Below are 56,696 nucleotides of genomic sequence, written 5' to 3'. Positions count from 1 at the left end.
GGCCGCGAGCATCGCCGTCTTCAGCCTGCTCCCCGGAGGCGGGCGGTCCTACCGGGATCCCGGCTCCAGCGCACGGGCGAGGTAGGGGGCGGTGCGGCTCGCCGCCGCCCGGGCCACCCGCGCGGGCGGACCCGCCGCGACGATCCGGCCGCCCTCGGCGCCGCCGCCCGGGCCCAGGTCGATCACCCAGTCCGCGCCCGCCACCACCTCCATGTCGTGCTCCACGACCACCACCGAGTGCCCGGCGTCCACCAGCCCGTGCAACTGCCGCAGCAGCACCCGCACATCGGCCGGATGCAGCCCCGTCGTCGGCTCGTCGAGCACGTACAGGGTGTGGTCGCGGCGCTGCCGCTGGAGCTCCGTGGCCAGCTTGATCCGCTGAGCCTCGCCGCCCGACAGCTCCGTGGCCGGCTGCCCCAGCCGCAGGTAGCCCAGCCCGATGTCCTCCAGCGCCCGCAGGCTGCGCGCCGCCGCCGGGACCTGCGCGAAGAACGCGGCCGCGGACTCCACCGTCAGCGCCAGCACCTCCGCGATGTTCAGCCCCTCGTACCGCACCTCCAGGGTCTCGGTGTTGTACCGGGCCCCGGCGCACTCCGGGCACGGCGCGTACGTACTCGGCAGGAACAGCAGCTCCACCGAGACGAAGCCCTCGCCCTGGCAGGTCTCACACCGGCCGCCCGGCACGTTGAAGGAGAACCGGCCCGCCTTCCAGCCGCGGGCCCGTGCCTCCGGGGCGGCCGCGAAGAGCCTGCGCACCACGTCGAACAGCCCCGTGTACGTGGCCAGGTTGGACCGCGGTGTGCGGCCGATCGGCTTCTGGTCCACCTCCACCAGGCGCCGCACGGGGAACCCCGGATCCGCGAGCCGCTCGCGGGCCTCCCGGGCGAGCACCTGGCCCACCAGGGTGGACTTGCCCGAGCCCGACACCCCCGTCACGGCGGTGAACACCCCGAGCGGGAACTCCGCGTCCACGCCCCGCAGGTTGTGCCGTTCGACACCGGTGAGCCGGACCGAACCGCTCGCCTCCCGAACTTCCCGCCCCGGCCCTGCCTCGCGCGCATCGAACAGGTGGCGCGCCGTCGCCGATCCGGCCACACCGGCCAGCTCCTGCGGCGGCCCGCTGTACAGCACCCGCCCGCCGTGCTCCCCGGCCAGCGGACCCACGTCCACCAGCCAGTCCGCATGCCGCACCACATCCAGGTGGTGCTCCACCACGAACACCGTGTTCCCCGCCGCCTTGAGCCGGTCCAGTACGCCGAGCAGCGCCTCCGTGTCGGCCGGGTGCAGCCCCGCCGACGGCTCGTCCAGTACGTACACGACCCCGAACAGCCCGGACCGCAGCTGCGTGGCCAGCCTCAGCCGCTGCAGCTCGCCCGCCGACAGGGTCGGCGCGGTGCGGTCCAGGCTCAGGTAGCCGAGCCCCAGCTCCACGACGGGCCCGATGCGGGACCTCAGGTCCTCGGCGAGCACCCGGGCCGCCTCCCCGTCCGGGGCCGCGGCGGCCAGTACGTCGTCCAGGGCGGTCAGCGCCAGCGCCGCCAGCTCGGCGATCGTACGGCCCGCGAACGTCACGGCCAGGGCCTCGGGACGCAGCCGCCGCCCCTCGCACACCGGGCACGGGGAATCGGCGAGGAACCGCTCGGCGCGGGCGCGCAGCGTGGCGCTCTTGCTGTCCGAAAAGGTCCGCATCACATAGCGGTGGGCGCTCATGTACGTGCCCTGATACGGCCGCTGGATCCGGTCCGCGTCCCGCACCGGGTGCACGGTGACGACCGGCTGCTCCTCGGTGAACAGGATCCACTCGCGGTCCTTCGCCGCCAACTCCCGCCAGGGCGCGTCCACGTCGTACCCGAGCACCTCCAGGACGTCCCGGAGGTTCTTGCCCTGCCAGGCGCCGGGCCAGGCGGCGATGGCACCCTGACGGATCGACAGCTCCGGATCGGGTACGAGGAGTTCCTCGCTGGTGCGGTGGATGCTGCCGAGGCCGTGGCAGGACGGGCAGGCCCCGGCGGCGGTGTTGGGGGAGAAGGCGTCGGAGTCGAGCCGTTCGGCACCCGGCGGATAGGTTCCGGCGCGGGAGTACAGCATGCGCAGGGAGTTGGACAGCAGGGTCACCGTCCCGACCGAGGACCGCGAGCCGGGGGAGGAGCGCCGCTGCTCCAGCGAGACGGCGGGCGGCAGCCCGGTGACGGAGTCCACCTTCGGGGCGCCGATCTGGTGGATCAGGCGGCGGGCGTACGGGGCCACCGACTCGAAGTACCGGCGCTGGGCCTCGGCGTAGAGCGTGCCGAAGGCCAGCGAGCTCTTCCCGGAGCCGGAGACCCCGGTGAACACGGTCAAGGCGTCGCGCGGGATGTCCACGTCGACGCCGCGCAGGTTGTGCTCCCGGGCACCCCGCACCCGTACGAAGGAGTCGCGGTGGGCCTGGGGTGTGGTGGCGGTGGAGTGGTGCATTCACCCCAGTTTACGGGCCACACTACGGGCTACACGTACGGGCCACCTGTCCCGGCGGCGTCTACGGCCCGCCCCGGATCAGAGCCCGGCCACCCGGGCCAGCCGCTCGAAGGAGTCCAGCAGCGCCACGCGGTCGTACGTGGACGTGGTGACCAGCAGCTCGTCCGCGCCCGTCAGCTCGGCCACCTCGGCAAGCTCCGCCGCGACCTGCTCCTCGGTGCCGTGGATGTGCCCGGCGAGCCCGCCCTCGTACAGTTCCCGCTCCTTCGAGGTCATGGCCAGGGCCTCGACCTCCTCCGCCGGACGCAGGGGCGGGAAGCTGCCCCGGGTGCGGGAGTACGCGAGGGACCACGCCTCCGGGACCAGGATGCGCCGGGCCGCCTCCGGAGTCGGCGCCACCGCCACCGTCCCGGAGATCACCACGTACGGCTCCGAGCCGCCGGCCGAGGGGCGGAACTCCTCGCGGTAGCGCCCGATGATCTCCGTGACCCGGTCCCGGGCCCGCAGGTCGCCCACCACCAGCGGCAGCCCGGCCCGGGCCGCGATCCCGGCTCCCTCGCCGGTGGCCAGCACGTACGCCGGTATCCGCAGCCCCTCCGCCGGGTGGGCGTGCACCTCGGGATGCGCCTGCTGGGTGCCGTCGAGCCAGCCCAGCAGCTCCGCCAGCTGCTCCTCGAACCGGTCGGCGTCCCCGGTGTCCCGGCCCAGCGCCCGGCGGATCCCGCCGGTGAAGCCGACGGAGCGGCCGAGCCCCATGTCGATCCGGCCCGGGAACAGCGACTCCAGTACGCCGAACTGCTCGGCGACCACCAGCGGTTGGTGATTGGGCAGCATCACCCCGCCGGTGCCGACCCGGATCCGCCGGGTGGCCCCGGCGACGGCCGCGGCCAGTACGAGGGGCGCGGAGCCTGCGACTCCGGGGACGCTGTGGTGCTCGGACACCCAGAAGCGGTGGTAGCCGAGCCGCTCCGCCGCACGGGCGAGCTCCACGGTGTCGCGCAGGGCCTGCGGGGGCGGGTGCCCCTCGCGGGTGCGGGACCGGTCGAGGATGGAGAGTTTCCGGATCACACAAGGCTGTAACGCACGCGCGCCGAAAGGATTCCCTGCCTACTCTGACCCGCATGAGTGACAGTAACCACCGTCGGCCGCTGGCCGTCTTCGACATCGACAACACCCTGGCCGACACCGACCACCGCCAGCACTTCCTGGAGCGCCGCCCCCGGGACTGGGACGGCTTCTTCGGCGCGGCCCCGGCGGACCCGCCGCTCGCGCGCGGGGTGGCGCTGGCGGTGGAACAGACGGCCGAGTGCGAGGTCGTGTACCTGACCGGACGCCCGGAGCGGTGCCGCGCGGACACGGAGGAGTGGCTGACCCGGCACGGGCTGCCGGAGGGGCGGGTGTGGATGCGCGGGAACCAGGACCGCAGGCCGGCCCGGACCACCAAGCTGGAGGTGCTGCGGCGGATCGCCCGGGGCCGGGAGGTGCGGATGCTCGTGGACGACGACGAGCTCGTCTGCCAGGCCGCGCGCGCCGAAGGCTTCAAGGTGGTCCTGGCGGACTGGGCGGCGGACGCGCCGGAGCTCAAGACCGCCCAGGAGGGCGAAGGCCGCACCTGAGGGCGTCGGCGCTCGCCGCCTATCGGACCAGCGCGAAGGTACCGGCTGCGACGGCCCCGCCCACAGCAGCGCCGACAAGAACCTGGGCCAGGGTGTGGTCCTTGAGCTCTACCCGGGACCAGCCGACGACGGCGACCAGGGGGTACGCAAGGAGCGCCCAGGGCCCGTAGGTCATCGCGAGCATGGCGACGCTTCCGGAGGAGACGGCTGCATGCACGCTGATCTTCCAGGCAGGGGTCACGGCGAGGAGGGCCGCGAGGGTGACCAGCATGGCCGCGATCAGCGCAATCATGGTCCGGGGGGCGCCGAAGGCCCACAGCAACGCGATACCGGTGGCGACCGAACCGATGATGAAGGTCATCACGATGATGCGCTGACGCCGCGGGCCGACGTGCCGGTCGGCCCAGCGGCCGCGGCGGATGCCGTACTTGATGAAGGCCAGGGGGATGACCGCGGCGAACAGGCAGCCGAGGAGGCCCCATCCGATCCCGGCCAGGCGGCCGGTGTGCCAGCCTACGAGGACGGTGTCGGCGATGATCCAGGTCTTGGGGTCGAGCCCGTCGGTGATCAGGCGTGCGGCTCGCGACTCGTCGGGCCGGGTGACCGGGGTGATCGTGGTCGTCACGCCGTTGCCTCCTTGCTGGTCGTGGTGAGGAAGTCTTCGGCCACGGGGGAGTGGTAGACCCGGGCGAGCTGGACGAGCCTCGACACCTCGGTGGCGAAGTCGAGGTCGTCGATTCCGGCGGTGCCCGGCTCCTGGGTGCTTCCGGCGGGCAGGGCGCCGCGGGCCTTGCCTTCGCGTGCTGCCCGCATCCAGAGGGCTTCGGCCGCCGGGCTCGTCGCCGGGTCGAACCCGGCCTGCCGGGCAGCGCTCTGCGCGCGCTCGCGTACGTCGTCGTCGGCGTAGGCGTCGAGGGCCAGGGCGGCGTCGCGTATCTCGATCACCCGCCGGTACAGCCGCAGCCGCGGGCTGCGAAGGAGTCCGGTCTTGAGGACGATGTCGGGAGTGACTGCGGTCAGGTCCTGCCAGAGCGGCTGGAGCCGGCGGTGGTGCCGGCCGTCCTGGACGGTGCGCCAGGCCACGCCGAACGCCGGGATGCTGCTTCCGACGAGGATGAAGCCGATGGCGACGTACTTCAGGGCATCGGTGGCGTTGTCGACCGCGATGTCGCTGGTGCTGTCCGTGAGGCCGACGAGGCGGCTCGTCATGTACCCGGACCGCACCAGGGTGTAGAGGACGCCGACGGCGGTTCCGATGCCCATGAGGCGTACGCCGGTCCGGAGCCATCGGGCACTGGCGTGCCGCGCGCTGCCCCAGAAGAGCCAGGTGGCGGTGGCCATCGCGATGCCGAGGTAGGTGACGAAGACGAGATAGTAGACCGTGGCCCAGCCGTTGCCCGCGCTCTCCTCGAAGAAGTCGGTCATCTCGTGGGGCCGCGGCACGAAGAAGGCGAAGAGCACGGCCATGGCCGCCATCGCGGTCAACGCGACGTAGTGGCGGGCTCGCAGCCGACGGCCGGCGCCGGTTTCCGGCCGGGCGATGGCGACGACGAAGTCGACGACTGCGCCGGCCGCGATCACGCCCAGCCAGTGCTTGACGAGGGTGGACAGGTTGTTGACTCCTGCCCGGTCGTCCAAGGCGTGCATCAGCCCGGGGAGGCGGAGCGTCATGGAGAGGGTCAGGGCGGCGAACGCCATCCACAGCGCGCGTTGCTTGACGGTTCGAACGGCTGAGGGGACCCGCCATATCGTCACCGCCCAGAGCATGACCAAGACGGCGATTTCGAGGTGTTTCACTTCACGACCACGTGTTTCGAACGGGGTGCCCGAGGGCGTCATGGAGGCGTACAAGACGGTCCTCGGCCTCGCTGGAGGTCGACTGCATCGTGTAGCGGCCGGCCCGCTCGTGGATGAGCGTGGCCAGGGTCTCGGCCTGCCGCTCCTGCGGGCTCGCGAACTTGCTCCGCCCCATGAGGTGCGCCAGGCGGTCGATGTCGAGGCCGAGTTCCTCGTCGATCGATTCGGTCATGCGGGCCACGCTCCTGATCCGGGCCGCCTCGGCGCGGATGACCGAGGCCACGGGAAGGTCAGGGGAGTCGAGACCGGAGACGGTTGTCTGCGTACGCGTCAGCAGGCGGTGGAAGTGCTCGGAAGCACGGGCGATCTCGTCCTCGGACGGCTGCTGCGGCAGGTCGAGCTCGGGGGCGACATGACCGAGCAGCATGTGGGAGATCTCGTGGAGGACGATCTGCACCTTGAGGATCTCAGCCGCGACGGCGTCGTAGAAGACGAGGTCGGCGACCTCCAGGCCGAGCCAGATCCCGCACGGCAGGGCCGGGTCGGGAGGCCCGTCGAGAGGCAGCAGGATCAGCGGCCGGCCACGCTGCTCGGCTATGCCTGCGCAGAACACCTCGAGGTCGAACGGCTGGGGGATGACGAGTCGGTCTGCAACGGCGGTGCACTCCGCATCGGCGCGCTTCCACCAGCGCATAGTTGCTCTCCCCGCCCGTCAGCTCTCCCCGGCGCGGAGCTCAACTGCTCCGTGCCGCTCGCCTGCTTCGCACTCCTGATCGGCTCGAGGGTAGCCGGAAGCGCGCGGTGGCGGAAAAAGGGCGTATCGGCAGACCGAAACTCGCCTGTTTACGCGGGTCGCGTGGCTGAATCGCGTCTCACGATTCCTTGGGGCGGCGACGGCGGGGCTTCACATCCGGAAGCCCTTCAGCTTTTCGGAGCTGCTTGATCAGGCCGGTGACGGACCTCATGGACCCGGCGGACAGACCGCTGAGGCGGAAGGCCGCAGCCTTGACCTGCTCATCCTCCAGGACCTGGGCGAACTCGTCGGCCGCGGCGGCCTTGCCCATCTCCTCGCGAAGCCGCGAGATCCGCTCCTCGATGCGCTGCTCGATCGCGTCGGCGTTCTCGCCGTCGGCGAGGTATCCGACGGTGACGCCGAAGAAGTTGGCGATCGCGCGGATCGAGTCGATACCGGGGTTCGGGTTGTTGTTCAAGCGGATGGTCTGGACCGTGCCGTGCGAGACGGAGGGGCCGGGCAGCTGCTTCGTGCCGTCGGCGATCTCCTGGTACGTGTACGGACCGCGGCCCGCCGGGTGGATCGTCTCGATCAAGAAACCGAGGCGGTCGCCCAGGGTGTCCCGCCGGCCGGTGGCGGTCTCCTCACCCATCACCGTCACTGCTCCCGTCTACTGCTGGACTTCGTAGTTCACTGCTGAATCACCTCCTCATTATCTACCGGCCTAGATGGATCTCGCCACACAGTGCAGCGAAGTCCGTCTACCCGGCTGGCGGAGTCCTGTGAAAGTGAGCCACGCCACGCCGCGGCATGCGCCCCCCGCCAGTCGCTTGACAGGGCATATGTGGGACGACGTATGTTCATCCAGCCATCTAGTCCGCTAGATGTATCGGTGCTCAATGGCTCGACGTTTCACGTCTAGCTCACTGAGCGCCGGAGCTGCGCCCCCCTTGCCGGGGGCGCGATTCGCCGGGAGCTGGACCGCCTCGGCCGTGGGCTGGGGGACGGGGGTCCGCAGCCCACGGGGGGCGGTCAGCTCGCCGGTGAACCCGGTCGGCGTAAGAACCCTTACGCCGACCGCGGCTGTTGCGCCGTCGGAGATCCGGGGTTCATCGCAGCGTGAGCGCGGTCTCGGATTCGACGCGGGACAGTTTCTCCGGGTTGCGGACGTAGTAGAGGCCGGTGATGCGGGCGTCCTCGACACGGATCGCCAGGACACCGTCGATCTCCCCGTCCAGGCGCAGGACGAGCGCCGGGTTGCCGTTGACCAGGGTGGGGTCGCTGGTGAGCGTGGCCCCCTTCTTGCCGGCGCCGCCGATGATGAAGCGGGCCACCTTGTCCGCGCTGATGATCGGCCGCGGCGCGGCCTGCTTGATGCCGCCGCCGTCGCTCACCAGGACGGCCTCAGGGGCCAGTACGGCAAGGAGGCCCTGCAGGTCCCCTGTTGAGAGCGCGCGCCGGAACGACTCCAGGACCGCCCGGGTCTGGCTCGGGGAGACCACCTCGCGAGGACGCCGGGCATCGACATGCCGGCGCGCGCGGTGCGCGATCTGGCGGACGGCTGCCGGGCTCTTGCCGACGGCCGCCGCGATCTCCTCGTAACTGACATCGAAGGCCTCGCGCAGCACGAAGACGGCGCGCTCCGTGGGCGAAAGCGTCTCGAGGACGAGCATCATCGCCATCGACACGCTCTCGGCGAGCTCGGCGTCCTCGGCCACGTCCGGCGCGGTGAGCAGCGGTTCGGGCAGCCACGGGCCGACGTACGCCTCCTTGCGGCGGCTCATCGTACGCAGCCGGTTGAGCGCCTGCCGGGTCGTGACCCGGACGAGGTAGGCGCGCTGGTCACGTACCTGCTCCAAGTCGACCTCGACCCACCGCAGCCAGGTCTCCTGGAGGACGTCTTCCGCGTCGGCCGCCGATCCGAGCATCTCGTACGCGACGGTGAAGAGCAGGTTGCGGTGGGCGACGAACGTCTCGGTCGCCAGGTCGGTGGCGTGGTCGCTCATGTCTCGCCCTCTCGTTCATTGACAGGTGTTCGATCTGATCATGTGTGCGGTGCGATCGGCAGCGGGGGACAGCGGCGTCCGCAGCAATCAGGGCGCCGCCGCCCCGGCTGCTCGTTCAGCGGGTGGCCGGGACCTCGCCGCGCTCGGCCTCCAGCAGAGGCCGGCGCTTGGGGTCCTTGGCCCAGGCCCACTTGAACGAACCGGGCTTGCTCGCCTCGTCGGCCAGCTGCTTGACAGTGCCCCGGCATATCAACTCCTTGAGCTTCGCGGCAGGGCGACCGTCGAGGTGGAGCCTCATCGCGGTGTCATTCCTGCGTGCGACCTGGAAGATGCCGGTCCGGCGCCCCAGACTGATGCACTGGCCGACGAACCCCAGGGCGATCGGGGCAGGTTGCTCACCCGCGATCCGGTTGAGCACCGTGTCGGCGGCGTGCCCGCCCAGCGGCCCGGCGGCCTGGCAGCTCATCCTGAACGGCAGGTCCGACGGCGCCGCCGAATCCCCGGCCGCGACGATGCGTACGTCGTCCACGCTCGTCAGCGTCTCGTCCGTGCGCAGGCGGCCCAGGGCGTCGGTGCTCAGCCCGCTGCGCGCCGCCAGGTCCGGGACGCCGAATCCGGCGGTCCAGATGGTCACCGTGCTCGGGAGCTGTCGGCCATCGGCGAGCTGCACGGCATCGCGCGTCACCGCCGTCACCTTCGCGCCGGGGCCCTCGAGCACGGTCACACCGAGTTCGGCCAGCCGCTCGGCGACCGAGCGCCGACCCCGCGGGTGCAGGTACGGGCCGAGCACGTCGCCGCAGACCAGGGTCACGGTCCGGCCCGCCTCCGCCAGCTCGGCGGCGGTCTCGATGCCGGTCGGACCGGCCCCGACCACGGTCACCGGAGCCGCGGCGGGAGCGGCGCCGACGATCTGCCGCAGCCGCTGCGCCTCCTCGAGGTCGGCAATGGGGTGGGCGAACTCGGCCGCTCCGGGCACGCGCGGGTCGGCGCTGCCGCTGCCCACCGCGTAGATCAGGTAGTCGTAGCCGACCGTGCCGCCGCTCGCGAGCGTGAGGCTGCGCCCGGCCGCGTCGATCCGCGTCACGGTGTCGACCACCAGACCGACGCCCTGGGCCAGCACGTCCCGGTAGTCGACGACCGCGTCGTGGGACCCGCCCACCACCTGGTGCAGGCGGATCCGCTCGACGAAGGCCGGGCGCGGGTTGATCAGAGTGACGGTCACGTCGTTGCGCTGCGTCAGTCGATTGGCCGCCATGACCCCGGCGTATCCGCCGCCGATCACGACCACCTCGGTGTTCCCAGTCCCGGTCACGGTGTCTCCTTCGTTTCTTGGCTTCGGCCTCAAGACACCGCGCAACCGGTCGTTGTGACACCGTGTGAGGCGGATCACTCCCTGGGGTGGGCCGGGCTGCTGGGCTGAGACACGGCCCCCAGGGTTCCGGTCGCGGATCCGGGCGGCGACGACCGATGAGTTTCTCCGTGACCCGCAGTCATAGATCATGGTTGGTGCGCTACAGACGCCGCGAGTGCGGTCGCAGCGTGCACCGACGCGACCTGCTGAGAACCAGACACGAGACTCCGAGGAACCTGAGATGCGTACCCTGATCAGCACCGCCTTCATCTCGCTCGACGGCGTCGTGGAGGCGCCGGGCGGCGAGCCCGGATACCGGAACTCCGGCTGGACCTTCAAGGACATCGAGTTCCTCCCCGAGGCCTTCGAGATCAAGGGCCGCGAGCAGACGGAAGCCACCGCGATGCTGCTCGGCCGGACCAGCTACGAGGCCTTCAGCCCGGTGTGGCCCGACATGGCGGACTTCGCCGACTACAAGGTGATGCCGAAGTACGTCGTCTCCACCACGCTCACCGAGGACGACCTCGTGACGAACTGGGGCGAGACCACCATCCTGCGCTCGCTCGACGAGGTCGCCGCGCTGAAGGAGACCGAGGGCGGCCCGATCATCGTCCACGGCAGCGCCACCCTGAACCAGAACCTTTCGGACGCCGGCCTGATCGACCGCTACCACTTGCTCGTCTTCCCGCTCCTGCTCGGCGCGGGCAAGCGCCTGTTCAGCGCGACGGACAAGGACGCCCAGAAGCTGAAGCTGGTCGAGCACGAGGCCTACGCCAACGGCCTGCAGAAGAACGTGTTCGACGTCGTCCGCTGACGGGGCGCCCGAGGGTGGTGCCGGTCGAGAACCCCGGACCCGTTACTGGCCCACCCTTCCGTCGATGCACTCGCGCAACAGGTCGGCGTGCCCGGAGTGACGGGCGTACTCGTCGATCCGGTGCACCATCAGCTCCCGAATTGCGATCCCGTCCTTGCCCACACGTGCGCTCAGGTCCGGGTGCTCGGCCAGCGCGGCGTCGGTCGCGGCCTGCTCGCGCTCCAGATCGGCGTACGCGGCGTCGACAACGGCCTGGTCGGCGACCGCGCCGTGGAAGTCCGCGTCCTTCGCGCCGTACAGCTTCGGCAGCGGGTCGCCGTCGGTGATCCAGTTGCGCCAGTCCCGTTCCACCTCGGCGAGGTGCCGGAGCAGGCCGAGCAGCGACATCGTCGAGGGCGGAATCGACCGGCGGGCCAGCTGCTCCGCCTCCAGACCCTCGCACTTCATCCGCAGGGTCATGCGGTAGTTCGTCAGGAAGTCCAACAGCGTCGCAAGCTCGCCCTCCGGACTGTCCTCGTTGTTGCGGAGGTCGTCGTCCGGGTCGGCCCACATGTCGGGGTAGACGGTGGCCTGGGTCCATCGCGCGGGTTGTTCGCTCATGCTGTGCATGATCGTCTCAGGCGGCCCGAGTCCGCTACCGACTTCCTGCTCCCGGACAGGCATCAACCGCAGAGCCGGCCCGTGCCGAAACTGCCGGTCCCGTGCCGGCTGTCAGTGGTTCTGGGACATGTGGGCGAGGACTTGGGCGGCACTGTCGGGCGCGAAGGCGCTGTCGATTCCCTCGGCGGCGCCTTCGGCTGCTTCCCTGGAGCGGGGCAGCAGAAGGTTCTCGTAGGCGCGGACGGCGTCGTCGACGGCGGTGTTGTCGATGAGGGCTCGGGCGAGGTCGGCGCCGTCGAGCATGGCGAGGTTGGCGCCCATCCCGGAGAACGGCGACATGAGATGGGCGGCGTCGCCGAGGAGGGTGAGGCCGGGGGTGCGCCGCCAGGCGTGCGGGACGGGCAGGGCGTACAGAGGCCTGTTGACGTACCCGGTGTCGGTGGCGGTGATGAAGCCGAGCAGGTCGCGGCTCCAGCCGGTGAACTCCTCGAGCAGCGCTTCACGGACGGCGCCTTCGGCGGCCAGGTCGACGCCGGCCTTCCGGTACCAGTTCTCGTCGGTGCGCATGCCGATGTAGACACGGATGTGCTGGTGGCTGTTGCGCTGGGCGACGAAGCCCCGGTTGTCGTCGAGGGCCATCATGGTGCCGTCGCCGGTGAGGGAGGCGAGTGCGGGGTGGCGGGTGTCGGCTTGGTCGAGGCCGGTTTCGACGAAGGTGACGCCGGTGTAGACCGGCGTTGCATCGGAGAGCAGGCGGCGGACCTGCGACCAGGCGCCGTCGGCTCCGATGACGAGGTCGGCCTCGGTGGTGGTGCCGTCGGCGAAGTGCAGGCGGTGGTGGGTGCTTGCGGTGAGGGGTTCGACGTGCGCGAGCTTGTGGCCCCAGTGCACGGTGCCGGGATCGAGTGAGTCCAGCAGGAGGTCGCGGAGCTGACCGCGGTCGATTTCCGGATTGCCGTCTTCGGTGCCGGCCTCGGGCGGTACGGCGTCGAACAGGACGCTGCCGTCGCGGCCGACCAGGCGCATCTGCCGGCCTTCGGGGCGGGCCAGTGCCAGGAAGCCTTCCAGCAGTCCGGCTTGGCGCAGGGCGTCCTGGCCCGAGTCGGGGTGCATGTCGAGGGTGCCGCCCTGGCCGCGGGCGGAGCGGGAGGCGTCCCGTTCGTGGACGGTGGCGGCGATGCCGTGCTGTTGGAGGATCCGGGCGCAGGTCAGGCCGCCGGGTCCGGCGCCGATGATCGCGATGCGGGGCGCGCTGGAGTTGGTCATGGTGGTGCTCCGTTCCGGAGGCTCGGCAGGCAGGAGAAGGGAACGCTGCGGCCGGGCAGTGCCACGCGGCCGAGCCGTTCCAGAAGAGCACGCTCGATCCAAAAGTGCAACAACACAACTTTTGAAGCTGCTTAACCTAAGGGTGTAGGGTCGAGGTATGAGCGAGAAGACCGCGAACCACATGCCGCCGGGGCGCCGCGAGCGCAAGAAGGCCGCCACCCGGCAGTCCCTGGCCGATGCCGCTCTGCGCCTGTTCCTCGAACGCGGCTACGACCAAGTCGGCATCCGCGACATCGCCGACGCGGCAGACGTGTCCACCACCACCCTCTTCAAGCACTTCCCCGTGAAAGAGGCACTCGTCTTCGACGAGGACGCCGACCAGGAAGAGCGGCTGCTGGCCGCCGTACGCGACAGGCCCCAGGGTCAGTCGGTCCCCGCGGCCCTGCGCGAGCACGCGCTGCGCCACCGGGTCGGAGCCCGGGACGACGACGCGGACTTCGCCGCCTTCGTCGAACTCGTGGAGAGCACCCCGGCCTTGCGCGACTACGCCCAGAGCATGTGGCTGCGCCACGAAACCGCGCTCGCACACGCCATCGCCGAGGCGGCCGGAGCTCCCGCCGACGACCCGCACTGCGCGGCGCTCGCCCACTTCGTCCTGGAAGCACCCCGCACTGCCCACGGACGCGCCGACGGCCGCGAAAGGGTGGCGCGCGCCTTCGACCTCCTCGAACGGGGTTGGAACGGCGTCAGTCCCGGAACCTGAGGCACGACCTCCTCGGCCGCGCGGATGGCGTCTTCCCGGACTGTTGACCAATGCATCGGCCGTCAGACGGGCGCAAACGGGTGTGGTGATGGTTTCCGGGTGGACGGCTGGTCGTTATGGGGACAGGAAGGAGGTCCGACATGCCAGCACAGGGACCTGCGAAACAACCCACGGCCGAGCTCGACGCCCGCTACAGCTCCGCGCTCAACCCCCGCCCGGGTGCCGCGGACGTCACCGCGACCGAATGGGCCGAGGCGCAGCGGCAGTTGGAGGCAGCCGAGATCTTCTGGGTTTCCACGGTGCGACCCGACGGCCGGCTGCACGTCACGCCCGTAATCGCCACCTGGCACGACGGGGTGCTGTACTTCTCGACCGGTGCGGGGGAGCAGAAGGCGAAGAACCTCGCTCATGACGGGCACTGTGCGCTGACCACCGGGGGAAACTCGCTCACCGCAGGGCTCGACCTCGTGGTCGAGGGCGCGGCTGAGCCGGTCGCCGATCCGGCGGTGCTGGAGGAGGTGATCGCGGCGTACGAGGCGAAGTACGGAGCACACATCACCTCGGCCGAGGGCACCTTCCACGGGATCGGCGATGCGTTCAGGAAGGGGGACGCGGTGGTGTTCGCGGTGGCCCCGACCACGGCGTACGGCTTCGGTCGGGACAACGGGGTCTACAGCCACACGCGATGGGCGTTCTGAGCAGCAGGGTCCCACGGAGCTGAGGGTGGGCCTTTGGGCTGGGCGGAACCCGGAGCCGGCCCCGTAGCGCCGCGTCATCAGTGCATCAGTGCATCAGTGCATCAGCAGCGGCTCCGGCCCCGTCTCGGGGGCGAGGCCGTGGCGGATGTACCACTCCGTGCCCATGACGCGCCGCCGGACCTCGGGTGCAAGGGCGGCGATGCGGCCCGGGGCGGCTCCTCGGTCCACCTCGCTGCGGTGGGCTGCGATGGCGGCCAGCTTCTGCTCGACCCAAGGGCTGACGTCGACGGCCGTGACCATCTCGTCCGGGACGCAGTACGCGCTGTCCACCGCCGTACCCGGTCGGAGGAGGTATCCGCCGAGGGCCTGGGCGGCTGAGCGGGGGTGGGTGGCGAGGTGGAGGGCCGCCGGGTGCCAGGGATCTCCGGCAGCCGGGTACAACCGGCCGAGGCCGGCCGCGTGGACGGCGAGGACCGCGATCCTGTGGGCGTGCATGTGGTCCGGATGCCCCGTCAGGCCCCCGTAGGCGTCGTTGGTGATGACGACCTGCGGCCGGAACTCCCTGATCTGGGCCACCACGGCGCCCACCGCCTCGTCCAGCGGGGCCTCGCAGAACCGTGGCCGGCCCGGGGCCGAGGACGGGACACGGGCGTCGGCGTAGCCGAGCAGTCGGGGCGCACCGGCACCGAGGATCTCGACGGCATCGGCAAGTTCGGCGGCACGCCCGGTCCCGGCCGTCCACGTCGCGGTCACGACCGCGGTCCGGGCGCCCGCAGCGGCATTCCGGGCGAGGACGCCGCCTGCGAACAGGGCCTCGTCGTCGGGATGCGCGAAGAACGCCAGGACGCTCGGCACCGGCATGAGGAACCACCTTCCAGCGAGTCGGAACGCGCACTGCCACCATCGGGAGTGATTCTGCGTCACCTGGAGGAGCAGGGCGAGACCCGACGAGCCCACCGATGTGGCCGACCGGGTCATCCCCGCGAGTGCCGGGAGTGGTGCACGTGGTGCGCGCCCCGTTCCTACGTCGTGCGGGTGAAGGCGCGGCGGTAGGCGCGGGGCGGGACTCCCCGGCGGCGTACGAACTGTTCGCGGAGGACCGCAGCGCTCCCGTATCCGACCTGGCGGGCGATCTCCTCGACCGGGAGGTCGGTGGTTTCGAGGAGTTCCTCCGCCCTGCTCAGTCGCAGGCTACGCAGCCACGCGTGCGGGGTGGTGCCCGTCGCGGCGGTGAAGCGGCGGGCGAAGGAGCGTTTGCTCATCATCGCGCGGCGGGCCAGTTCCGTGACGGGCAGCGGCTCGTGGAGGTGCTCGCGGGCCCAGCCGAGGACCTCGGCGAGCCGCTCGTCCTGGCCGTTCTCGGGGACGGGCGCGGCCAGGTACTGGGCCTGTCCGCCGTCGCGGTGGGAGGGCAGCACCATGTCCCGGGAGACCCCGTTGGCCAGCGCGGCGCCGTGCTCCCGCCTCAGCAGGTGGAGGCACAGGTCGAAGCCCGCCGCGGCCCCCGCGCCCGTGACGATGCTCCCTTCGTCGATGTAGAGCGCGTCGGGTTCCACGGTGACGTCCGGGTGGCGGCCGGCGAGCAGTTCGGCGAACCGCCAGTGGGTGGTCGCCCGCCGGCCGTCGAGCAGGCCGGCGGCGGCGAGCGCGAACGTGCCGACGCAGTGGGCCGCGACCACGGCTCCGCGCTCGTGCGCCGCCCTCAGCGCGTCGAGTACCGCGGGGGCGGGTGGGGTACGGAATGCGGCCCCGGGCAGGGCGATCAGCAGATCGGCGTCCGCGAGCCGGTCCAGCCCGTGCGCGATGGAGAGCGGTACGCCGCAGTCCGTGGGCACCGGTCCGGGCCGGTCGGCGCACAGGGCGAAGTCGAAACCGGGCAGCGCCGCTCCGTGGGGACCGAACACCTCGGTGACGATGCCGACGGCGAGCATGCCGACGCCGGGAGGGACGTACGCGGCAACGGTCTTGAAAGGCGGCACGGTCGCAGTGTGGCACACGGTTGGCACAAATCCTGCGATGAGAGGCAGCAGTGCCACTCGTGAACTCCCGCCGCCCCCGGCAGGATTGAGGCCATGACAGACGCACCGCTCGGCCGCAGCGCCGCATACAAGGTCCTGACCACCGGCTACGTGGGCTCCACCGGCCCCGGGGTGGCCGCGACCGTCTCCTACGTACACGACGCAGGACGGCACGTGATCTTCGACCCGGGCATGGTCGCGAGCCACGACGACATCCTTGTCCCGCTCGCGGAACTGGGCCTCGGCCCCGAGGACATCACCGACGTGGTGCTCAGCCACCACCATCCGGACAACACCATGAACGTGGGCCTCTTCGGCCGTGCCCGGGTGCACGACCACAAGGTGGAGTACCTGGGTGACCAGTGGACGAACCGGGACGCGGAGGGGTACGAACTCACCCCGTCGCTACGGCTGATCCGCACCCCGGGCCACAGCCACGAGGACATCACGCTGCTGGCGGGCACGGACTCGGGCGTGGTGGCCTTCGCCGGCGACCTGTGGTGGCACGCGAGCGGCCCGGCGGACGACCCGGTGGCCCCGGACCGCGAGGTACTGCGCGCCTCCCGACTGCGGGTGCTGGCCGCGGCGGACCTGATCGTTCCCGGCCACGGCAGTCCGTTCAAGGGCGACGACACCACCCCGCGTTAGGCGCATCGAAGCGGGTGCCCGCCTCGGACCGGGCATGGTCGAGGAGATGGCCGACGCCGTCGCCGTGAGGGCGGCGACGGCTCTCGGAGAAGGGGCCGGGCAGGTCAGGGGCAGCTGATACGGATGTCGCCCGGGTCGGTGGTGCAGGTGTCGGTGCCGGTTCCGCCGTTGGCGGTGTCGTTGCCCGGGACCGAGTCGGTGGTGGTGAGGCGGTCGTTGCCGTAGTAGCCGGTCAGGGTGTCGTTGCCCGGGCCGCCGTTCAGGGTGTCGTCACCGAAGCCGCCGTCGATGTCGTCGTTGCCGTAGCCACCGTGGACGGTGTCGTTGCCGTAGCTCGCGCGGACGGTGTCGTTGCCGCCGAGGGCGCAGATCACGTCGTTGCCGAAGCCGCCGTTCAGCGTGTCCGCACCGCTGGTGCCGATGATCGTGCAGCCGCGCGAGTTGTTCACCGAAGTGGTGGCGGTGGCCCTGTTGTTGGTGGTCACGGGGTCCTGCTGGGTGGCGCTGACGTTCGCCGTGTTCGTGACCGTGCCGGTGGCCCGGGGCTCGGCCGTCACCGTGACCGTCGCGCTCGCACCCGGGGCCAGTGAGCCGAGGGCGCAGTTGGCCCCGGTCGCAGTGGTCGTACACGTGCCTTGCGAGGGAGCGGCCGAGGTGAGGCTCACACCGGCTCCGGAGAGCGTGTCCGTCAGCGTGACGCCGGTCGCGGTGGCGGTGGAGGCCGCGGAGTTGGAGACCGTCACCGTGTACGAGGCGCGGTCGCCGATGCTCACGGCGGCCGTACCGGTCTGCGTCACCGACAGGTCCGCGCTCGGCGGCGGGGGCGGCGGTGTGCCGTCGCCGCCCTGGTAGCGGGCGAGGGCGAAGGCGTAGCCCGCCCCGTAGCCCGCCGCGACGATGTTGCCGTCCGGCTGTACGAGCACCCCGCGGGCCTCGTCCCAGTCCAGGAAGCCCGTGACCACGAAGCCGTCGCCGCCGAAGCCGGTGTCCACCGTGCCGTTGGTGTTGAAGCGGGCCAGGCCGAAGTCGTTGGCCTCCTGGCTGTTCGGGTCGTCGGCCTGCCCCGCGGTGACGATCTTGCCGTTCGCCTGGAGCGCCATGGCGTTCGCGCCTCCGCCGTCGCCGGGGAAGTGGACCGAGGTGCGCCCGCCGGTACCGAAGCCGGCGTCGGGGCTGCCGTCGGCGTTGTAGCGCAGCAGGGCGACGCCGACACCGCCGGATCCCGCGGCGACGACCTTGCCGTCCGGCTGCACCGCCACGGCGTTGCCGAACTCGGTGCCGCCGAAGTCCGCGGTCACCATGCCGTCACCGCTGAAGGTGGGGTCGAGGCTGCCGTTGGGCAGGTACCGGGCCACGCCGATGTCGAAGGCGGTGTTGCCCACGTACCCGACCGAGACGATCTTGCCGTCCGGCTGGAGGGCCATGCCGCGGGCAATGCCGCCGACGTCCTGGGGCGAGGTGGGCGTGAACCCCGCGACCACCGCACCGTCGCCGCCGAGGCTCGGATCCAGGTTTCCGCCGGCGTCGAGGCGGACCAGCGCGAAGCCTCCGCCACCGCCCTTGCCCGCGGCGATGATCTTGCCGTCGGGCTGCACCGCCACGTCCGCGCCGTCCGCCGACCCGCCGAACTCGTCGACCCGCATCAGGCCGCCGTCACCGAAACCCGTGTCCGGACTGCCGTCGGTGTTGTAGCGGGCCACGGAGAAGAAGCAGCAGCCGCCGCCCTCTTCCGCGACCACCTCGGTGGTGCCCGCCACGACGATCTTCCCGTCCGAGGGCTGGATCGCCACCGCGTTGGCCGAGTGGCTGCCGCCGCCGAAGTCGCTGGTCACCGTGCCGTCTCCGGCGAAGGCGGAGTCGAGGCTGCCGTTGGTGTCGTAGCGGGCGAGCGCGAAGCCGCCCTCGCTCAGGCCCACCACGACCAGCTTGCCGTCGGCCTGCCGCGCGATGTCGTGGCCCTCCGCGAACCCGGGGAAGGAAGTGACCACCCGGCCGTCGGCCCCGAACGCCGGATCCAGATCGCCGGGTGCGGCCAGCGCGGCGCCGGGCAGCGCGAGTACGAGCGCCAGGCCGAGCGCGGCGGCCAGCGTCCCCGTCGTCCTGCCCGGCCTGCGCCGCCACCGTTGCGCGGCTCTCAGGTGTGCGTGGGTCATGGGCGTACGAACCTCCGGCCTCGCGGGGTGCAGGGAGCAGCGCACAGCTTCGTGCCGCTACCCGCCCACGTCCCCACGAGCCGTGCCGTACTGCGCCCACTCGGCCCCGGGAACCACCCCCGCGGGGGAGCGCACGGCGGTGATCGGGATCCCGTGCCGGCCTGCGGCCTGCCCCGTGCCCCACACTGCGCGTCAGCAGGGGTCAGGCATCAGGTGGCGCCGCGCGGATCGGCGTTGGAGTGGTGGCAGGCGGTCCGCCGCCATCGGCGATCAGGACGCAGTTCCGGCGGCTGCCCGGTTCGAAGCGCGACCAGGGAGTGCTCCGCCGCGGCCTGCTGCTCCGAACGGCTTGCGCCGCACCCGCTGCTGCCCAAGCTCGGGGCTGACCGAAGCGGCCGCCCGCGCCGGCAGGCTGCGACGCCTCCCGGCCCGGCCCGGGCCGGGAGGCTGTGGCTCAGTCCTCGCCGTCCAGGCGGAAGCCGACCTTCAGGCCTACCTGGTAGTGCGCGACCGTGCCGTTCTCGATGTGGCCCCGTACCTGTGTGACCTCGAACCAGTCCAGGTTGCGCAGCGTCTGGCCCGCCCGGGTGATCCCGTTGTGGATGGCCTGGTCGATGCCCTCGGGGGAGGTGCCGACGATTTCGGTCACCCGGTAGGTGTGGTTGGACATGGGGTCTCCCGACGGTGGGTGCTTGTGCCTCGTTCTACGGTGCCCCAGTAAGTCCGTCTCCGCGAACTTTGTGTGAACAGTCCCGAGCGAAAGGCTCTTGACCCACCCATTGGTCTATGCCAATTTCAAGCCATCTGAGATCCATCTGAGATCGATCCCCAGAAGGTGACCCCCTCGTGAAGATGCGCCTCCTCGCCGTGTGCACCGCCCTCGCCGCCGCGACCGCCCTCACCGGCTGCAGCGGGCTGGAAGGATCGGCCGAAGGGACGCAGAAGGTGACGCTCTGGCTGATGAAGGGCAGCGCGTCGGAGGACTTCATCACGAAGTTCACCGCCTCCTTCGAGAGGGAGCACCCCGGCGTCGACCTCGACGTCAAGATCCAGGAGTGGACGGGAATCGGTGAGAAGGTCAACGCCGTGCTCGCCGGCAAGAGCAGCGAGAGCGCCGACGTCATCGAGGTCGGCAACACCCAGGTCGCCCAGTACATCGAGGCCGGCGGCCTGTCCGAACTCACCCTCGAGGGCCTGCGCGAGTGGGGCAACAAGGACTGGCTCAAGGGCCTCTCCGACCCGGGAAGCATCAACGGGGCGCAGTACGGGATCCCCTGGTACGCCGCCAACCGCGTGGTGATCTACAACAAGGACCTCTTCGCGAGCGCCGGGATCAAGACCCCGCCCAAGAACCGGCAGGACTGGATCCAGGCCACCCAGAAGCTCGACAAGGGCGACCAGCAGGGCATCTACCTGGCCGGGCAGAACTGGTACGTCCTCTCCGGGTTCATCTGGGACGAGGGCGGCGACCTCGCCGTCGAGACCAGCGGGCAGTGGGCCGGCACCCTCGACGACGAGAAGGCCCTGGCCGGCATGGAGTTCTACAAGCAGCTGCAGGCCCTCGGCGACGGCCCCAAGGACGCCGACGAGGAGACGCCCCCGCAGTCCGAGGTCTTCGCCCGCGGCCAGGTCGCCCAGATCATCGCCCCGCCCGGCCAGGCCGCCGCGATCGAGGCCGCCAACCCCGCGCTCAAGGGCAGGCTCGGCTTCTTCCCGATCCCCGGCAGGACCTCCGACAAGCCCGGCGCCGTCTTCACCGGCGGCTCCGACCTGATCATCCCCGAACGGACGAAGCAGCGGGCCCGAGCCGTCGACGTGATCACCGCGCTGGTCAGCGAAACCTGGCAGACCGAGCTCGCCCGCACCATGAGCTACGTACCGAACAAGACCACCCTCGCGCACGTGGTCGACGGCAACGAGGGCGCCGCGAGCATGGCGCCCGGAGCCGCCCAGGGCCGGGCCACCCCGAAGTCCGCCCTCTGGGCCCAGGTCGAGGCCGAGAACCCGATCAAGCCCTACATGACCGCCGTACTCACCGGCCAGGACCCCCGGCAGGCCGCCAAAGCGGCCTCGGAGACGATCACCAAGGTCCTGGGCGCCGACCGCTGAGCCCGCCGAGTTCAGCGTTCGCACATCCAAGTGCCGCTGAGCGGTCATGTCGAATCCAGCCGGTCACGGAAGAAGTAAAGGAGCCAGGCCACCACACCTGCCGGCCTGGCCTCCGTGCCCGGACCAGGAGCCGCCATGACCATCGCCCCTCTGTCCCCGTCCACCCTTCCCCCCACCGTGCCCCCCACCGTCACGGCCGCGGCCGTCCCCGCCGCTGTCACCCCCGCCGCCGCCCCCGCCGCGGCACCCGCCGCCCTCCCCGCCACCCCCCACTACGCCGTCCGCCTGGCCCGCAGCGAGGACGAGGTACGCGCCGCCCAGCGGCTGCGCCACCAGGTCTTCGCCGGCGAGCTCGGCGCCCGCCTCGACGGACCCGAGCCGGGCCTGGACTCCGACGCCTTCGACGCGTACTGCGACCACCTCCTCGTCGTCGAGGAGGAGACCGAGCAGGTCGTCGGCACCTACCGGCTGCTGCCCCCGGAGCGCGCCGCCGTCGCCGGCCGGCTCTACTCCGAGAGCGAGTTCGACCTCTCCGCCCTCGCCCCGGTCCGCCCCGACCTCGTCGAGGTCGGCCGCTCCTGCGTCCACCCCGACCACCGCAACGGCGCCGTCATCGCCCTGATCTGGGCCGGACTCGCCCGCTACATGGACAGCTCCGGCCACAACTGGCTCGCCGGCTGCTGCTCGATACCGCTCGCCGACGGCGGGGTCCTGGCCGCCGCCACCCGCGAGAGCGTCCTCACCCGCAACCTCGCCCCCGAGGAGTACCGGGTCACCCCCCACCTCCCCTGGAACCCCGAGGGCATCACCTTCCCGGCGCGCATGGAGCTGCCCCCGCTGCTCCGCGGCTACCTGCGCCTGGGCGCCTGGGTCTGTGGCGAGCCCGCCCTCGACGCCGAGTTCGGCTGCGCCGACCTCTACGTCCTGCTCTCCCTGCGGCGCACCAACCCGCGCTACCTCAAGCACTTCCTCTCGCTCGCCCCGGCCGCATGAGCGTCTGGCTGCCCACCTCGCCCTGTACCCCCGAGGCCTGCGCCGGCCACGAGGGGGACAGTGCGAGCGCTGCCCGCGCGGTGCTCCGGCTCACCGCCGCAGTCGCCCTGATCCTGCTCGGGATCCTGGGTGCCCCGCCCGTCCGGCTGCTCCCCGCCCGTCCCCGCCACGCGCTGGTGCGGGCCTGGGCGACCGCCCTGCTCCAAGCCTTCGGCATACGGGTCACCGTGCACGGAAGTCCCGGCCCGGACGGCGGCCGCCTGATCGTCGCCAACCACATCTCCTGGCTGGACATACCGCTCGTCGCCGCCGCCCTGCCCTGCCGGATGCTGGCCAAGAGCGACATCCGCGACTGGCCGGTGCTCGGCCCGCTCTCCCGGCAGAACGGAACCCTGTTCATCGAGCGGGACCGGATCCGGGCCCTCCCCGACACCGTCGAGAGCATCACCCGCGCGCTGCTGGCCGGCGACCGTGTCACCGTCTTCCCCGAGGGCAGCACCTGGTGCGGGCGCGCCCAGGGCCCGTTCCGGCGGGCCGCCTTCCAGTCCGCGCTGGACGCCCGGGTGCCCGTACAGCCCGTCCAGCTCGCGTACCGGCTGCCGGACGGCAGCCTCGCCGCGGCGCCCGCCTTCGTCGGGGACGATCCGCTGACCGCCTCCCTGTGGCGGATCGCCCGGGCCCGCGGGGTGCGGGCCGAGGTCCGGCTGCTGCCGCGGATCCCGCCGGGCCGTCACACGGACCGGCGGGAGCTCGCGGCAGCGGCTCAGGCGGCGCTCGCCTCCGACTCCGTCCCAGCCTCCTCACTGCTCGCAGGGGTGCCGGCCCAGCCGGGCGCGCCGTCGGCCACCGCCAGGGACAGCGCGAAGCGGCCCTCGGCGTCCGTCCACCACTGTGTCAACTCCAGCCCCGCCTCGGCGAGTTCCTTCCGTACGCCCTCCTGACGGAACTTCGCGGAGACCTCCGTCAGGATCTCCTCACCCGCCGCGAACGGCACCACCAGATCCAGCGCCCGGACCTTCACCACCAGTTCGGACCGGGCCCGCAGCCGCATCTCTATCCACTCGTGCTCCCGATTCCACACCGCGACGTGCGCGAAGTCGTCGGTGTGGAAATCCGCGCCCAACTCCCGGTTGACGACGGCAAGGACGTTCTTGTTGAACTCGGCCGTCACCCCTTGCGCGTCGTCGTACGCGGCCACCAGGACGGCCTCGTCCTTCACCAGGTCCGTCCCCATCAGCAGGGCGTCCCCGGGCGACAGCATCGCCCGTACGGAGGCCAGGAACGCGGCGCGCTCCGGCGGCAGCAGATTGCCGATCGTGCCGCCGAGGAACACCACCAGCCGCGGGCCGGGAGCCGGCGGCAGTTGCAGCGGCTTCGTGAAGTCGGCCACCAGGGCGTGCACATGCAGGCCCGGGTGCTCCGCGAGCAGCGTCTCGGCCGCCCCCTCCAGGGCGCTCCCGCTCACGTCCACCGGGATGTACGTGTCCAGCGCGGGCATCGCCTCGATCAGGTGCCGGGTCTTCTCCGAGGAGCCGGAGCCCAGCTCCACCAGCGTGCGCGCCCCGCTCGCCGAGGCGATCTCCCCGGCCCGTGCCAGCAGGATCTCCCGCTCGGCGCGCGTCGGATAGTACTCCGGCAGCCGGGTTATCTCCTCGAACAGTTCACTGCCCCGGGCGTCGTAGAACCACTTGGGCGGCAGCACCTTGGGGGACACCGTCAGTCCGTGCAGGACGTCCGCGCGCAGCGCGGTCTCGGCGGAGTGCTCGTCGAGGGTGCGGGTCAACTGGAAGTCGCTCACTGGGAGGTCTCCTTCAGCGGGGTCAGGACGACCCGTGTGCCATGGGTGGTCAGCAGGGTCCGGTCGGGTACTTCGCACCAGCGGGGGTCGTCGTCGTACGGCTCGGACGCCACCACGATGCGCTGCGCCGCGGTGTCGGCGGGAGGTGCCGTGTCGGCCGGACGCGCCGCACCGGCGGGATGTGCCCCATCGGCCGGATGCACCGTGTCGGCCAGGTACCAGAGCGAATCGCCCCAGGCCGTCGCGGCGATGCCGGTGCCGTCGGTCAGCAGCAGGTTCAGCCGGGAGTCGGGCGAGGCCGCCGCGAACTCCCGCACCGGCTCGGCGAGCGCCGTGCCGAGGTCGTCGCCGCGCCGCAGCCGGTGCAGCACCAGCGCCCAGATCAGCGCCGAGTCCGTGCCCGCGGCCAGCGACAGCAGTTCCGCGGGCGGCAGGGCCGCCGCGAGCGGCGCCACCGCGTCCGGCCAGTCCCGCACCGCGCCGTTGTGGCTGAACAGCCACGGCCCGGACGCGAACGGCGCCGCCGCGGCCTCTCCGTCCGCCCCGAACACGGTGGCGTCCCGTACGGCGGCCAGCGCGGCCCGCGTCCGTACCACCCGGACCAGATCGGCGAAGTTCATGTCGCCCCAGATCGGCCCGGCCCGCCGGTAGCGGGCGGGGACCGGGTCGCCCTCCGCGTACCAGCCGACGCCGAAGCCGTCGGCGTTGACCGTGCCGTGCCGCTGCCGGCGCGGCTCCCAGGACTGCCGTACCAGGGAGTGCTCCGGTTCGCTCAGCAGCCGGGCCAGGGGCACCTCCGGCCCCAGGAACGCGATATGCCGGCACATCAGACGTCCCTCGCGGTCCGGAAGCCGGAGAAGATCTGCCGGCGCACCGGCAGGTCCCAGTTGCGGAAGGTGCCCCGGCAGGCCACCGGATCCACGGCGAACGAGCCGCCGCGCAGCACCTTGTGCTCCGGTCCGAAGAACACCTCCGAGTACTCGCGGTACGGGAAGGCCCGGAACCCCGGGTACGGCAGGAAATCGGAGGACGTCCACTCCCACACGTCCCCGATCAGCTGGCGCACGCCGAGCGGGGACGCCCCGGCCGGGTAGCTGCCCGCCGGGGCGGGACGCAGATGGCGCTGGCCGAGGTTGGCGTGCGAGGGGGTCGGGTCCTCGTCGCCCCAGGGGTAGCGGGTGGAGCGGCCCGTGGCCGGGTCGTGCCGGGCGGCCTTCTCCCACTCCGCCTCCGTGGGCAGCCGCCGACCCGCCCAGCGGGCGTACGCGTCCGCCTCGTACCAGCTGACGTGCAGCACGGGCTCGTCGGCGGGCACCGGCTCGGTCACGCCGAACCGGCGGCGCAGCCACTGCCCGGCCTCCCGGCGCCAGAACAGCGGTGCCTCGATCCCGTGCCGGCGTATCTGCTCCCAGCCTTCGGCGGCCCACCAGCGCTCGTCCCGGTAGCCGCCGTCCGCGATGAACGCCTGGTACGCGGCGTTGGTCACCGGCACCGTGTCGATCCAGAACGGCCCGGTGTCCCGGGTGTGCGCGGGCCGCTCGTTGTCCAGCGACCACGGCTCGGCCGACGTGCCCATCGTGAACGGGCCGCCGGGCACCAGGACTTCGGGTGCGGGCGGGGCTGCGCCCTGCGGCGGATCCGGATCCGGGGCGGTGAGCACCGGCCCGCCCCGGCGCAGTTGATGGGTGATCAGCATGGTCTCGTCGTGCTGCTGTTCGTGCTGGGCGATCATCCCGAAGGCGAAACCGTCGTCCAGCAGCGCGGAGCCCTCCAGTGCAGTGCGCTCCAGCAGGTCGAAGACCCGGCCGCGCACCTCGGCCGTGTAGCGCCGGGCCTCCGCCGGCCCCAGCAGGGGCAGGTTCGGCCGCTCGGAGCGCGGATGCCGGAAGGCGTCGTAGAGCGGGTCGATCTCCGGGTGCAGGGACTCGTGCCCGGCCACGTTGCGCAGCAGCCAGAGCTCCTCCTGGTTCCCGATGTGCGCCAGGTCCCACACCAGCGGGGACATCAGCGGGGAGTGCTGTTCGGTGAGGTCCCGGTCGCTCACCGCGTCGGTGAGGAGCGCCGTACGGGCGCGGGCGGCGGTCAGGGCCGCGAAAGCGCGCCCGCGCAGGTCTGCGGGGGAACGGTCCGCGGGCGTCGGGTCCGTGTGCGTCGGGTTGGCGTGCGTCGGGTCCCCGGGTAGCGGATCCGTGTGCGTCCGGTCCGCGGAACCGGCGGAAGGTGATGCGGTCATGAGCGGGCCCCCGTCCCGGTGAGCTGCAGGAATCCGTCGTCGGCCGGGGAGCGGCCGCGGAGTACGAAGCGTTCCGTGAAGGCGCCGACCACGTCCTGGACGTGCCGGCTCGCGCCGAGCCGCGGCAGCGCCTCGGCGGCGGCCCGGAAACAGGCGGCCGCGGCCGTGCGCAGCTCCGGACCGGCCAGGCCGTGCCGTGCGGCGGACTGCCACAGCGGGTTGCGCGGTGCGGGCCGCGACCCGTGCGTGTCGGCAAGCGCCTTCGCCACCCGGTACGCGCTCTCGGCGGCCTCCGGGTCGTCGAACAGCGCGTGCACGACCGCCACCGGGACCAGCCAGCCGTCGTCGCCGGGCTGGGCGTCGATCATCCGGAACTCGAGGTGGCCGCGCGGGCGCACCGGTGGGAACAGCGTGGTCAGGTGGTACTCCAGGTCCTCGGCGGTGGGCGCCCGTAGGCCGTCCGGGCCCCGGGTGCCGTCGGCGCCGTCGCCGGCCCGGAGCCAGTCGCGGAAGGTCAGCCCGCGGGGGGCCGCCCAGGGGCCACCGTCGTGCGACCGTACGCACATCACCTCGGTGTCCAGCGCGTGCCGGGTCCACCCGGCCCGCGGTTCGGCGTCCGGCGGCGGGGCGAGCGCCCGCCGGGCGTCGATGTCGCTCCAGATCCCCTGGCGGGAGCACCGCCAGCCGGCGTACGGGCCTTCGTGCGCGGGGGAGTTGGCGAAGGCCGCCACGAACACGGCGCCCAGCAGATGGGCCAGCCGCCAGCGCCGGCCGTAGCCGAGGGGGCCCGGTTCCTCGTACCCCGCGTCCACGCAGACCTGCACGGAGGCGGAGGAGCACATCATGGCGCGGCCGGCCGGGCCGGTGCGGTCGAAGTGGACCTCCATCGCGTCGTAGCGCGGGCTGGACAGCAGCCGGCGCAGTGGCAGACGCGGATCGCGGCCGCTCCCGTGCAGGACCAGGCCCTGGGATCTCAGGGCGGACCGTACGGCCGCGAGATCGGCCTGCAGGCCGTCCAGGCAGCCGGAGAGGGAGGGGGCGGGAGCCGAGCTGAGCTCGAGCTGACCGCCGGGCTCGATGCTGAGCCGGGAATTCAGGGGCAGGGCGCGGGCCGCATCGTGCGCGGCGCTGAGCCGCTCGGGCGGAAGTATTCGACCAGGCCGCTCCGCGTCCAGTACGAGCCATTCGAGCTCGGCGCCGAGGGTGCGGGGCGGGCCGGTCTTGAAACAGATGCCGTGGATCAGATCCTCGGCGGCGGTCTCGCTCAGCGCGGCTGAGGCACCCGGTGTCTGAGGGGTGGGTGGTGCAGGTGAGTCCAGAGGCATGGACGGGTCTCCTGTCCAGTGTTGTGACTTGACCATGCCTACCCGTCCTTGTCGACCTGAAAGGTGGAAACGGGCCACCGCGCGGAAAAATCTCTGGCCGCGGGTGAACCGCACTGCCGATGATGGCGACGTGAGCAGCAGATTGCGCGAGATCGCGCGGGAGAACGCAATCATCGTGGCGGCCGGTGGATACCGGACGCGGTCGGGGCGGCAGGTCTCCCTCGCCGCCGCCCTGGCGGAAGCCCGGGCCGGAACCAGGATATATGGGCCAAACCGGGTCATTCCAGACGAAAACCTCCCCGCTGGGCGCTGTGAAACGGCTGTCGAGGTCACGGGGGAGAGCAGCACGGTCGCAGCCCGTAGGCTCGCCGCGGACGGTCCGGCGCCGGTCTCCGGGGCTGCGGTGGCCGTCCTGAACTTCGCCTCGGCCCGCAATCCCGGGGGCGGCTACGTCCGCGGGGCCAAGGCCCAGGAGGAGGCGCTGTGCCGCGCCTCGGCCCTGTACGAGACCCTGCTGGAGGCCCCGGAGTACTACGAGATCCACCGCGCGGGGCGCAGCACCTTCTACACCGACCGGGTGATTCACTCGCCCGGGGTGCCCGTCTTCCGCGACGACCGGGGCGAACTGCTGGACACCCCCTTCCGGGCGGGCTTCCTCACTTCCCCGGCACCGAACGCGGGCACCATCCGCCGCCAGGAACCGGAGCGCGCCGCCGAAATCCCGGCGGCACTGGCCCGGCGCGCGGAGCGCGTCCTGGAGACGGCGACACTGCACGGCTACCCGCGGCTGGTGCTGGGGGCCTGGGGGTGCGGGGTGTTCCAGAACGACCCCACGGAGGTCGCGGAGGCCTTCCGGGCACTGCTGGCGGGGCGCTTCGCGGGGGTCTTCGAACGGGTGGTGTTCGGGGTTCTGGACCGCAATCCGGGGCCCCGGGAGGCGTTCGAGCGGGCTTTCGCGGGGTTCGGGGGGTAGCGGCGGTGCCGGTTCAGGGGCGGCGGGGCCGAGGGGGTGGCGGGGGAGGGCCGGGTCGGGCCGGGTCGGGTCCTGCCTGGTCCTGTCGGGCCAGGTCGTGCCGGGCCTGCCGGGTCGGGCGGACGCCGGGCCGGGTCGTGCCGGTCGTGCCGGGCTGATGTCGGTGAGGCCCGCCATACTCGTCGTGTGACCGACCCGGATGCGCTGTTCGACCACATCGCCGCCGACCTCGCGCCGCGCGGCGTCACCGTGGGCGCCATGTTCGGCGCGCGCGCCCTCAAGGCCCACGGGAAGGTCTTCGCCTGCCTCAACGGCGATGCCCTCGCCGTGAAACTCGGGGTGGGCACCCCGGCACACACCGAGGCCCTGTCCCTGCCCGGCGTCGAACTCTTCGACCCCTCCGGGGCGGGGCGCCCCTTCAAGGACTGGGTCGCCCTGCCCGCTGCGCAGGCCGGCGCCTGGCCGCACTACGCCGAGACCGGGCTGGCCGGCCTCGGCGGCTGATCTGCGGCCACGCCCGGCCGGCTACCGCCAGCCGTAGCGCTCGCGGAGCCGGTTCACGACCAGCTGGAAGCGGCCCCGGTCCAGGGCGCACGCCTCGCGCCGCATGCCCGCCTCGTGCACGCGCAGCACCCGGTCCACGTCGACCCAGGACTCCCGCCCGGCGTTGTCCCACGGCCCGGTCCCGATCGGCACCCACTCCCGGTCGTTGTCGTGCTGCTTGCTGGACAGCTGTACGGCGAGCAGCGTCCGCCCGCCCGCCTCCCGGGCGACGACCAGCACCGGGCGGTCCTTGCCGCGGCCGTCGTTCTCCTCGTAGGGGACCCAGGTCCAGACGATTTCGCCGGGGTCCGGATCGCCGTCCTTGTCGGGCGCGTACTCGGTGCGCACCGGCCCGATGGCATGCGGATCGGCCTCGGTGGTGGCGGTGGCCCCGCCGCGGCCGGGCTGCTCGATGGGGTCGGAGCTGTGGTGGGAAAGTGCCGTCATTCGGGTGAGGTTACTGGTTCGTGCCCCCGCGGCGCGGCAGCGCCGGTCAGTCGGTCAGTCGGTGACCAGGGCCAGGACGAGGCCGTCGTAGCCCTTGCTGCCGACGGTCTGGAGGGCGGTGGCGGTCAACCTCGGGTGCTCGGCGATGAGTTCGGTGAACCGGCGGACGCCCTGGACACGCGGGTCGGTGCTGTCGGGATCGACGACGGCGCCGTCGCGGACGACGTTGTCGCCGACGATGATGCTCCCGGGGCGGGTGAGCTCGAGGGCCCACTTCAGGTACTCCGGGTTGGACGGCTTGTCGGCGTCGATGAAGACGAGGTCGAACGGGGCCTGGCCCTTGAGCTCGGGCAGCAGGTCGATGGCCCGGCCGCGCCGGATGTCGACGACCTCCTCCAGCCCGGCCCGGGCGATGTTCGCGGCGGCGACGTCGGCGCAGTGCTCGTCGACCTCGAGCGTGACGAGCCGCCCGCCGGCGGGCAGGGCCCGGGCCAGCCAGATGGTGCTGTAGCCGCCGAGCGTGCCGATCTCGAGGATGGTGCGGGCGCCGTGGATGCGGGCGAGGAGATTGAGCAGCTTCCCCTGATTCGGAGCCACTTGGTGCGCGGGCAGCCCCGCGGCATCGGAGTCGACGTTCGCCGCGGCCAATGCCTCGTCCTCTTCGACGAGCAGCCCGCCGAAGTAGTCGTCGACGGCGGTCCACGTCTGCTGATGCTGAGCCATGAGTGCTCCCGCTCTCGTTTGCTTTTCGCTCTCGTTGCGAGTTGGTTCCCAAAGGAAACGTACACGAGATCGGGGATCTTTCAACGGGTTGTTGAGGGAGTGGGGGCGGGGTGGGGTGGGGTGGGGTGGGGTGGGGTGGGGGCGGGTGGGGGTGAGGTGGGGTTGCTGGGTCGAGGGTGGAGGGGTTGGTCGGGAGCGTGGGTCGGGAGGCCCTGGGCGGGGTTGGAAGCACCGGTCGGCATGTCTGGGCGGGGTTCGTGTACGCGGCGACGGAACGGCTGGCCGGGACATCCGGGGCGGGGTCTGTCGACTCGGTGTCGGTGTGTGTCCGGGGGCTTCCCGTCAGTCCACTGTCCTTCCGTGTCGTGCCGGTCCCTCAAGGGCGCTCCTCCTTCGTCGTCGCGTCGCTACGCGATGGCCTACGGCCACCCTTGACCGACCGACCCGCCCCGGAAAGACAACAGACTGCCGGGAAGCCCCCGAAGGATGGCCGGGGGGTTCAGGGTTCCGATCAGCCCAGATCAGAGATGCCGCCCGGCGGCCTCTGTCCATCCGGACCCAGCCCACCAGGAGCACCGATCCGGGCCGGTGATGGGGCCGCGGGGAGGGGGAGGCCCCCTGAAGGGCCCAGATGAAGCCTTTCCGGTTCCGGGAAGGGTCAACCTGCACCAGACAGCGGCCAGATGCCCATGCCGGTAGGGGCGGGCCCGCGGACGCCCCAGATCGCTACGCGCTTCTCTCTGCGAGGCGGCCGACGGCCGTCTGGGGCCGGACATAGGCCGCCCAGACGCCCCCCATGGGCGGCCTTTCGGGCGTCTGCACGCTGTTTGGGGCGAAAAGAGGGCGAGAGGGAGCCTGATGCCGGATTTCTCAACCCCTCACTACGGCAGGCACCCATTCAGCTCCCAACTGGGCGCCAAAACGGGACAAACAACTCGCAGTCGCATGCCCGGCCGCCCCGTGCCGGTCGTGGGCGGCCTATGCCCAGCCAAAGACCGGCTGCGGACGCCAAGCAGGGAGGAGCGCGTAGCGATTCGATGCGTCCACCGCCCAACCGGCACCGCAGCGTCATCTCATCGCTGCCGGGTGCGGCTTGACCCTGCCCGGAACCGGAAAGGGCTTCCTATGGGCCCTTCAGGGGGCCCTCCCCTCCCCGCGGCCCAATCACCGCCCCGGCTCGGTGGTCCTGGTGAACGGACTCCGGATGGACAGGGGCCCCTGCTCGGCATCTCTGATGGGCCCTCATCGGAACATGAACCCCCCGGCCATCCTTCGGGGGCTTCCCGGCAGTCTGTTGTCTTTCCGGGGTGGGCCGGGCAGTCAAGGGTGGCCGAAGGCCATCGCGAAGCGACGCGACGAAGGAGCGCCCTTGACGGCCCGGCACGCACCGGAAGGACAGTGGACTGACGGGACGCCCCCGGACCCACTCCGACACCGAGTCGACAGACCCCGCCCCCTGCGTCCCGATCGGCTCTCCCGACACCGAGTGCACAAAGCTCGCTCTTGGCTCGCGAACAGCTCACCCGACGCCGGGCGTGCGAACCCCGCCCCTGGCGTCCCGATCGGCTCCTCCCGTACCGCTTCGACGGTCCTCGCTCCTGCCCCCCGGTCAGCTGGTCCGACGCCGACAGGCCGACCCCGCCCCGGCGTCCCGGCCGACGCTTCCGGCGCCGAGCGCACCGATCCCGCCCGACCCCCGCCCGCCCCGCCCCGATCCCGCCCCCTCACCCCCCGCCCGGCCACCTCTGCGTCCAGGCCTCCGCCGCCTCCGCCTGCGCAGCCAGCCCCAGCAACACCGGTTCCGCTCCCTCCGGGCCCAGGAGTTGGGCTCCCAGCGGGAGGCCGTCGGCCGTGAGGCCCGCCGGGATGTTGACCCCCGGCCAGCCCAGGACGTTCCACGTCCAGGCGTACGGGCAGGCCGCGATCATCGCCCGGTCAGTGGCCATCGCCCCGAGTCCGGACAGGGCCCCGATCCGGAGCGGCGGAGTGGCCGTCGTCGGGGTCAGGACCACGTCGAACCGGCCGAAGATCTCCCCGATCCGCCGCCGCAGCAGCACTTCCGCCCGGCGGGACACCCGTAGCGGCAGCCCGCCCAGGATGCCGCCCGTGCGCATCGCCTCGTGCGTGCGCGGGTCCAGCAGATCGGGATCCGGCACGCGGGACGCCCAGTCCCGTACGCCCCGGGTCGCACGGGGGACGAAGGCCAGGCCGATCTGCCCGTAGCGCGGGTCCTCCGGGACCACCTCGTGGCCCAGTGCCTCGAGCCGCCCGGCCAGTCGCTCCACGGCCGAACGGACCTCCGGATCAAGGGACTTCGGCGTCGCCGTGAAGGCCATCCCGAACGACAGGGCGATGCGCAGCCGGCGCGGGGTGCGGCGGGTGGCCTCGACCGCCGAGACGGGTGCCGGGTGGTGCCGGTCCCCGGGGTGCTGGCCGCTCGCGGCGTCCAGCAGGAGCGCCGCGTCGGCGACGGTGCGGGCCAGTACGCCGTTGACCGTCAGCCCGTGGAACGACTCCGGCTCCGGCCAGGTGGAGATGCGTCCCCGCTGCGGCTTGATCCCCACCAGATGGGTCCAGGCCGCGGGGATCCGTACCGAACCCGCCCCGTCGGACCCGAGCGCCGCCGGGACCAGTCCCGCGGCCACGGCGGCCGCCGAGCCGCCGGAGGAACCGCCGGGCGTGTAGGCCGGGTTCCACGGGTTGCGGGTCTCGCCGAACGCCGGGCCCTCGGTGAAGGGCCACTGCCCCAGCTCCGGCGTCTGGGTCTTGCCGACGATGATCGCGCCGGCCGCGCGCAGCCTCCGTACGGCCTCGCTGTCGGCGGTCTTCGGAGGGAACTCCCCGGGGCAGCCGAACGCGGTCGGCTCCCCGGCCACGTCCATGTCGTCCTTGACGGCGACCGGTACGCCGAGCAGCGGGAGCCGCTCACCGGCCGCCAGCCGCCGGTCGGCCGCGTCCGCCTCGGCGAGCGCGGCCTCGGTCCGTACGATCCGGAAGGCGTTGAGCTCGGGCTGCGCGGCCGCGATCCGCTCGAGGGCCTCCTCGGTCAACCGGCGTGCGGAGACGCCTCCTTCGGCGAGTGCCTTCGCCGTGTCCACCAGACCGGAACAGACAGAAGAGACAGAAGAGACAGCAGAAGAGACAGTTGAAGCCTTCGTACCTGACGTCACCGACATCGGACCTCCCCGTTACCGCTCGGTAGGACCGACGGTAACGGGGAGGGGCCGAGGGTGGCTAGAGCGGTTGGACCCAGCCTTCCAGCGAGGCCATGAAGCCGTCGAAGTCGTCCCGGTGGATGGTGTGTCCGGCGCCGGCGACCGAGCGCACCTCGAAACCGCGCTCCTCGAGGAGGGCGGCCCGCTCCGGGGAGATGAGGAAGCTCGGGTCGGCGAGCTGTACGAGCGAGGGAACCACCGGCGCCGCCGGCAGCAGGTCCGCACCGAACAGCGACGCCAGGCTCAGCGCCGTCGACTCGTCCCACAGGGCCAGGGTTTCCAGCTCGGCATCGACGTCCGCCTCCTCCCAGCGCGGGTTCATCGCCCGGATCTGCTCCCTGGGCGCGGACTTGAACTGCGCGAACACCTCCGGACCCATGCCCTCGGCCGGGCTGGCCAGATGCCAGGCCGGGTCGGAGAACACCGCCCGCTTCGGCTTCAGCCGGTCCGCGGCCAGGGAGAGGGCCAGCCCGCCCAGCGAGTGGCCTATGGCGAGGTCGGCGCCGGTCGGCAGGGTCTCGGCCACGTCGTCCGCGAAGAGCTCCGGGGTGTACTCGCCGCGCCCGCTGGCGCCGTGGCCCCGCAGGTCCACGGCGATGACGCGGTAGCCGCGCCCGGCGAGTGCGGGACCCACCCGGCGCCAGGTCCGGTGGTCGGCCATCATGCCGTGGATCAGGAGGGCGACGCGGTCGCCCTCGCCCCAGGTGTGGGTGTGAAGTTGCACGGTGATGCCTTTCTCGGGAACGGGACGCACGGCAAAAGCGTTCGAGGGAAGAGCCGGAGGGGGAGCGGGGGAAGCGGGAGGAGTGGGGGAGATCCCCGGAATCGAAGCGGCAGTCCCCCCGGACCCTCACCGCACGCTGCGGATCGGCTTCACCGCAAGGGCGCCCGCCACCGACAGGACGGCCGCGAGGACGAACAGGGCGGTGTAGTCGCCGCTCAGCGAGACGATCACCGAGGCGATGAACGGCGCGATGATTTGCGGTCCCGCGTTGGCGATGTTGAGCACGCCCATGTCGCGGGCCGCGTCCTCCGCCTTCGGGAGCACCATCGTCACCAGCGCCGTGTCCACGGCCATATAGCAGCCGAAGGCGAGTCCGTTGACGGCCGCGAAGGCCAGCATCGCCGTCCAGCTGGTCGACACGGCCGGGATCACGAGCGCGACGGCCGACAGCAGTGCGGAGGCGCCCACGAAGAGCTTGCGGCGGTCGAACCGGTCGGAGAGGTAACCGCCGAGGACCGTGGCGACGACCATCGCCACGCTGGTCAGCGGCATCAGCACCGCCACCGCGGCCTCCGGCTCCATGCCGTCGGGCAGCACCGTGTGGTCCTGGAGGATGTACAGCTGGTAGCCGCTGACCGCGAAGTACCCGAGGACCAGCAGCGCCCGCCCGATGAAGGCCCACCGGAAGTCGTGGTCCCGCAGGGCTCCGGTGAAGGCGGCGAGCTGCGCTCTGACGGGCAACGGGGCGCGCGCCGGGAGCCGCTCCTCGCGCGTGCAGGCGGTGAACAGGACCGCGGCGCCCGCCACGATCGCGCCGAACACGAGGTACCCGGTGCGGTAGTCCTCCGAGAACGCCGCGCCGAGCAGTGCGCCCAGGGTGGAGCCGAAGGGCAGGCCGAGGCCGACGGCCGCGGAGGCCTTGCCGCGGGCGGACTTCGGGACCCGGTCGGGGGACCACGGAGGTGATGGCGGCCTGGTAGACGTTCATGACGGCCTGGCCGAGGCACCAGGCGATCGTGATCAGCAGGATCGTGTCGGCGAAGCCGAGCAGGAGCATCGCCGGTACGGCGGCGAGTCCGCCGCCGAGGATCCAGGGATTGCGCCGTCCGCTGCGGTCGGACAGTGCGCCGGCGACCGGGTTGAAGACCGTGGCGAAGATCGCCGAGACCCCCGCGATCAGGCCGAAGTTGGAGACCTTGTTCGCCGGGTCGATGTCTTCGACCTGCAGGGCGAGCAGGACACCGGCGACGCCGATGTAGAGGGCGTACATCGCGCTGTTGCCGACGAGAAGCAACGGGAACAGGCCGCGTCCGGGACCGCGTGGGGCGGTGGCGGCGGGTGCGGCGGACGCGTCGTCGGGGGTGGCTCCGGCGGTGCCGGCGCCGGGAGAGGAAAGGGCCACGGTGCCCTCCTGGGCGGGTTCTTCGGGCGGATGAGGGTGGGTGAGGGTGGGTGAGGGCAGGGCGGAAACGGGGCGGGAGTGGGGTGAGAGGTACGGAGGAGGGGCGCAGGGAGGCACTGGGAGGGGGCGTGGAGGAGGACTCGGAGGGAGTGCGGGGAGGGTGCGCGCCGCCCTGTCGTGACGGCGGGGGTGCGACGGAACACGACAGGGCGACGGCACGGCGGGACACGGTCGGACACGTGCTGCGCTGCCCCGGGGAACGGGATGTGACGCTCGGGTTACACGTGTCAATGAATCGTGTAACCACTGTGTAGCATTCGTTTCCGGCCATCCGCTAGCCCCCGGTCGCAATCGGTCTGGAAAGATGCCACGGCAATGTCACAGTCATCGAAATCGCCGAAGCCGGCCCCCGTGCCGACCAGCGCCGACGTGGCCCGGCTCGCCGGTGTGTCGCGCGCGACGGTCTCGTACGTCCTGAACAACGCGGAAGCCGTACGCATCAGCGAACCGACCCGCCGCAAGGTCCGCCAGGCCGCCGAGGAACTCGGGTACGTGCCGCACGCCGCCGCACGCAGCCTGCGCGCCGGGCACACCCGGATCGTGCTGCTGCCCACCTCGCACGTGCCGATCGGCCCGCTCTACAGCGCCTTCCTCAACGAGCTCCAGTGGTCACTGCGCCGCCTCGACTACACCGTGGTCCAGTACGGCAGCCTCGGCCTCAGCGGCGACGAGGCCGCCCGCGCCTGGGCCGAGCTGCGCCCGGTCGCGGTGATCTCGCTCGGCGAGATCGCCCTGTCCGCGCACAACGTGGCCACGCTCAAACGGGCCGGCGCCCGCGCGGTGATAACGATGGGCCCGGTCGGCGTCCCCGGGGCCCACGCCCTCGTCATGGACCAGCGCGAGGTCGGCGCGCGGGCCGCCGCCCACCTCGTCGAGCGGGGCCACCGGCGGATCGGCGTCGTCGTCCCCGAGGAGGCGGGGCTGGAGCTCTTCTCCACGCCCCGGCTGGAGGGTGCCCGCTCGATCGGAGCCGCCGCGATCGAGCCCCTCTCGATGGCCTACTCGGAGGAGTCGGCCGCCGCCCTGGCCGCCCGGTGGCGCTCCCTCGGCCTGGACGCGGTGTTCGCGTACAACGACGAGTACGCGATGCTGCTGATGCGCGCCCTGCTCGACGAGGATCTGCGGGTCCCCGAGGACGTCGCGGTCATGGGCGCGGACGACCTGCTCATCGGCCGGCTGCTGCGGCCCCGGCTGAGTACGGTGCAGATCGAGCTGCCCACCGGGGACCACCTGGCCGCGCTGGTGGACCAGGCAGTGCGCGAGCCGTCCGAGATCACGCAGCGGCACGACCTGATCGCCGCCGTGGCCGTCCACCGCGAGTCGACCTGACGGCAGGCCCGTGACCGCGCGCCCGTGGCGGTCTGCCCCCGGCCGGCCGAGGCCGTCCGGGCATGGCCGGCAGGGGGCCGTTGACAGGCGGTGACCTGCGGACGGAGACTGCGGGCGCGCCCCACCGGGCGCGCCCGGCGCCGTACCGGGTGCCGACCCCGGCACCGCCCCGGCGTCGCCCGTACGGATCCGCCCAGGAGAGCCGCGATGAGCATCCGCACCGCCCGCGACGGACGCAGTGTCCGCGACGTGTACGTCGTCGACGCCGTCCGCACCCCGATCGGCAAGTTCGGCGGCGCCTACGCCGGGGTCCGCCCGGACGACCTCGCCGCGCACGTCGTGCGGGCGCTGGTGGACCGTACGCCCGACCTCGACCCCGCGCGGATCGACGACGTCGTCTTCGGCGACGCCAACGGTGCGGGCGAGGACAACCGGGACGTGGCCCGGATGGCCGTGCTGCTCGCCGGGCTGCCGGTGTCCGTCCCCGGGGTCACCGTCAACCGGCTCTGCGGTTCGGGTCTCGAAGCGGTGATCCAGGCCGCCCGGGCGATCGCACTGGGCGATGCCTCCGTCGCCATCGCGGGCGGCGTGGAGTCGATGAGCCGCGCCCCCTGGGTGGTGCAGAAGCCGGAACGGGGCTTCCCGGCCGGCCACCAGCAGATGTGGTCCACCACCCTCGGCTGGCGGATGACGAACCCGCGCATGCCCGCGGAGTGGACGGGCTCGCTCGGCGAGGGCGCCGAACTCATCGCGGAGAAGCACGGCATCACCCGCGAGGCCCAGGACCTCTTCGCCCTGGAGAGCCACCGCAAGGCCGCGGCCGCCTGGGCCGCCGGACTGTACGACGACGAGGTCGTCCCGTACCCCGGGGTGGACCTCGTACGCGACGAATGCATCCGCGAGGGCTCCACGCCCGAGGCGCTGGCCCGCCTGAAGCCGGCCTTCCGGACGGACGGCACGGGTACGGTGACGGCTGCCAACGCCTCTCCGCTCAACGACGGCGCGGCGGCACTGCTGCTGACGGACGAGGAGGGGCTGGCGGCCACCGGCCGGGAGCCGCTCGCCCGGATCAGCGCCTCCGCGGCCACGGGCATCGAGCCGCAGTTCTTCGGCCTGGGCCCGGTCGACGCCGTGCAGCGGGCGCTCGCCAAGGCGGGCCGCAGCCTGGCCGACCTGACCACCCTTGAGCTCAACGAGGCTTTCGCGGCACAGGCGTTGGGCTGCCTCGCGGCCTGGCCGGAGCTGGACCCGGCCGTGCTCAACCCGCGCGGCGGTGCCATTGCGATCGGCCACCCGCTCGGTGCGTCCGGGGCGCGGCTGGCCGGCTCGGTGGCGCACCAGTTGGCCGTGGCCGGCTCGGGCACCGGTATGGCGACGCTGTGCATCGGGGTCGGGCAGGGCATCGCGCTGGTCCTGGAGCGCTGAACGCCCGCCCTGAACTCGCGTACGCGGCCCGGCCGTCGATCGTTTCCGGTCACGGCGGCCCGTCAACTGCCCAATAACTGAACAGATGTGGTGCCTCCGGTCTGGCACGATGGCGCGTGCTGCCGCCCCCCGCCCCGCCCATCCCCACCGGAGGCCCCGCGCCATGCCGCTCCTCGAACCGACGCTCTGGCAGGACGGACCGACCCTCACCGGCGGCGCCGCCCCGGTCGTCGAACCCGCCACCGGCCTTACCCTCGCCACCGTCGAGCTGGCTGCCCCCGCCGATGTTTCGGAGGCCGCCGTACGGGCCCGGGCCGCCCAGGAGGACTGGGCGCGGGCCACCCACATGGAGCGGGCCGCCGTCCTGCGCCGGGCCGGCGACCTGTTCGCCGCCCACGCCGGGGAGCTGCGGGACTGGCTGGTGCGGGAGTCCGGCTCCATACCCGGCAAGGCCGACTTCGAGCTGCACGTCGCCGCCCAGGAGTGCTACGAGGCCGCCGCGCTGGCCTCCCGTCCGGCCGGGCAGGTGCTGCCGAGCGAGGCGCCGCGGCTCTCTTTCACCCGCCGGGTCCCGGCCGGGGTGGTGGGCGTGGTGGCCCCGTTCAACGCCCCGCTGATCCTGGCGATCCGCTCGGTCGCCCCGGCCCTCGCCCTCGGCAACGCGGTGCTGCTCAAGCCGGACCGGCGGACCGCCGTGTGCGGCGGCCTCGCGCTCGCCGCCGTGTTCGCCGCAGCCGGGCTGCCGGGCGGGCTGCTGCACGTGCTGCCCGGGGGCGCCGAGACCGGGGCCGCGGTGGTCGCCGACCCGCTGGTGCGGGTGGTGTCGTTCACCGGGTCCACGGCCGTCGGGCGGGTCGTCGGCGAGCTGGCGGGTCGTCATCTCAAGCGGGCACACCTGGAGTTGGGTGGGAACTCCGCCCTCGTCGTCCTCGAGGACGCCGATGTCGAGGCCGCTGTCGCGCAGGCTTCGTGGGGCTCGTTCTTCCACCAGGGCCAGATCTGCATGACGGCCGGCCGGCACCTCGTCCACGCCTCGCTGTACGACGAGTACGTCGAGCGGCTCGCCGCGCGCGCCGAGGCGCTGGCGGTGGGGGACCCGTACCGCGACCGGGTGCACCTGGGCCCGCTGATCGACCGCGGCCAGCTGGAGCGGGTCCACGGCCTGGTCGAGGCCAGTACGGAGCAGGGCGCGAAGCTCGTCGCCGGGGGAACGCACGAGGGGCTGTTCTACCGGCCGACCGTGCTGGCCGGCGTCGCGGACGACACCCCCGCCTACGCGGAGGAGGTCTTCGGCCCGGTGGCGCCCGTACGGTCCTTCGGGACGGAGGAGGAGGCGGTCGCCCTGGCTTCGGCCGGCCCGTACGGCCTTTCCCTCGGGATCGTGACCCGGGACGCGGCGCGTGGGCTCGAGCTGGCGGGGCGGATCCCGACCGGGATCGCGCACGTCAACGACCAGACGGTGAACGACGAGGCGGTGGCCCCCTTCGGCGGGGTCGGCGCCAGCGGCACCGGAGCCCGGTTCGGCGGCGAGGCGAACCTGGACGCGTTCACGGAGCTGCGCTGGACCACGGTCCGCTCGACCCCGGCGGGGCACCCCTTCTGAGGCGCCGCGGGCACGGGACCCGCCGCCCGTGGGGCCCGGGCCCCACGGGCGGAATGCTCGGGGCCGGCCGATCGTTCAAGGTGCATACGAACCACTCAGGAGGTCTGGAAGCCGTGGCTACTGTCGAGCTCACCAAGGACAACTTCGACCAGACGGTCAGCGAGAACCCGTTCGTGCTGATCGACTTCTGGGCGGGCTGGTGCCGGCCGTGCCTGCAGTTCGCCCCGGTCTACGAGAAGGCCTCCGAGGCCCACCCCGACCTGGTCTTCGCCAAGGTGGACACGGAGGCGCAGCAGGAGCTGGCCGCCGCCTTCCAGATCACCTCGATCCCGACGCTGATGATCGTCCGGGACCAGGTGGCGATCTTCGCGCAGCCCGGCGCACTGCCCGAGGCCGCGCTGACGGATCTCATCGGGCAGGCGCGGGCGCTGGACATGGACGAGGTGCGCGCGAAGATCGCCGCGTCACAGCAGGACGGCAAGGACGGCAAGGACGGCGACGGCGGCACGGCGGAGGCCTGAGCTCCGGCCCGCCGACCGGCCACCGACCGGCCGATTCGCGGCCGCCGACCGTTCGCGGGGGCGCGCCGCCGCGCGTTTCCCGCGTCTCCCGCGGTCCCCACGTAAGGTGACAGGCACATGAGCCCCTGGAGCCCCGGAAGGTGACTGTGTCGGAAGCGGTGGAGTACGACGTCGTGGTGCTCGGGGGAGGACCGGCCGGCGAGAACATCGTGGATCGGACCCGCGCCGCCGGGCTGACCACGGCACTCGTGGAGGCCGAACTCGTCGGCGGGGAGTGCTCGTACTGGGCCTGTGTCCCGAGCAAGGCGCTGCTGCGCCCGGCGCTGGCAAGGGCCGACGCCCGCCGGGTGCCCGGCCTCGCGGGCTCCGTGGGCGGGCCGCTCGATACGGCGGCCGTGCTCGCGCACCGCGACTACTGGACCGGCAGCTGGAAGGACGACGGCCAGGTCGAGTGGATCGACTCGATCGGCGTCCACCTCTACCGGGGCCACGGGCGCCTGTACGGCGTCCGCAAGGTGGCCGTCACCAGCCCCGAGGGGGAGCACCACGTGCTCGCCGCCCGGCACGCGGTGGTCGTCGCCACCGGTACCCGAGCCATGGTCCCGGACGTGCCCGGGCTCGCCGGGGCGCGGCCGTGGACCAGCCGCGAGGCCACCTCCGCCCAGCAGGCGCCGGGCCGGCTGCTGATCGTGGGCGGCTCGGTGGTGGCCGCCGAGATGGCCACGGCCTGGCAGGCCCTCGGCTCACAGGTCACGGTCCTGGTCCGCGGCTCCGGACTGCTGCCGCGGATGGAGCCCTTCGCCGGAGAACTGGTCGCCGAGGCGCTGCGCGAGGCCGGCGCGGTGGTCCGTACGGGCGTCTCCGTCGAGGCGGTCGTACGGAACGGCTCGACCGGGCCGGTCCAGGTCGTACTGGAGGGCGGGGAGAGCCTGGAGGGCGACGAGCTGCTGATGGCGACCGGCCGCTCGCCGCGCACCGAGGACATCGGGCTGGAGACCGTCGGGCTGACGCCCGGCGACTGGATTCCGGTCGACGACAGCTGCCGGGTCCGGGGCCATGACTGGCTGTACGCCGTCGGCGATGTGAACCACCGCGCGCTGCTGACCCACCAGGGCAAGTACCAGGGCCGGATCGCGGGCGCCGCGATCGCTGCCCGCGCGACGGGCAGTACCGAGCTCGACACCGGCCGCTGGGGCGCGCACGCGGCGACCGCCGATACGCAGGCCCTGCCGCAGGCGGTGTTCACCGACCCGGAGGCGTCGGCGGTGGGCCTCACCCTCGCCGAGGCCGAGCGGGCCGGCCACCGGGTGCGTGCCGTCGACTACGACCTGGGCAAGGTCTCGGGCGCGGGCCTGTACGCCGACGGGTACCGCGGGCGGGCCCGGATGGTCGTCGACCTGGACCGGGAGGTGCTCCTCGGGGTCACCTTCGTCGGCCCGGGCGCGGCCGAGCTCGTGCACGCGGCCACGGTCGCGGTCGCGGGGGAAGTCCCGATCGACCGGCTGTGGCACGCGGTCCCGGCGTTCCCGACGATCAGCGAGATCTGGCTCAGGCTGCTGGAGACGTACCGGGGATAGCCGGGTCCACGACGCCGGCCCGGCGGTAGCTGCTGCCGTCCCGGGTGCGGGTCAGCAGGCCCGAGGTGATCAGGTAGCGCCGCAGCGCCGAGCAGTCCTCGTGCACGGTGCGCAGGGCGTCGTTCACCTCGGGCTCGGTGTACTCCCGGTCCTCCGCGAAGAGGGTTTCGGCGAGGTGGGCGAGCAACTGCTCGCGGCGCGCGGCCTTGCGCGGGATCGCGGTGAGCCGGCCGCCGGAGAAGAGGTCGGCGATATGGCGCGCGTTCTGGGACATCGCAGTCTGAGACATGGCAGCGAGCCTGTCCGACACCCCGCAGTTCCGGCAACGGATTTATACCCTCGACGCCGACGCCGTCCCGACGCCAACTGAAAAGTGACGGTCATTCATCTTACTGAGCGGTAGTTCCCGCCAGTACCCTCCCCCGTGACCGGTTCCTGCCCCCCACGGAGGAGCACGTATGCGACGTCCCACCGCTCGCCTGAGAACTGCCGTCGCCGCCGGGGTGATCGCCCTCGGCGCCGCCCTGCTCTCCCCGCTCGCACCCGCGGCCGCCGCCGGCGCCGACGTGCCCGTGCCGCTCCCCGTCGCCGACCACTGCGGCGGCCAGTGTGCGGACATCCTGCCGCCCGGACAGAACGGCAACGCGACCCTCGCCCAGATCCTCCTGCACAAGGCGTTCGGCACGATGCCCGCCCACGCCTCCGACCAACTGGCCCGCTACGACTCGCTGGTGGCCGGATACCCCGGTCTCACCGACGCCAAGGTCAACGACTTCTTCAACGACGCCTCCTTCGGCGTCCCCGCCGACCAGGTCGAGTCGACCTCCAGCCCGCGCTCCGACGTCACCATCACCCGCGACAAGAAGACCGGCGTCCCCCACATCAAGGGCACCACCCGCTACGGCACTTCCTTCGGCGCGGGCTTCGCCGCCGCCCAGGACCGGCTCTGGCAGATGGACCTCTTCCGCCACGTCGGCCGCGGCGACCTGACCCCGTTCGCCGGCGGCGCCCTCGCCAACCAGGGCCTGGAGCAGCAGTTCTGGCCGCAGGCCCCGTACACCGAGGCCGATCTCCAGGCCCAGGTGGACCGGATCCGCACCACCGAGGGCGACCGCGGCCGCCTCGCGATGGAGGACGCGCAGGCGTACGTCGACGGGATCAACGCCTACCGCGTCCAGTCCAAGAACGGCCGCTACTTCCCCGGCGAGTACGTCCTCACCGGACACATCGACTCGATCACCAACGCCGGTGAGATACAGCCCTTCAAGGTCACCGACCTGATCGCCCTCGCCTCCGTCGTCGGCGGCCTGTTCGGTGGCGGTGGCGGCGGCGAGGTACAGGCCGCGCTCTCCCTGCTCTCCGCGCAGCAGAAGTACGGCCTCGAGGAGGGCACCCGCGTCTGGGAGTCCTTCCGCGAGCGCAACGACCCCGAGGCCGTGCTCACCGTCCACGACGGCACGAGCTTCCCCTACGCGCAGAAACCCGCGAACCCGCAGGGCACCGCGCTCCCGGACCCCGGCTCGGTCACCGCCGAGCAGCTGGTCCACGACCGTACGGGCGCTGCGGCCACGGCAGCCGCCGCCGACCCGCCGAAGCCGGTCAAACAGAGCATGTCCAACGCCCTGCTCGTCTCTGGGTCGAAGACCGCGAGCGGCCATCCCGTCGCCGTCTTCGGGCCGCAGACCGGCTACCTCGCGCCCCAGCTCCTCATGCTCCAGGAGCTCCAGGGCCCCGGCATCAGCGCCCGCGGCGCGTCCTTCGCCGGCGTGAGCATGTACGTCCAGCTCGGCCGCGGCCAGGACTACGCCTGGAGCGCCACCTCCGCCGGACAGGACATCACCGACACCTTCGCCGTCGAGTTGTGCGAGCCCGGCGGCGGGGCCCCGACCACGGCCAGCGCCTCGTACCTCTACCGCGGCACCTGCACCCCCATGGAGAAGCTGGAGCGCACCAACGCCTGGAAGAGCTCGGTGGCCGACCCGACGCCGAACGGCTCGTACCGGATGCAGGTCTGGCGGACGAACTACGGCATCGTCACCCACCGCGCCACCGTCGCGGGCAAGCCCGTGGCCTACACCGCGCTGCGCTCCACGTACCGCCACGAGGCCGACTCGATCATCGGCTTCCAGATGCTGAACGACCCCTCGTACGTCAAGGACGCCCATACGTTCCAGCAGGCCGCCCAGCACATCGGCTACGCCTTCAACTGGTTCTACGCCGACGCGCGTGAAGCGGCGTACTACAACAGCGGGTTGAACCCGGTCCGCCCGGCAGGAGTCGACGCTGCCCTCCCCGTGCACGCCCGGCAGCAGTACGAGTGGCAGGGCTTCGACCCGGTGGCCAACACCGCCGCCTACACGCCGCCCGCCGAACACCCGCAGTCCATCGGGCAGGACTACTACATCAGTTGGAACAACAGGCAGGCCGAGGGCTACAGCGCGGCCGGCTTCGGCATGGGCTCGGTGCACCGCGGCGATCTCCTCGACCAGCGGGTCAAGCCGCTCGTCGCCGCCGGCGGGGTCACGCGGGCCAAGCTCACCCAGGCCATGGCGGACGCGGCCGTCACCGACCTGCGGGCCGAGAACCTGCTGCCCGAGCTGCTCGCGGTGCTGCGCAGCCGGCCGGTCACCGATCCGGCGGTGACCGCCGCCATGGACAAACTGGCCGCGTGGCAGGCGGCGGGGACCGAGCGCAAGGAGACCGCGCAGGGCTCGAAGGCGTACGCGCACGCCGATGCCATCCGGATCATGGACGCCTGGTGGCCGCTGCTGATCGAGGCCGAGTTCGAACCGGGGCTCGGGGCGCCGCTGTACGACGCCCTGCGCGCCTCCCTCTCCGTCGACGAGGCGCCCAACGCGGGCCATGGGCCCACCGGTTCGCACGCCGGGTCGGCGTTCCAGTACGGCTGGTGGAGCTACGCGGACAAGGACCTGCGTACGGTGCTCGGGCGCCCGGTCGCCGGTCCGCTGGCCAAGGCGTACTGCGGCGGTGGCTCGCTGTCCGCGTGCCGCGACGCGATGGCGGCCACCCTCAAGCAGGCGGCCGCCGCCACCCCGGCGTCGGTGTACCCGGCCGACGGGACCTGCGCGGCCGGGAACCAGTGGTGCGCGGACTCGATCGTGCAGCGTCCGGTGGGCGGGCTGAGCCATCCGCAGATCAACTGGCAGAACCGGCCCACGTACCAGCAGGTGGTGGAGTTCCCGGCGCACCGCTGAGGCCCCGTGGGCCCGTTGCGTGCGAAAGGCCCGCCGGCCCCGGAGCGATCCGGGCCGGCGGGCCTCCTCGTGCGCGGGCTGCCGTCGCCCGTCAGGGGCCGACGGTGATCTGCTGCGCCGGGTCGGTCGTGTCGGTGACCTTGTACACGGCGTTGAAGACGGACGAGGTCGCGCTGGTCGGGCAGCCGAACCCGCCGGTGACCGTGACCGGCACGGAGGCGTTGGTGAAGGTCAGGCTCGGCGGGGCGCCGTTCGCCCAGGTCCCGGCGACGTTCGCCGGGGCGGTCGGGGCCGCGGTGACCGTGCAGGTGGCCAGGCCGGACGTCTGTACGACGAGCCCGCCCACCGGGACGGTCATGGTGGCGGTGACCGGGGAGCCGTCCTGCATCGACACCGACCAGGAGCCGCTGGTGGTGACCGTCGGAGTCACACCCCAGATGCTGGACGTGCAGGAGCTGTACGTCGGGGGCGAGATCGGCGACGAGACGGGCCCGGCGGCGTTCTGGTTCCCGGGGGCGGCCGGGACCGTGCCGGTGGAGACGGAGACCGTACAAGTCACCGTGACCGAACCGGCCTTGAGGGTGGCCTTCCCGCTGAGGGTGGCCTTGAAGGAGTGTCCGGCCGGGGTGACGGTGGTCGATCCGGCCAGGGGTGAGGGCGCGGCTGTGGCGGTGACCGAGGCCACCGACAGCGCTCCGGCGGCGGCCAACCCGAGGGCGAGCGCGGTACGCGTGCGGCTCATGGCTGTGCTCCTTGGGGATCAGGGTGCGCAGTGGTGCCGGTTGGGGTGGGGGACTGCGGGGGTACGGGGGACTGCAGTTCGGGGGACCGTTCTTCGGGCGAGTGGCGTGCCGCGGCGTTCGGCTGCCAGGCGAACATCAGCCCGCCGCCGAGGATCCCGAGCAGGGTGCCGATCAGGAACCCGCCGAGGTTCGACAGGACGAGCGCGGCGGTCGCGATGAGCGTGGTGAGGACACCGGCGAGGCTCCGCTGTGCGGGCGAGAACCAGGCAGTGAGGCCGAGCACGATCATGACGATGCCCATCAGGACGGACGGGATGCCCGCGATGCCCTGCTGGAGCATCACCTTCAGCGGTGCCAGCGGCAGGGCGCAGATCTCGGCCCCGGCGAGGATGGCGAAGAGCCCTCCCCAGAACGGCCTGCCCCGCCGCCACCGCCGCCAGCGGCTCAGAAGCATTCCTTCTTGCCCTTGCTGATGTTCATGCTGAGCCCGGAGAGCTTGAAGGTGCCCGCGTTCGTGGCCCAGGCCGTCTGCTGCAGATCGGTGATGCTGACGGTGTCCGCCTGCTGGGCGAACAGGTCCTGCATGCCCACGGCTTCCGTCGGTCCCTTGTCGAGGGTCGAGGCGTCGCGGCCGATCTCGATGTTGGTGAAGACGGCGTTGCCGGAGAGCTGGGTGGCGTCGACGAACAGGTTGCTGGCCTCGACGGGGGTCTTCTTGCCCGCGGTGAGGTTGAGCGAGATGTCGCCGACGACCGGGAGCGTGGTCACCACCGACTGGCAGAGGCTGTGGAGCTTGGCCTCCTTGATGGCGGTGACCGCCACCGGGATGAGCTCCTCACGGGCGTTGACGTCGATGCTGCCGTACTGGGCGAAGCCCTCGCCCTCCAGGCTCGTCGCCGACACCTTGAACTGCTGGCCCGACACGGCGAAGGAGGCGGCGAGCGCGCCCTGCGCGAGGGCGATGCCGAGGCCCGCGGTCACGGCGATGGCGGGGACGGTCAGGACGGCGAAGCGGCGCCAGCGGACGCGGCCGCCTCCCTCGTCGTTTCTGCCGGGCGGGGCGGAGGAATCCGATAAGTTGGGGGAATCTGCCATGAGATCGTCCCTTATTTCGGCTGTGCACCGTTGTTACCGACGAGTTGAATGTAAGAGTGCCAATGGGGGTTGGCAAGGTTGTTCGACCGTGCCTTTTCGGCCGACTCCTACTGATCGGTTACCGCTTCTTCTGCATCCTTGCGCAGCAGTTCGGCGACCTCCGCCTCCATCCGCCGGGCCATCGCCCGGGCGAATTCCGCGGCCACGACCTCGCCCGCCACCGGACGCAGCGCCGCCGCCGCATCCGAGATGTGATCCAGTTGGCTGGCCGAAAGCTGCTCCAGCCCGTCCGGGCCGATCACATGCCGCCGGAACAGTCCGACGAACCGGTCGGCGAGCGCGGCCGCCTGTGTCTGTACGAAGTCCCCCGCATCGAGGATCTCCGCCAGGGGCACGCCCTGCCGTACGAGCGTGAGCGTCGCCTCCAGCAGCCGCCGGCTCCGGTGCGTGACCCGGTCGCCCTCGATCCGTACGTAACCCAGCTCGGAGGCCCGCCTGGTGTCCTCGGCCGTCGCGGACGGGCCGAACAGCTCGCGCAGTTCGGCCAGGGTCATGGTGACCGGCTCCTCCTGGACCCAGTCCCGGGTCATCGCCCGCTCCAGGCCCAGGAGTTGGGACAGGCCGCCGCCCGCCTCCCAGGCGTGCAACAGCTCGGCGATCCCGTTGACGGTGTACCCGCGCCCGAGTAGATCGCTGATCAGCCGCAGCCGGGTCAGGTGGTCCGCGGAGTACCAGGCGATGCGGCCCTCGCGGCGCGGCGCCGGGAGCAGTCCGCGCTCCTGGTAGTAGCGCAGGTTGCGCACCTTGACGCCGGCCGCGCGGGCCAGGTCCTCCCGGCGGTAGCGCTCGCCGCTGGGACCGTTGCCCGCACGGTCGCCCGCTCCGCCTCCCGCACCGCCGCCCGCACGGTCGTCCGTACCGTCGTCCGTGTCGTCTTGTCGCACCAGGCTGCTCACGCGGCCGAGTGTAGGACGTACCGCGCGCCGTACCGACGGGTATACCGGCAGGTCACATGGGGCGCGGCCGCATCTCCTGCTTGACCGCCCGCAGTACGACGAACTTCGGCTCGCTCGCGACGACTTCACTGTTGCCGAAGAGGCGGCGCAGGTGCGTGTGGTAGCCCATGTGGCGATTGGCGATCACCCACAGCTCACCGCCCGGACGCAGCACCTTGCGCGACTGCGCGAACATGCGCAGCGCCGTCGCGTCCGTCGTCGCCTGGTGGGAGTGGAACGGCGGGTTGCACAGCACGAGGTCGACCGAGGCCGGGTCCAGCATGGACACGCCGTCGCCGACGAGGAAGTCGGCCCGCTCGCGCTCGCGCTGGACGTTGGCGCGGAACGTGGCCTTCGCCGAGGCGACCGCCTGGTACGACTCGTCGGTGAACACGATCTCCGCGGCGGGGTCCGCGACCGCGACCGCCGTGCCGACGATGCCGTTGCCGCAGCCGAGGTCCACGACCCGGGCGCCGTTGGTGTTGTTCGGGATGCTCTGGAGGAAGAAGCGGGTGCCGACGTCGAGCCGGTCCGCGCAGAAGATCCCGGCGTGGTTGACGGCGGTCAGGCCGGAGCCCGAGCCCGATTCCGCGTCCAGCGTGTACGTCACCGGCCACGGGTCGACGGACCGCGTCGGCGTGGCGCCGGGCGTGCAGAAGATCAGGCGGGCCTTCTTGTCGGCGAGCGAGGTCTTCGTCGGGCCGAGGATCTTTTCGAAGAGCTTCAGCGTGGAGGTGTGGATCTCCTTGACCATGCCCGTGCCCACGATGACGGTGCCCGCGTGCACGTGCGGGGCCAGCCGGTACAGCTGGTCCTCGAGCAGCGCCAGGCTCTTCGGCACCCGGACGAGGAGTACGTCGATCCGCTCGGGCGGCGCGTCCTGCGTGGTCAGCAGCCGCACCGTGGTCTTGGCGGTGCCGATGCCGGCGCGGTCCAGGTTCGCCGCGGTGCCGGCCCGGGCGAGGTAGGAGTCGGTGATCTGCGTCGGGTGGTACGCGGCCAGCGCCGTCGTGAGCGCCCCCCAACGGTCCCCGAGGATGGTGATCTGCCCGGCGCCGGCGAGGTCGACCGGGCCGTGGTCCCCCGTGCCGGACTCGAGGTGGCGCAGCAGGTACTCGTCGGCGGCGTCCCAGGCGCGGAGCTGGTCGCGCGGGTCTTCGGGGAAGCGGGTGAGCTCGTAGGAGCCGAAAGGAGTGGTCAGACGGTTCATCGTGCCCCCAGGCTAACCGAGGCGGCCGCCCGGCCCCGCACGCACGGGGCCGGTGGGTGCGCCAACGGGTGCGCCGGTGGGTGCGCTACTCGGGGAAGTCGCCGGCCATGGCGGCGGCCATCCGCAGGTGGGGGCGGGCTTCGGTGGCCCGGCCCTGGCGCTCCAGCGTCCGGCCGAGCATCAGCTGCGCGTAGTCCTCCACGGGCCAGCGCTCCAGGATGGCGCGGAGCTCGTGCTCGGCGCGCGAGAGCTGGGCGGAGTGGTAGTAGGCGCGGGCCAGCAGCAGCCGGGGCGCCAGCTGCTCGGGGGCCTCGTCGGCCAGTGCGACCAGGATGGTTGCGGCCGTCGCGTACTCCTTCGCGTCGAAGAAGAGCCGGGCCCGGTCCCAGCGCTCGGCTGCCGTCCCGTGCTCGAAATACGTCGTCGGCGCGTTCATCGCGTCCCTTCCGCCGTTCAGGTGGTGCGTCCGCCCCCTCCAACACGTGACAGCAGCCGGACATTCCACCGAACGCGGCGCTGGTGGCGGTACTAAGTTGTGCGGCATGAGCAATCTCGATCGCCAGCCCGCTCTCTCCGCCTGCGGCGGCCGCGGCTTCGTCGTGGCCGAACCCGTGCGCGAGCTCCTCAGCCCGCGCACGGTCAAGCTCGGGGAATCCACCGAGGTCCGCCGACTCCTGCCCAACCTGGGACGCCGCATGGTGGGCGCCTGGTGCTTCGTCGACCACTACGGCCCGGACGACATCGCCGGCGAGCCCGGCATGCAGGTCGCCCCGCATCCGCACTCCGGGCTCCAGACCGTGAGCTGGCTGCACGACGGCGAGGTGCTGCACCGGGACAGCGTGGGCAGCCTTGAGACGATCCGCCCGCGCGAGCTCGGCCTGATGACCTCGGGCCGCGGCATCAGCCACTCCGAGGAGAGCCCCCGCTCGCACGGCCGCCTCCTGCACGGCGCCCAGCTGTGGGTGGCCCTCCCGGAGGCCCACCGCCATGTGGAACCCCATTTCCAGCACCACGCGGAGCTCCCACACGTGACCGCCCCGGGCCTGACCGCCATTGTCATCCTGGGCACCCTGGACACGGCGACCTCGCCGGGCACGGCGTACAGCCCGATCGTCGGCGCGGACCTGGCCCTCGCGGCGGGCACGGAGACCCGGCTCCCGCTGAACCCGGACTTCGAGTACGCGGTCCTGTCGATGTCGGGCGAAGCCCACGTGGACGGCGTCCCGGTCCTCCCGGGCTCGATGCTCTACCTCGGCTGCGGCCGCACGGAACTCCCCCTGCGCGCGGCCACGGACGCGGGCCTGATGCTGCTGGGCGGCGAGCCGTTCGAGGAGGAGATCGTGATGTTCTGGAACTGGATCGGACGGTCCCAAGAGGATATCGCGCAGGCCCGCGAGGACTGGATGAACGGGACGAGATTCGGCGAGGTCAAGGGCTACGACGGTGCTCCGCTTCCGGCCCCGGAACTCCCTCCAACTCGCCTGAAGCCCAGGGGAAGAGTGCGCTGAACTGCATGTATGTCCTGAGGGTGAAGTCAGGGTAGTGGCCGCGCTGTCGCTCCGCTTCTGAAGGTCCGTCGTATGTCTGCGAGGCCTCTGGGGGCTTCTCCCGATCTTGAGGTTGAGTCTCATGTGAAACAGGCTGTGGTCAGGTCTGGTCGGACGAATGCTGACCCTTTACTGACTCTACTGACGAGTAGTTAGATGTCGAGGCAGGGAGTCCGGGCGCGCCTCCCGGCAGAGGAGCGGCATGCCGAGGGGCCTGGTCCAGGGCTCTTCGGCTGCCGCGGGCAGCTCCAGGTGGGCTCTCGTTCGGGACCGCGGCTTGCTGTCGGTATGTCGCGGAAGTCCCTGTGCAGCGTTGTGGACGGTCAACAAAGCGCGGAGTCGAAGCCGCCGCTGTCGCTCGGTTGGGGCCATGCCTCGCCGAGTGTCGAGGGGGTGCCCACTCCATGGATCAAGCCCCGTAGGGCGTTTGCGGACATGGTCTGGCCGGTTGGGCCCCAACAGAGTGACATCGAAGCCCGCGCCGTCGAATCGGTGAGCCTTTCAGGCCGTCCTCCGGAGCGGCAGCGGCTTGGAGATGTCCCTGGCCGCGTGGATCTGGCCATGGTCCGCCCGGGCCGCCAACGTAGGGCAGCGCGGCGGGGCCGGGGCTGTGCGCTGGCCCCAGCCGGTGCTGGTTCGGGCGCGCCGTCCAACGCGCATTCCACCGCGAGCCAGGGCCGGTCAACGCTGATGTCCCAGGCCACCAGTCGAGGTGCGTGGTAGCCGTCGGGGCAGGGCGTGACGGGGCCGAACCACCGGGGGAGGTGGGTGAGGAGCACCTACCCTCGACGCCCGCCTCACCCAGGCCCACGGCGGCAAGCTCGGCCACCACAGGGGCTGTCGGCAGCCTCTCGGCCGAAGGTGTCCGCGAACCCGCGGGGCGGGTGCATTTCCAACCTGCCCGGGAGCGGCCCGGAGGCTCGTCCAAGGCGCAACCGAGGTGATTCTCCGGCCTGCTGGCCGCCGGGTCTCGGTCGAGCGCCCACGGCTGCCTGAAGGAGCCGGCAGCCGAGACGCAAGTGGGTTGGCCGGCCAGGGTGGTCGTATCACCAACCAAGCACACCGGGTTCGTGCCTGGGCTACGGCCGTTGGGTCGTTTCGGCCGTGGTTGCGAGTGTGTCGATGCAGTCCACCGCGGTCATCCTTGCTACTGTCCGCTTCGCCCAAATCGCCCGCAAGTGAATAATTCGCGCCCGCTGGTGGCCGAGAGGAAACGGACCATGAACGACTTTTCCCGTCGTAAAGTGCTCAAGGCGACGGCGGCCGCCGGTGCCGGTGCGGTCGTCACGCAGGGCTTCGCGGCCACCGAGGCCCACGGTGCGAGCGCCGTGAACGAGGCGTCCGCGAACGCGAAGTGCCCGCCGGCGAAGCTGACCGGCCGCATCGTCCGCCCCGACGACGCCGGGTACACGGACGCACGCCTCGGCTGGGACCAGCTCATCTCTCGCTATCCGCTGGTCATCGTCTTCGCCCAGAACACCCAGGACGTGGTGAACGCCCTTACATGGGCACGGCAGAACGACGTCGCGCTACGGGTCCGCAGCGGCCGCCACAACACTGAGGGCTGGTCGAACATCGACAACGGCCTCGTGATCGACATCAGCGAGCTGAAGTCGGTCCGCATCGACAGCGCCGCCCGTGTCGCGACGGTCGGCGCCGGACTCAACCAGCTGGAAGCGGTGACCACGCTCGCGGAGCAGAACTTCGCGGTGACGACCGGGACCGAAGGCAGCGTGGGCCTGTCCGGGGCGACACTCGGCGGCGGTCTCGGCTTCCTCACCCGCTGGATCGGCATGGCCTGCGACAGCCTGATCGGTGCCGAGGTCGTCGTTGCGGAAGGCGCCGAGTGCGCCAAGGTGGTCAAGGCCGATCTGCACAACAACCCGGACCTGCTCTGGGCGCTGCGCGGAGCCGGGAACGGCAACTTCGGGATCGTCACCTCACTCACCTACAAAGTGGCCCCACTGAGGAGCGTCACGTATTTGCAGGCGACTTGGGACGGAATCGGCGACCTGTCCAGGATCTTCGAGGCCTATCAGCGTACTGCGCCGTACACGGACGACCGCCTCGGCACCCAGCTCGAAATTCACCGGAACCAGATCCTGCTGTTTGGGGTCCTCGCGGAAGGAACACCCGCGGAGGCGAAGAAGCTGCTGGCCCCGATCCTGTCGGTCGACAGCCCCCAGGTGTCGGTGCAGGTAGGGAACTGGGGCGACGTGTACGCGGGCTTCCAGATCCCGATCGCGGACGAACCCGCGAACTGGAAGTTCTTCTCGCAGTTCGCCAGAAAGCCGTTCCCGAGGAAGGCGATCGATGTGGTCTCCTCGTTCATGCGGGACGCGCCCACGGACGACAGCAACTTCTTCGTGCAGGCGTTCGGCGGGGCGGTCAGGAAGAGCCCCCGCGGCGGCACGGCGTTCCCGCACCGCGACGCGCTCTTCTACTCCGAGCCCGGCGCCGGCTGGGGGACCCGCTCCGACCAGCCGGGCGTCTGCGACCCGCTCACCCCGCAGGCCCAGGCTTGGATCGCCGAATTCAGCCAGGCACTGCGCCCCTACGTAGACGGTGCCTACGTCAACGTGGCGAACATCGGCATGCAGGACTGGGAGACCGCCTACTGGGGATCGAACTTCGACCGACTGCGCAAGATCAAGGCGGAGTACGACCCCCACAACGTCTTCAAGTACGAGCAGAGCATCCCGCCCGCGTCCTGCTGAACGAACAGGCCTGAGCCCCCTCCCGACCGGCGAGGGGGCTCAGCCACGACCTGCCCGTCCTGATGGAGAAGCCACGCTGTTGCAGGACGCCTATAAACCTGATTGAAACCGTTGACGGATGGTTGAGGATCTCCAGCCCAAAGGGCCTCATCGGCCGACCGCATGAGCCTGCGTCCCTGCGAATGCCGACCTCGTCGGCGATCACGAAGGCGTCACGGGCGTCGGTCTTGCCCTCGCGGCAGTATCCGTTGCCGGCCCGGTTCACGACGCGGCCGGGAATCTAGAGTCTCCTGTCCGGCCAGCAGCCAGGAGGAGTGCAAGCTCGCCGTCCTCGCTGTCGCCCGCTCGTTCTGGTGCGCTCCGGCGTCTTTGGCTGTGAAGGGGCTGGTCAGACGGGGTAGAGGTGACGCAGCAGAGCCCCTCGTCGCTGGCGTGGTGATACCACTCATCACGTCGGCGACGAGGGGCCTGTTGGTTCCGTATTCTTCCACGCTCGATGTCCCGCACGAGCTCGTCGAACACGTCTCCTGGCTGATCCATGCCCGTCGGCAGGAGCTGAACTCGCCGTGGCGGCATCTGGGTTGTTGCAAGCAGGCCCTGCCGGCACTGGCTCATCTACGGAAGAACGAGAGGTTCCCGCAGCTCGCGGCTGGTTTCGGCGTCTCCACGGCTACCGCCTGGCGGTACGTCGACGAAACGCTCAAGGTCCTGGCCGCATGGACGCCCGGTCCGCACGAGGCGCTGGTGGGAATGGGTGAAGACGACTTCGTCATCGTTGAGGGGACCCTGATCCCCACTGACCGAATCGCCGCGGACGAGCCCGGCCGACCGGACCGACCAAGGCGCCGGCGCCACCGTCCGCACTCCCTACTACCGCCACAGCATCCAGCCCCCGCACTACCAGCAGTACAACCGAGACCACGTCCGACTCCGAGCACCGGGCGAACGCGCCTTCGCACTGCTGAAGACCTGGCGCGTCCTCCGCCGGACCCGCTGCCCAACCAACCGCACCAGCCGCATCGTTGTTGCGGTCCGTACCCTCATCACCTGCGAAAACACAGGATGAAAAAGGTTCAGTGAAACCTCTTCACGCCTGAACCATCACAGCTCGGCTTTGACGATCGCGATCAGGTGATCATTTACATGCAAATCACGACAAATGCAAGAACATCGATAGATCGGCGTGGTTGACCTTGATCTCGACATATCCGACATTACGCTGCCGCTGTTGATCAACAACGCCGAAAGGGATGCCCGTGCCTCTCCAGCCCAACCATGACCGCACGTCCGCCACGCAGTCTGTGCTCCCACGCTTGAAGTACCGCGCCGGCCGACACCTGGGACGGCTACGGGCCGTCGCCGTGGCCGGAGCCCTGCTCGCCGGGCTGAGTCCGGCGGCGGCCGCTGCGCCGCCGGCCGCCGCCGTGACAGGGCACAAGGGCGATCCGACGCAGTACTGGAACAAGGTCCTGCTTCAGACCTTCCGCAATGCGCGGGGCTCGGACGCCTCGCCCGGCAAACTCGCCAGGTCCGGGGCGATGGTCTTCGCGGCGATCTACAACGCCGAGAGCGCCTATCAGAACACGTACGGAACCTTGAAGTACCAGCCGTACCTCAACCGGCCGCTGAAGTACGCCGGCGAATCGTCGCAGCCGGGTCGGGACGAAGAGGAGCGGCTGATCGACCGTACGGCGTACCGGATGATCTCCGAGCTGTACCCGGGCGACAAGGCCTACATCGACGCCCGGTACGAGGCCCGGACCGGCCGCTCCCCCTACGGCTACGAGCCCCTCGACCGCCTGGTGGTCGACCGCGTGGTGCGGCAGATCAACAAGTCCCGGGCGGATGACGGTTCGGACAACCCGGAGGTCTTCGACGGCGACACCACCACCCCTGGGGCCTGGCGGCCGACGGGTGAAGAGGCGACGGCTGACGAAGGGGCCTGCAAGGAGCCGAGCGACGCGGTGACCCCGAACTGGGGCAAGGTGAAACCGTTCGTGCTCCGCTCCGGCTCGCAGTTCCGGCCCCCCACCCTGCGAGGCTTCACTTCCTACGACGAAATGCTGGCCAGCCCGGAGTACGCGCGCCAGGTCGACGAGGTGCGACGGGTCGGTGCCGTCGACTCCACCGAGCGCACCTACGATCAGACCGTCGTCGGCTGGTTCTGGGACCACGACCTGAACGGCACCTACCACCCCCCGGGGCAACTGCTCCAGCTGACCGGGACCGTCGCCAAGAAGTTCAAGCTCGACACGTACGAGACCACCCGCTTGTTCGCGCTGTCGGCGCTGTCGTTGGCGGATGCCGGGATCGCAGCCTGGGACAGCAAGATGGACAGCCCGATCAACGAGTGGCGCCCGGTGTCCGCGGTCCGGGCGACGGGCGGCGCGAACGCAAACTGGGAGCCCCTCAGTGCGGACCGCTCGGGGGCACCGTGGACCCCGTGCTTCCCCGCCTGGACCTCTGGGCACGCCAACTTCACGGCTGCGTGGGCAGGCGCGATGCAGCACTACTTCGACCGTGACGACGTCTCGTTCACCGCACACTCCGAGGACCCGCACACACTCGTTCTGTCCCGCCAGATGAACAGCTTCAGCCAGGTCGCCCAGGAGGGCGAGTTCAGCCGACTCTGGCTGGGCGCGCACTTCCGCTGGGACGCCGAGGACGGGAGGGAGATCGGCACCAACGTTGCCGAGTACGTGTTCGACAACGCGCTCCGGCCGACACGACCGGGCCGTCCTGATCAGCGGTGAAACGGCACCGTGGCCCACGCCGGCCGGATCGGCCGGCGCCCCGGCTCAGAGGTCCTGACAGAAGCTGTTGATCATGTGACGTTCGGTACCCGCGGGCGGACTCCACCTGCTTCGGCGCCGGATCCGGAAGCAATGGTTCGATGAGCGACCACAGTTCATAGGGGCTGCGGGTCGCGAAGAAGCCGGACTGGTCGCGGGCGGTGATCGACTCCTCCCACGTCAGGGCCGCTCGACGGGGCCCCAAAGCGGTCCCGGCCCGGTCGACCGTGCACGTCCGGGCAGCAAGCACCACCTCATCGTCGACGGCCCGGGCATCCCGCCGGCCGTGTCGCTGACCGGCGGGATCCGCAACGACGTCACCCAGCTGATGCCGCTGCTGAACAAGATCCCGCCGGTCGCCGGCCTCGTCGGCCGGCCCCGCAGACGACCCGACACCCTCCTGGCCGACCGCGGCCACGACCACGACAAGTACCGCCGCCTGGTCTGGGCGACCGGAGTCAAACC

Annotated in this window: 49 protein-coding genes and 6 pseudogenes (2 of these 55 cut by a window edge); 22 read left to right on the top strand and 33 right to left on the bottom strand. The window is 71.7% G+C overall.

The window, feature by feature from the left end:
• On the top strand, positions 1-85 hold the 3' portion of the coding sequence (locus tag OHT74_RS06400) for an SGNH/GDSL hydrolase family protein (RefSeq protein ID WP_328619651.1). The gene continues 1,928 nt to the left of window position 1, outside the view; 85 of the gene's 2,013 nt are visible here — the last part of the coding sequence; its start codon lies beyond the left edge, outside the window; it ends in the stop codon at positions 83-85.
• Here the strand turns inward: OHT74_RS06400 and OHT74_RS06395 are convergent.
• Both OHT74_RS06395 and OHT74_RS06390 read right to left on the bottom strand, forming a co-directional pair.
• On the bottom strand, positions 49-2,454 hold the full coding sequence (locus OHT74_RS06395) for an excinuclease ABC subunit UvrA (protein ID WP_328619650.1): 2,406 nt from the start codon (positions 2,452-2,454) through the stop codon (positions 49-51). The two genes, OHT74_RS06400 and OHT74_RS06395, sit on opposite strands and share 37 nt — an antisense overlap.
• Before the next feature lie 78 nt (positions 2,455-2,532).
• Complete coding sequence (locus OHT74_RS06390) at positions 2,533-3,522, bottom strand: LLM class flavin-dependent oxidoreductase (RefSeq protein WP_328619649.1); 990 nt, start codon at positions 3,520-3,522, stop codon at positions 2,533-2,535.
• 53 nt (positions 3,523-3,575) lie between these two features.
• On the opposite strand from OHT74_RS06390, the gene OHT74_RS06385 reads away from it, so the two are divergent.
• Entirely contained in the window at positions 3,576-4,070 is a 495-nt protein-coding gene (locus tag OHT74_RS06385) for a phosphatase domain-containing protein (RefSeq protein ID WP_266998494.1), read from the top strand.
• Positions 4,071-4,089: 19 nt separating this feature from the next.
• On the opposite strand, the gene OHT74_RS06380 is transcribed toward OHT74_RS06385, so the two are convergent.
• The 6 genes from OHT74_RS06380 to OHT74_RS06355 form a co-directional block, all read right to left on the bottom strand.
• Positions 4,090-4,695, bottom strand: a complete 606-nt coding sequence (locus OHT74_RS06380) for a hypothetical protein (protein WP_328619648.1) — start codon at positions 4,693-4,695, stop codon at positions 4,090-4,092.
• Entirely contained in the window at positions 4,692-5,837 is a 1,146-nt protein-coding gene (locus tag OHT74_RS06375) for an MAB_1171c family putative transporter (RefSeq protein ID WP_328623265.1), read from the bottom strand. The genes OHT74_RS06380 and OHT74_RS06375 overlap by 4 nt, the downstream gene beginning before the upstream one ends.
• A 31-nt stretch (positions 5,838-5,868) precedes the next feature.
• A complete protein-coding gene (locus OHT74_RS06370; RefSeq protein WP_328619647.1) occupies positions 5,869-6,561 on the bottom strand; it encodes a hypothetical protein in 693 nt (230 codons plus the stop codon).
• A gap of 178 nt (positions 6,562-6,739) precedes the next feature.
• A complete protein-coding gene (locus OHT74_RS06365) occupies positions 6,740-7,252 on the bottom strand; it encodes an XRE family transcriptional regulator (RefSeq protein WP_328619646.1) in 513 nt (170 codons plus the stop codon).
• A 457-nt stretch (positions 7,253-7,709) separates the two neighbouring features.
• On the bottom strand, positions 7,710-8,606 hold the full coding sequence (locus tag OHT74_RS06360; protein WP_328619645.1) for an RNA polymerase sigma-70 factor: 897 nt from the start codon (positions 8,604-8,606) through the stop codon (positions 7,710-7,712).
• A 115-nt stretch (positions 8,607-8,721) separates the two neighbouring features.
• Positions 8,722-9,861, bottom strand: a complete 1,140-nt coding sequence (locus OHT74_RS06355) for an NAD(P)/FAD-dependent oxidoreductase (RefSeq protein WP_443047692.1) — start codon at positions 9,859-9,861, stop codon at positions 8,722-8,724.
• A gap of 337 nt (positions 9,862-10,198) precedes the next feature.
• Between OHT74_RS06355 and OHT74_RS06350 the strand changes: the two genes are divergently transcribed.
• Positions 10,199-10,771 (top strand): dihydrofolate reductase family protein, encoded by a 573-nt coding sequence (locus tag OHT74_RS06350; protein ID WP_266998500.1) that lies wholly within the window; start codon positions 10,199-10,201, stop codon positions 10,769-10,771.
• Between the two features lie 42 nt (positions 10,772-10,813).
• On the opposite strand, the gene OHT74_RS06345 is transcribed toward OHT74_RS06350, so the two are convergent.
• Positions 10,814-11,380: a DinB family protein gene (locus OHT74_RS06345; protein WP_266998501.1), complete on the bottom strand. Its 567-nt coding sequence runs from the start codon at positions 11,378-11,380 to the stop codon at positions 10,814-10,816.
• A 102-nt stretch (positions 11,381-11,482) separates the two neighbouring features.
• Positions 11,483-12,637 (bottom strand): FAD-dependent oxidoreductase, encoded by a 1,155-nt coding sequence (locus OHT74_RS06340; protein ID WP_328619643.1) that lies wholly within the window; start codon positions 12,635-12,637, stop codon positions 11,483-11,485.
• Positions 12,638-12,794: 157 nt separating this feature from the next.
• Between OHT74_RS06340 and OHT74_RS06335 the strand changes: the two genes are divergently transcribed.
• Entirely contained in the window at positions 12,795-13,400 is a 606-nt protein-coding gene (locus OHT74_RS06335; RefSeq protein ID WP_328619642.1) for a TetR/AcrR family transcriptional regulator, read from the top strand.
• Between the two features lie 140 nt (positions 13,401-13,540).
• A complete protein-coding gene (locus OHT74_RS06330) occupies positions 13,541-14,098 on the top strand; it encodes a pyridoxamine 5'-phosphate oxidase family protein (RefSeq protein WP_266998504.1) in 558 nt (185 codons plus the stop codon).
• Positions 14,099-14,191: 93 nt separating this feature from the next.
• Here the strand turns inward: OHT74_RS06330 and OHT74_RS06325 are convergent, their stop codons facing one another.
• Complete coding sequence (locus OHT74_RS06325) at positions 14,192-14,959, bottom strand: PIG-L deacetylase family protein (protein ID WP_266661472.1); 768 nt, start codon at positions 14,957-14,959, stop codon at positions 14,192-14,194.
• Positions 14,960-15,120: 161 nt separating this feature from the next.
• Positions 15,121-16,029, bottom strand: coding sequence for a GlxA family transcriptional regulator (locus tag OHT74_RS06320; RefSeq protein ID WP_328623264.1), 909 nt, complete (start codon positions 16,027-16,029; stop codon positions 15,121-15,123).
• A 141-nt stretch (positions 16,030-16,170) separates the two neighbouring features.
• Here OHT74_RS06320 and OHT74_RS06315 point away from each other — a divergent pair, with 141 nt between their 5' ends.
• The gene (locus OHT74_RS06315) at positions 16,171-16,764 is read left to right on the top strand and encodes an MBL fold metallo-hydrolase (RefSeq protein ID WP_266661470.1); all 594 of its coding nucleotides are present in this window, start codon (positions 16,171-16,173) and stop codon (positions 16,762-16,764) included.
• A 104-nt stretch (positions 16,765-16,868) separates the two neighbouring features.
• Here the strand turns inward: OHT74_RS06315 and OHT74_RS06310 are convergent, their stop codons facing one another.
• Both OHT74_RS06310 and OHT74_RS06305 read right to left on the bottom strand, forming a co-directional pair.
• Entirely contained in the window at positions 16,869-18,917 is a 2,049-nt protein-coding gene (locus tag OHT74_RS06310) for a calcium-binding protein (protein ID WP_328619641.1), read from the bottom strand.
• Positions 18,918-19,371: 454 nt separating this feature from the next.
• Positions 19,372-19,587 (bottom strand): dodecin, encoded by a 216-nt coding sequence (locus OHT74_RS06305; RefSeq protein WP_266661466.1) that lies wholly within the window; start codon positions 19,585-19,587, stop codon positions 19,372-19,374.
• A gap of 176 nt (positions 19,588-19,763) precedes the next feature.
• On the opposite strand from OHT74_RS06305, the gene OHT74_RS06300 reads away from it, so the two are divergent.
• From OHT74_RS06300 to OHT74_RS06290, 3 genes and pseudogenes are all read left to right on the top strand, one after another.
• Positions 19,764-21,026, top strand: coding sequence for an extracellular solute-binding protein (locus OHT74_RS06300; protein WP_328619640.1), 1,263 nt, complete (start codon positions 19,764-19,766; stop codon positions 21,024-21,026).
• Between the two features lie 135 nt (positions 21,027-21,161).
• Positions 21,162-22,019 carry a GNAT family N-acetyltransferase gene (locus OHT74_RS06295; RefSeq protein ID WP_266661461.1) on the top strand — a complete coding sequence of 286 codons (858 nt, stop codon included), beginning with the start codon at positions 21,162-21,164 and terminating at the stop codon, positions 22,017-22,019.
• Positions 22,016-22,543, top strand: a pseudogene (locus tag OHT74_RS06290) (lysophospholipid acyltransferase family protein); the annotation flags it as partial. The gene OHT74_RS06295 and the pseudogene OHT74_RS06290, both read left to right, overlap by 4 nt.
• Positions 22,544-22,782: 239 nt before the next feature.
• Here the strand turns inward: OHT74_RS06290 and egtD are convergent.
• From egtD to egtA, 4 genes are read right to left on the bottom strand one after another with little or no spacing between them, the layout of a single operon-like run.
• Positions 22,783-23,817, bottom strand: coding sequence for an L-histidine N(alpha)-methyltransferase (gene egtD / locus OHT74_RS06285; protein ID WP_266661459.1), 1,035 nt, complete (start codon positions 23,815-23,817; stop codon positions 22,783-22,785).
• On the bottom strand, positions 23,814-24,644 hold the full coding sequence (gene egtC, locus OHT74_RS06280; protein ID WP_266661457.1) for an ergothioneine biosynthesis protein EgtC: 831 nt from the start codon (positions 24,642-24,644) through the stop codon (positions 23,814-23,816). The genes egtD and egtC overlap by 4 nt, the downstream gene beginning before the upstream one ends.
• Positions 24,644-26,050: an ergothioneine biosynthesis protein EgtB gene (gene egtB, locus OHT74_RS06275; RefSeq protein ID WP_328619639.1), complete on the bottom strand. Its 1,407-nt coding sequence runs from the start codon at positions 26,048-26,050 to the stop codon at positions 24,644-24,646. Before egtB ends, egtC begins: the two co-directional genes overlap by 1 nt.
• A complete protein-coding gene (gene egtA / locus OHT74_RS06270) occupies positions 26,047-27,375 on the bottom strand; it encodes an ergothioneine biosynthesis glutamate--cysteine ligase EgtA (protein ID WP_328619638.1) in 1,329 nt (442 codons plus the stop codon). The genes egtB and egtA overlap by 4 nt, the downstream gene beginning before the upstream one ends.
• 130 nt (positions 27,376-27,505) lie before the next feature.
• Between egtA and OHT74_RS06265 the strand changes: the two genes are divergently transcribed.
• Positions 27,506-28,348: a TIGR02452 family protein gene (locus OHT74_RS06265; RefSeq protein WP_328619637.1), complete on the top strand. Its 843-nt coding sequence runs from the start codon at positions 27,506-27,508 to the stop codon at positions 28,346-28,348.
• 186 nt (positions 28,349-28,534) lie between these two features.
• On the top strand, positions 28,535-28,852 hold the full coding sequence (locus tag OHT74_RS06260; protein WP_328619636.1) for a hypothetical protein: 318 nt from the start codon (positions 28,535-28,537) through the stop codon (positions 28,850-28,852).
• Positions 28,853-28,873: 21 nt separating this feature from the next.
• Here OHT74_RS06260 and OHT74_RS06255 read toward each other — a convergent pair whose 3' ends face one another.
• The 7 genes and pseudogenes from OHT74_RS06255 to OHT74_RS06225 all read right to left on the bottom strand — a co-directional run.
• On the bottom strand, positions 28,874-29,338 hold the full coding sequence (locus OHT74_RS06255) for a type II toxin-antitoxin system PemK/MazF family toxin (RefSeq protein WP_328619635.1): 465 nt from the start codon (positions 29,336-29,338) through the stop codon (positions 28,874-28,876).
• Between the two features lie 54 nt (positions 29,339-29,392).
• Positions 29,393-30,061: an O-methyltransferase gene (locus OHT74_RS06250; RefSeq protein WP_328619634.1), complete on the bottom strand. Its 669-nt coding sequence runs from the start codon at positions 30,059-30,061 to the stop codon at positions 29,393-29,395.
• Positions 30,062-31,785: 1,724 nt separating this feature from the next.
• The gene (locus tag OHT74_RS06245; protein ID WP_328619633.1) at positions 31,786-33,237 is read right to left on the bottom strand and encodes an amidase; all 1,452 of its coding nucleotides are present in this window, start codon (positions 33,235-33,237) and stop codon (positions 31,786-31,788) included.
• Positions 33,238-33,295: 58 nt separating this feature from the next.
• Positions 33,296-34,000 (bottom strand): alpha/beta fold hydrolase, encoded by a 705-nt coding sequence (locus tag OHT74_RS06240; RefSeq protein WP_328619632.1) that lies wholly within the window; start codon positions 33,998-34,000, stop codon positions 33,296-33,298.
• A gap of 126 nt (positions 34,001-34,126) precedes the next feature.
• Entirely contained in the window at positions 34,127-34,702 is a 576-nt protein-coding gene (locus OHT74_RS06235) for an MFS transporter (protein ID WP_443047691.1), read from the bottom strand.
• Positions 34,685-34,912, bottom strand: a pseudogene (locus OHT74_RS06230) (MFS transporter); the annotation flags it as partial. The gene OHT74_RS06235 and the pseudogene OHT74_RS06230, both read right to left, overlap by 18 nt.
• A 121-nt stretch (positions 34,913-35,033) precedes the next feature.
• Positions 35,034-35,270 (bottom strand): annotated as a pseudogene (locus OHT74_RS06225) (MFS transporter); the annotation flags it as partial.
• Between the two features lie 507 nt (positions 35,271-35,777).
• Between OHT74_RS06225 and OHT74_RS06220 the strand changes: the two are divergent.
• The 5 genes from OHT74_RS06220 (at position 35,778) to OHT74_RS06200 (ending at position 41,917) form a co-directional block, all read left to right on the top strand.
• Complete coding sequence (locus OHT74_RS06220; RefSeq protein WP_328619631.1) at positions 35,778-36,791, top strand: LacI family DNA-binding transcriptional regulator; 1,014 nt, start codon at positions 35,778-35,780, stop codon at positions 36,789-36,791.
• Positions 36,792-36,998: 207 nt separating this feature from the next.
• Positions 36,999-38,216, top strand: a complete 1,218-nt coding sequence (locus OHT74_RS06215; protein ID WP_266661435.1) for a thiolase family protein — start codon at positions 36,999-37,001, stop codon at positions 38,214-38,216.
• A gap of 163 nt (positions 38,217-38,379) precedes the next feature.
• A complete protein-coding gene (locus tag OHT74_RS06210) occupies positions 38,380-39,819 on the top strand; it encodes an aldehyde dehydrogenase family protein (RefSeq protein WP_266661433.1) in 1,440 nt (479 codons plus the stop codon).
• A gap of 113 nt (positions 39,820-39,932) precedes the next feature.
• Positions 39,933-40,340 carry a thioredoxin family protein gene (locus OHT74_RS06205; RefSeq protein ID WP_266661429.1) on the top strand — a complete coding sequence of 136 codons (408 nt, stop codon included), beginning with the start codon at positions 39,933-39,935 and terminating at the stop codon, positions 40,338-40,340.
• 146 nt (positions 40,341-40,486) lie between these two features.
• Positions 40,487-41,917 (top strand): dihydrolipoyl dehydrogenase family protein, encoded by a 1,431-nt coding sequence (locus OHT74_RS06200; RefSeq protein WP_266672514.1) that lies wholly within the window; start codon positions 40,487-40,489, stop codon positions 41,915-41,917.
• Here the strand turns inward: OHT74_RS06200 and OHT74_RS06195 are convergent.
• On the bottom strand, positions 41,889-42,206 hold the full coding sequence (locus tag OHT74_RS06195; RefSeq protein WP_266661427.1) for a DUF2087 domain-containing protein: 318 nt from the start codon (positions 42,204-42,206) through the stop codon (positions 41,889-41,891). The genes OHT74_RS06200 and OHT74_RS06195 overlap by 29 nt on opposite strands.
• A gap of 169 nt (positions 42,207-42,375) precedes the next feature.
• Between OHT74_RS06195 and OHT74_RS06190 the strand changes: the two genes are divergently transcribed.
• A complete protein-coding gene (locus tag OHT74_RS06190; protein ID WP_328619630.1) occupies positions 42,376-45,132 on the top strand; it encodes a penicillin acylase family protein in 2,757 nt (918 codons plus the stop codon).
• Between the two features lie 91 nt (positions 45,133-45,223).
• Here OHT74_RS06190 and OHT74_RS06185 read toward each other — a convergent pair whose 3' ends face one another.
• The 6 genes from OHT74_RS06185 to OHT74_RS06160 form a co-directional block, all read right to left on the bottom strand.
• Positions 45,224-45,874: a hypothetical protein gene (locus tag OHT74_RS06185; RefSeq protein WP_328619629.1), complete on the bottom strand. Its 651-nt coding sequence runs from the start codon at positions 45,872-45,874 to the stop codon at positions 45,224-45,226.
• Entirely contained in the window at positions 45,871-46,329 is a 459-nt protein-coding gene (locus OHT74_RS06180) for a DUF6114 domain-containing protein (protein WP_328619628.1), read from the bottom strand. The genes OHT74_RS06185 and OHT74_RS06180 overlap by 4 nt, the downstream gene beginning before the upstream one ends.
• Positions 46,320-46,970, bottom strand: coding sequence for a DUF6230 family protein (locus OHT74_RS06175; protein WP_389591883.1), 651 nt, complete (start codon positions 46,968-46,970; stop codon positions 46,320-46,322). Before OHT74_RS06175 ends, OHT74_RS06180 begins: the two co-directional genes overlap by 10 nt.
• A gap of 107 nt (positions 46,971-47,077) precedes the next feature.
• Complete coding sequence (locus OHT74_RS06170; RefSeq protein ID WP_328619627.1) at positions 47,078-47,926, bottom strand: MerR family transcriptional regulator; 849 nt, start codon at positions 47,924-47,926, stop codon at positions 47,078-47,080.
• A 52-nt stretch (positions 47,927-47,978) separates the two neighbouring features.
• Positions 47,979-49,175, bottom strand: coding sequence for a methyltransferase (locus OHT74_RS06165; protein WP_328619626.1), 1,197 nt, complete (start codon positions 49,173-49,175; stop codon positions 47,979-47,981).
• An 85-nt stretch (positions 49,176-49,260) separates the two neighbouring features.
• A complete protein-coding gene (locus OHT74_RS06160) occupies positions 49,261-49,611 on the bottom strand; it encodes a tetratricopeptide repeat protein (RefSeq protein WP_328619625.1) in 351 nt (116 codons plus the stop codon).
• A gap of 106 nt (positions 49,612-49,717) precedes the next feature.
• Between OHT74_RS06160 and OHT74_RS06155 the strand changes: the two genes are divergently transcribed.
• Complete coding sequence (locus OHT74_RS06155; protein ID WP_328619624.1) at positions 49,718-50,683, top strand: pirin family protein; 966 nt, start codon at positions 49,718-49,720, stop codon at positions 50,681-50,683.
• A gap of 1,259 nt (positions 50,684-51,942) precedes the next feature.
• Positions 51,943-53,439, top strand: a complete 1,497-nt coding sequence (locus tag OHT74_RS06150) for an FAD-binding oxidoreductase (protein ID WP_328619623.1) — start codon at positions 51,943-51,945, stop codon at positions 53,437-53,439.
• Between the two features lie 142 nt (positions 53,440-53,581).
• Here OHT74_RS06150 and OHT74_RS06145 read toward each other — a convergent pair.
• Positions 53,582-53,719: pseudogene (locus tag OHT74_RS06145) on the bottom strand (IS110 family transposase); the annotation flags it as partial.
• 152 nt (positions 53,720-53,871) lie between these two features.
• Here OHT74_RS06145 and OHT74_RS06140 point away from each other — a divergent pair.
• From OHT74_RS06140 to OHT74_RS06130, 3 genes and pseudogenes are all read left to right on the top strand, one after another.
• A pseudogene (locus tag OHT74_RS06140) lies at positions 53,872-54,505 on the top strand (transposase family protein).
• Between the two features lie 247 nt (positions 54,506-54,752).
• Positions 54,753-56,192 (top strand): vanadium-dependent haloperoxidase, encoded by a 1,440-nt coding sequence (locus tag OHT74_RS06135; protein WP_328619622.1) that lies wholly within the window; start codon positions 54,753-54,755, stop codon positions 56,190-56,192.
• Positions 56,193-56,356: 164 nt separating this feature from the next.
• Positions 56,357-56,696, top strand: a pseudogene (locus OHT74_RS06130) (transposase); its annotated part runs 70 nt beyond the window's last position; the annotation flags it as partial.

Source organism: Streptomyces sp. NBC_00354 (assembly GCF_036106915.1).
Classification (GTDB): domain Bacteria; phylum Actinomycetota; class Actinomycetes; order Streptomycetales; family Streptomycetaceae; genus Streptomyces.
This window is presented reverse-complemented; position numbering and strand designations above follow the sequence as displayed.

Coding starts and splice junctions, on each gene's coding strand:
- OHT74_RS06250 (WP_328619634.1), bottom strand. CDS start 30,061: ATGGCTCAGCATCAGCAGACGTGGACCGCCGTCGACGACTACTTCGGC.
- OHT74_RS06335 (WP_328619642.1), top strand. CDS start 12,795: ATGAGCGAGAAGACCGCGAACCACATGCCGCCGGGGCGCCGCGAGCGC.
- OHT74_RS06195 (WP_266661427.1), bottom strand. CDS start 42,206: ATGTCTCAGACTGCGATGTCCCAGAACGCGCGCCATATCGCCGACCTC.
- OHT74_RS06395 (WP_328619650.1), bottom strand. CDS start 2,454: ATGCACCACTCCACCGCCACCACACCCCAGGCCCACCGCGACTCCTTC.
- OHT74_RS06180 (WP_328619628.1), bottom strand. CDS start 46,329: ATGCTTCTGAGCCGCTGGCGGCGGTGGCGGCGGGGCAGGCCGTTCTGG.
- OHT74_RS06175 (WP_389591883.1), bottom strand. CDS start 46,970: ATGGCAGATTCCCCCAACTTATCGGATTCCTCCGCCCCGCCCGGCAGA.
- OHT74_RS06340 (WP_328619643.1), bottom strand. CDS start 12,637: ATGACCAACTCCAGCGCGCCCCGCATCGCGATCATCGGCGCCGGACCC.
- OHT74_RS06295 (WP_266661461.1), top strand. CDS start 21,162: ATGACCATCGCCCCTCTGTCCCCGTCCACCCTTCCCCCCACCGTGCCC.
- OHT74_RS06155 (WP_328619624.1), top strand. CDS start 49,718: ATGAGCAATCTCGATCGCCAGCCCGCTCTCTCCGCCTGCGGCGGCCGC.
- OHT74_RS06375 (WP_328623265.1), bottom strand. CDS start 5,837: ATGCTCTGGGCGGTGACGATATGGCGGGTCCCCTCAGCCGTTCGAACC.
- egtA (WP_328619638.1), bottom strand. CDS start 27,375: ATGCCTCTGGACTCACCTGCACCACCCACCCCTCAGACACCGGGTGCC.
- OHT74_RS06310 (WP_328619641.1), bottom strand. CDS start 18,917: ATGACCCACGCACACCTGAGAGCCGCGCAACGGTGGCGGCGCAGGCCG.
- OHT74_RS06245 (WP_328619633.1), bottom strand. CDS start 33,237: ATGTCGGTGACGTCAGGTACGAAGGCTTCAACTGTCTCTTCTGCTGTC.
- OHT74_RS06320 (WP_328623264.1), bottom strand. CDS start 16,029: ATGCTCGCCGTCGGCATCGTCACCGAGGTGTTCGGTCCCCACGGAGCG.
- OHT74_RS06355 (WP_443047692.1), bottom strand. CDS start 9,861: ATGGCGGCCAATCGACTGACGCAGCGCAACGACGTGACCGTCACTCTG.
- OHT74_RS06220 (WP_328619631.1), top strand. CDS start 35,778: ATGTCACAGTCATCGAAATCGCCGAAGCCGGCCCCCGTGCCGACCAGC.
- OHT74_RS06185 (WP_328619629.1), bottom strand. CDS start 45,874: ATGAGCCGCACGCGTACCGCGCTCGCCCTCGGGTTGGCCGCCGCCGGA.
- OHT74_RS06190 (WP_328619630.1), top strand. CDS start 42,376: ATGCGACGTCCCACCGCTCGCCTGAGAACTGCCGTCGCCGCCGGGGTG.
- OHT74_RS06385 (WP_266998494.1), top strand. CDS start 3,576: ATGAGTGACAGTAACCACCGTCGGCCGCTGGCCGTCTTCGACATCGAC.
- OHT74_RS06255 (WP_328619635.1), bottom strand. CDS start 29,338: ATGACGGCACTTTCCCACCACAGCTCCGACCCCATCGAGCAGCCCGGC.
- OHT74_RS06360 (WP_328619645.1), bottom strand. CDS start 8,606: ATGAGCGACCACGCCACCGACCTGGCGACCGAGACGTTCGTCGCCCAC.
- OHT74_RS06325 (WP_266661472.1), bottom strand. CDS start 14,959: ATGCCGGTGCCGAGCGTCCTGGCGTTCTTCGCGCATCCCGACGACGAG.
- OHT74_RS06330 (WP_266998504.1), top strand. CDS start 13,541: ATGCCAGCACAGGGACCTGCGAAACAACCCACGGCCGAGCTCGACGCC.
- OHT74_RS06315 (WP_266661470.1), top strand. CDS start 16,171: ATGACAGACGCACCGCTCGGCCGCAGCGCCGCATACAAGGTCCTGACC.
- OHT74_RS06165 (WP_328619626.1), bottom strand. CDS start 49,175: ATGAACCGTCTGACCACTCCTTTCGGCTCCTACGAGCTCACCCGCTTC.
- OHT74_RS06350 (WP_266998500.1), top strand. CDS start 10,199: ATGCGTACCCTGATCAGCACCGCCTTCATCTCGCTCGACGGCGTCGTG.
- OHT74_RS06215 (WP_266661435.1), top strand. CDS start 36,999: ATGAGCATCCGCACCGCCCGCGACGGACGCAGTGTCCGCGACGTGTAC.
- egtC (WP_266661457.1), bottom strand. CDS start 24,644: ATGTGCCGGCATATCGCGTTCCTGGGGCCGGAGGTGCCCCTGGCCCGG.
- OHT74_RS06365 (WP_328619646.1), bottom strand. CDS start 7,252: ATGGGTGAGGAGACCGCCACCGGCCGGCGGGACACCCTGGGCGACCGC.
- OHT74_RS06210 (WP_266661433.1), top strand. CDS start 38,380: ATGCCGCTCCTCGAACCGACGCTCTGGCAGGACGGACCGACCCTCACC.
- OHT74_RS06305 (WP_266661466.1), bottom strand. CDS start 19,587: ATGTCCAACCACACCTACCGGGTGACCGAAATCGTCGGCACCTCCCCC.
- OHT74_RS06345 (WP_266998501.1), bottom strand. CDS start 11,380: ATGCACAGCATGAGCGAACAACCCGCGCGATGGACCCAGGCCACCGTC.
- OHT74_RS06370 (WP_328619647.1), bottom strand. CDS start 6,561: ATGCGCTGGTGGAAGCGCGCCGATGCGGAGTGCACCGCCGTTGCAGAC.
- OHT74_RS06150 (WP_328619623.1), top strand. CDS start 51,943: ATGAACGACTTTTCCCGTCGTAAAGTGCTCAAGGCGACGGCGGCCGCC.
- OHT74_RS06160 (WP_328619625.1), bottom strand. CDS start 49,611: ATGAACGCGCCGACGACGTATTTCGAGCACGGGACGGCAGCCGAGCGC.
- egtB (WP_328619639.1), bottom strand. CDS start 26,050: ATGACCGCATCACCTTCCGCCGGTTCCGCGGACCGGACGCACACGGAT.